This is a genomic window from Collinsella sp. AM44-11, from assembly GCF_003467145.1.
In the GTDB taxonomy this organism is placed as follows: Bacteria; Actinomycetota; Coriobacteriia; order Coriobacteriales; family Coriobacteriaceae; genus Collinsella.
Genome location: NZ_QSFE01000015.1, coordinates 1 through 45,404, shown reverse-complemented (window position 1 = coordinate 45,404; position 45,404 = coordinate 1). Strand labels below are relative to the sequence as shown.

Below are 45,404 nucleotides of genomic sequence, written 5' to 3'. Positions count from 1 at the left end.
GCCGGCCACCAGCCGAAGCTGATGCCCAAGGGCTCCGGCGTGCCCCTCGAGATAAGGATGCACGGGAGGAAGGGGTCCGAGAGGCTCCTGCGCCGCCGCGAGGAGATGATCGCCCGCGGGATGCCGCAGGCGAAGGCGAACGCGGCCACCGCGGCCGAGCTCGTGAGGTGGCTGTGGGCCCTCGGCACGATGTGCCGGGAGGGCGCGGAATAGACATAAGCCCCCGTCCCGGCGAGCCGGGCAGCCTTCGGGGACACCCCCGTTCTCGCTGTGCGCGCGGCGACCGCCGCATGCGCGAAGACAGACTAGGGGAACCCCGCCGAAGGAGAGGATTGCGGGCCGCCGGAGCGGTATCCGCGGATATGAGACTGAGCCGAAGGCGTCGATGACATGCCGGGGGCGGACCGGGACGGGTTAACGGCAGGCCCCGCCGACCGATTGCAAGCGGTCGGCGGGGCCATTGTGGCCCTTGACAGTGGATTGGGTCATATGAGCGAGCGGGCACCAGGGCGAACAAATTGGCATGAAAAGAGGACGGCATAGACCTTCTGGTCATGCCGTCCTCTTTGAATGACAAGTTGTCGCCCTGGTGCCCGCGCAGCGTCGAGCAGTTGCGGCGTTTGGTAAAACGCCGCAACAAACTAGCTCAGCATTGCATCCATCATCTCGGAGTTGACAGAGTCGTCGGCAGACCACTCGCCGTCGTCGTTGCAGGTGTACTTGAAGATAACCGTGGTCTTCCTGGGCTCGGTTGCCTTGGTCACATCGACCATAACCTGACCTGCCATCTTGTACAGCTCGTCATCGGAAGGAACCGTATCAAGCGCGGCGACCTTCTCCTGATACTGGGTGGAGAAGTCCTCGACGATCTTGTTCATAGACTTGCATGTGATAGAAACCTCGGCGGTCGCGACACCCTTGTCCTCGTCGACCGTCACGTCGCCGATCTTGTAGTCAAAGCCCTCGAGATAGGTCTTGGCATACTCCTTGGGATCGATACCCAGCTGCTCGAACTCGTCGCCCGAAGCCTCCTCCAGACCAGAGAGGAAGTCGTCGCCACCGTTTTTGACCTCGTCAAACTGCGTCGTAAGATCCTCGGTGATGAGTTCCTCGATCGAAGGGCCTCCACAACCGGAAAGCACGACCACGCATGCAACCAAAACGGCCATGAGGGGCGCAAGCAGCAGCTTCTTTTTCATGTTGTTCCTCCCAATGAGCGGCACCGCGCTTCCCAGACGCGGCGCACGTTGTAATAAGTAAGCCCATACTATCAACTTATGAACATCCTCGGCAACGCGAAGGCGCGGTCGGTTCGTTTTAGCGTCCGAACGGTTTGCAAGCCCGCCCAACGTGCAATAAAACGCTTCCCCGCGGTGCAATAAAAAAGGTGGCCGGAAAACCCGACCACCTTTGCACATCCTTTGGATGTCGCAGTTTACTTGCGGACGACCTTGACGATGACATCGCCGGCGGCGACAGCGGAGTCAGCCTCGACGGCGAGCTCGACGTCGGCGAACTCGGCGGTGTTGGACACAGCCACGACGACGCAGTCCTTGTAGCCGGCAGCGGCGATCTTGGCGCGGTCGATCTTGAGCATGGGCTGACCAGCCTTGACGACGTCGTCGGCCTTGACGAAGCCCTCGAAGCCGTCACCGTTCATGTTGACGGTATCGACGCCAACGTGCACCAGGACCTCGATTCCGCTATCGGACTGCAGGCCCACGGCGTGACCCATGGTGACGGTCACCTTGCCGTCACAGGGAGCGTAGACCAGATCGTCCTCGGGCCACACAGCGCAGCCCTTGCCCAGAACCTCGCCACCAAAGACGGGATCGGGCACGTCGGCCATCTTGATGACCTTGCCCTTGACGGGCGAGCACAGCACGTCGGCGCCGGCAGAAGCAGAGATGGAGGCCGGAGCAGCGGCAGCCGCGGGCTCAGCCTTCTTCTTGAACATGTCAAACAGACCCATACGTTTTCTCCTCTTGATTAAGCGCACGTTTTGCGCATGCCTATGGTGATTATAGTGCCAAATGGTTCAAATGCTAAGGTGGGGACTCGAATCACGAGCCCGTCCCGAGGCTTTTCCCCGGTGGCACTCATCTTGTCGATTAAGCCAGGCCCTCGGTACCGTTGGACTTGATAATCTTCTGGTAGGCGTAGAAGCTGTCCTTGCGGCGGCGCTCGTAGGTACCGGTGCCGTCATCGTACTTATCGACGTGGATAAAGCCGTAGCGCTTGCGCATCTCGCCGGTGCCGGCGGAAACCAGGTCGATGGGGCCCCACCAGGTGTAGGCGATCAGGTCGACGCCGTCGGCAATGGCCTCGCCCATGGCCTTGACGTGGCTCTGCAAGTAGGCGATACGATACGGGTCGTGGATGGAGCCGTCCTCCTCGACCTCATCGTAGGCGCCCATGCCATTCTCGACCACCATCAGCGGAATCTCGTAGCGGGCGTAAATCTCGTTGAGGGCGATGCGCAGGCCCAGCGGATCGATCTGCCAGCCCCAGTCGGTGGACTCCAGATAGGGGTTCTTGCCGCCAAAGGTCATGTTGCCCTCGGTCATCTCGTGATCCTTGTGGGTGCCCACGGTGCCGGACATGTAGTAGCTAAAGGTGTAGAAATCAACCTTGCCGTCGGCGATATCCTGCAGGTCGCCGTCCTCCATCACAAGCTCGACATCGTTCTCGGCCCAGAAGCGCTTGGCATAGAACGGATACTTGCCGCGCACCTGCACGTCGGAGCAGTACCAGTTCATGGTATTCATCTCCTGCTGCGCGGCGAACACGTCGGCCGGATCGCACGTGGCGGCATAGGAAAGGATGAAGCAGTCCATGTTGCCCATCTTAAACTGCGGGTAATGCTCGTGGGCATAGCGCACGACGCGGCCGCTGGCGACAAACTGGTGATGCAGCGCCTGCATACGAGCCTGCGGCGTAGCATGGACCGCCGAAGCCGGGCCCTCAAAGCCCTGGATCATGCTGGTCCCAAAGAGGTTGCCCATGTCCTGGGTGCCGCAGTTGATCTCGTTGAAGGTGAGCCAGAACTTGACCTTGTCCTGATAGCGGTCGAAGACGGTCTGGCAGTACTTCTCAAAGAAGCCGATGAGCTCGCGGCTCGCCCAGCCGTTGTATTTCTCGACCAGGTGATAAGGCATCTCGTAGTGCGACAGGGTCACGAGCGGCTCGATATTGTGAGCGCGCAGGCAGTCGAAGACGCGGTCGTAAAAGGCGAGGCCGGCCTCGTTGGGCTCGGCGTCGTCGCCGTTGGGGAAGATGCGGCTCCAAGAGATGGACATGCGGAACATGTTGAAGCCCATCTCGGCGAACAGCGCGATGTCCTCCTCGTAGTGATGGTAGAAATCGATGCCGTCATGGTTGGGGTAGAAGCGGTTAGGGTCGATGTCGATCGTAATCTGGCGCGGCTCCTTGTAGCTGCCACCCAAGAAGTGGTCGTCGACCGACGGACCGCGGCCGTCAACGTTCCAAGCGCCCTCAAACTGATTGGCGGCCGTGGCGCCGCCCCAATAGAAACCCTCGGGGAATCCCATAAGTGCCTCCTCGCTCATGCGTGTTGCTGATGAAACGAGTATGCCGCCGAGTCGCTCCAGGCCAGGGCGAAGGCGCCGATTTGGACACTTCTTTTCGCAGACGCGCGCTGCAACAGCGCTGCAGCTGAAACTTTTTGACACCGAAGGAGCGAAGACGATCCGCCCCGCGCTTACCGGCGGTATGCCGCGGGGGTGCAGCCATACTTGTCGTGAAACTTACGGTAGAAGAAGCTCATGTTTTCATAGCCCACCGCATGCGCAGCCGCCCCGGCCGTGGCGCCGCCGCGCAGAAGCTCGGCCGCACGTACCAGGCGTCGCTCCTGCACAAGCTGCCTAAAGGTCTTGCCCACATGGCGCTTGAGAAGCGCCGTCGCATAATTAGGGCTCAAGCCAAACTCCGCCGCCATCCCCTCGAGGGAGCATGCAGCGAATTCACAATCGATATAGCCAAGCATTCCCGTCACCAGGGCAGTGGGCCCCGCCGTGCCGTCCGCCGCGCCGCGCACCAGCTCGCGCTCGTAGCAATCCATGAGCTCGGCCAAAAACAGCTGAAACAGACGCAAGACGATCTCGGGACCGTTGGGGCTCGGGTCGTACAGCTCGCAGAGCATCTCCTGCATGTAGCGCCGAATCCGACGGCTCTCGCCGCAGTAAAAACGGACATGCCCCCGATGGTCCGTCTCGCTGTTGAGCGCGTTGAACAAAAACCGCGAGACCGCGCTCTCGCGCGAGAGGCTCGACTCGAGACTCCGGCGCAAAAAAGAGCGTGAAACGGTCATGCTCAGCATGATGTCGTCCTCGCCGAGCGCCGCCACGGCATGAGGGCAAAGGGCGTCGAGCAAAAGCACCTCGTTGCGGCGCAACTCGAGCCTCTCCCCCGCCACCGTCTGCGGGCAGCGCCCGCGATACACATAGCTCATCTCCACGTAATCATGCACGTGCTCGGGAACTGCATTAAAGCGCGAGTTTTTCCTTATCGTCAGGCCACGCGGCATGCCGGGCTGGGCATAGGCAAACCCTGGCTGCCCAATCTTGCGCACTGGGCATCCGTCGATTTCGACATGCTCGGTCATAATCGACCAATCAAATGCCATGCCGTCTTTATAAGCGATCTCACTGGCGCTCAGTTCGCTGAGCCTACGCTCGAGCTCGTCGATCTCCATGGCTTGCCAATCGTTGATTTGGTCATAGTTCGTCGTGATTCAGATATTAGCAGAACGCGCCGACGCGTCCATAATCTGTGCTATGCAGCAGACCGATCGAGCCAAGGAGGATCCATGACCGCGTACTATCAGCAGGTGCTCGAGGGCACATACGACAACCACGTGCTTCCGTTTTTGTGGATGAAGGGCGAGAGCCATAAGACCATTGCCGAGTATCTGGAAAAGATCGCCGGCGCCGACATCCACGAGGTCTGTCTCGAAAGCCGCCCACACCCCGATTTTTGCGGCGAGGGCTGGTGGCGCGACTTGCGCTTTGTCATTGACGAGTGCAAGCAGCTGGGCCTTAAGCTCTGGATCTTGGACGACGCGCACTTCCCCACGGGCTTTGCCAACGGCGCCGTCAAGGAGGCCGTGCCCGAGCTCCGCAAGATCGTGCTCACGCACCGCACGTTCGATATCGTGGGCCCCACGTCCGCCGCGAGCATCGCGCTCGCCAACATGCTCGACAAAACGGAGCGCTTCTACGGCGTGACATTTATGCAGGACGGCAGCCCCGTCGAGGTCGAGCACCGCGTAATCGAGGACGAGCACGGCACGCCCTGTCGCCTAGTCTTTGACGCGCCGGCCGGTATCACGCAAGCGTGCGTGATGTTCACGAGCGGCAAGACCTCCTACAACGAGGACTACATCAATATGGTCGACCGCGCCTCGGTGGCGCAGCTCATCGATGCTGTCTACGAGCCGCATTTTGAGCATCTGGGCGATGAGTTTGGCAAGACGATCCTGGGCTTTTTCTCCGATGAGCCCGGATTTGCCAACGAGAAGGGCACCACGGGCCCCGATGGCATCTCGGACACGCTCATCGGCAAGGCCACCGCGCCCCTACCCTGGTCGGCCGAGCTTGAGCGTCGCCTACGCGCGGCACTGGGCGAGCGCTACCTGGCCGAGCTCCCGCACCTGTGGGACCGCGAGCCGGCCGGCGCGCACGTACGCCACGTCTATATGGACATCGCGAGCACCCTCTATAAGGAGTGCTTCTGCGACCAGCTCGGAGACTGGTGCCGCGCGCGCGGCGTGCAGTACATCGGCCACATTATCGAGGACAAGGACTGCCACGCGCGCCTGGGCGTGGGCACCGGGCACTACTTCCGCGCCGTAGGCGGTCAGGACATGGCGGGCGTCGACATCGTGATCAACCAGCTGGTACCCGGCATGGACCGCGGCCTTCACAGCTACGGACGCGGCGTGTGGGACCTCGAGTTCTATAACTACGTGCTGCCCAAGCTGGGCTCCTCGGCAGCACACCTCGACCCCAAAAAGCAGGGGCGCTGCATGGCCGAGGTCTTTGGCGCATTTGGATGGCACGAAGGCCTACGCGAGATGAAGTGGATCGCCGATTATTTTTTGGTGCGCGGCGTCAATTGGTTTGTGCCGCATGCCTTTAGCATGGCCGCCTTCCCCGACTGGGACTGCCCGCCGCACTTCTACGCGCACGGTCAGAACCCCCAGTTTGCGCACTTTGGCAAGCTCATGAGCTACATGAACCGTACGGCGAGCCTGCTGAGCGGCGGGCGCGCAACGACCCCGGTGGCGCTTCTCTACCATGCGGACGCCGAGTGGACAGGCGAGGCGAACTTTATGCAGCATGCCGCCTCCGAGCTTATGCGCGCGCAGGTCGACTTTGACATCGTGCCGGCAGAGGCATTTGAGGACGCAGGGCGCTATGCCGTTGAAATTGCCGCAGACGGTAGCGGCTTTAGCGTGAACGGCCAGGCATACCGCTGCCTGGTGATGCCCGGAGCCGAGTTTGTCGGCGGAGCCGTGCTCGACTTTGCCGCGCGCGCCGCAGCCGCAGGTGTTGCCGTGTACGCGCTGGATGAGTTGCCGAGCAAGCGCTACGACGGTGATATTGCAGCCCGCGAGGGCTTTGCCTCCGTGGATGCAGCCGCGGTCGCCGGCATCAAGCTCCTGGCAACCGCCGAGTTCGCAGGCACGCTTGCCGACACCGGTATGCAGACCGTGGTTTGTGCCGAGTCCCAGCCCTGGCTGCGCGCACTGCGCTACGAGCGGGCGGGCGAGACCTATCTGACGCTCGTCAACGAGCATCCCAAGCAGGGTATCTCCACTCAGATTGCGCTTGCCGGCGGCACGCCCGTTGCAGGCGCGCGCCTCGACCTGCTCAACGGCACCGATCCCGCCGCCTTTGACGGCACGCTCGAGCTGGCTCCCTACGAGAGCTGCATCGTGGTCCTTGGGGCTACAGGTTCCGTTGCTGTGGCAACCGCCGAAGACGAAGCCGCATGCGTCGACGGGCCCTGGGCGGTTGCCTTCTCTGCCCCTGGTACCGATGCCTTTGGCGAGTCTGTTGAGCTTGCAGACCTGCACGACCTATCCTCGGCCGAGTTCCCCGGCAAGGCCGGCACGTTCCGCTACCAGGCCTCCTTTGTCCTGGGCGAAGCGGCCAGCCGCGCTGTCATCGACCTTGGGGAGGTCTTTGAGACCGCAACCGTCACCCTCGACGGCAAATCCCTCGGCACCCGCATCTGTCCGCCTTACCGCTTTGAGGCCGCCGCACTTTTAGCCGGTGAGCACGCGCTCACGATTGACATCATCAACACCCTCGACCACGCCGTAGCCGACATGTTCGGCATGACCGAGCCCTCCGAGCCCAGCGGTCTCTTGGGGCCCGTACGCGTGCTCGGGTAACGCCCCGGGCGCAAACGGCCCAACAAGGACAGCGCCCCTATGTTGAGCCCGCACAGCGTCGAGCGGTCCGTCGTTCATAGACCGGCGGACCAAAACTCCCAGCCAAGCCGAACGTTTTATTTATCGCTATGATTGGTTTATCGCGACGCAAACGCATAGGAGCCATATGGATATCAGGCGAAAGATCACGCAGGGCAAAAGCCTCACCCCCACCGAGCAACAACTTGGGCGAACGGCCCTCGCCATGGGCGAGGATGTGCGCGGGCTTTCCATTAAGGAATTTGCCGCGTGCGCCAACGTTTCGGTCGCGAGCGTGCACCGCTTTTGCAAAAAGCTCGGCCTCGAGGGATTCAAAGACCTCAAGGTCGAGCTCATCCGCCAGGCGACCGAGGCGGGCAACCGGCGCGACGTGGACATCAACTTTCCCTTCGATGCCACCTCCGCCCCTGCGCAGGTGATGGAGCGCATGGAGGGGCTCTACCAGACCACCTTGGCCGAAACGCAGGAGCTGCTCGACCCTGCACAGCTCGACCACGCCGCCAAGCTCATCATGCGCGCCGGCACCGTGGACATCTACACGGGCTCGCATAACCTGTATCCAGCGGGAATGTTCCGCGATCGCCTGCTTTCCGCCGGCAAAAGCGCGACGTGCCACGACAGCGTCGAGGCGCAGGTGCGCACGGCGCTCGCCTCGGGTCCCGACCATGTGGCAATCGTCATCTCCTACAGCGGCCTTGCCCCCAACCTCAAGGAGATCTTGCCGATCCTTAGCAGTCGACATGTCCCGGTCATCGTCATCGGCACGCCGTACTGTGCCCGCATTCACCCCGGCTTTGCCGCCTATCTCACGGTAAGCGACCACGAGAGCATGACGCACCGCATCACGCAGTTCGCCAGCCATATCGCCGTGCAATACGTACTCGATTCGCTCTATAGCAGCTACTTTGCCAAAGATTACGCCCGCTGCTCCGAGTTCCTAGAGCGCTCGTTCCCCTACACCCGCCTGCCCGGACTCAAGTAGCGACGAGTGTGGATTTTTGGACACTCAGATAACGAGCGTGGATAATCTCCCACTTTGAGCCCGCGCACAGGCCAAAACCGGGAGATTATCCACGCTCATTTTGGGTCCCCCGGGAACGCATGAGGAGGGCGGATAGACAGCCGTTATTTGCGAGGCGTCAGCGACGTAAAGAGTCCGTGTTGGTTGCAGTAAAGATATATCCTGCCGCGCCCGGTAATATGGAAGCGCGGCTGCACCGATTGCTCTGGATAGAGCTTCTTAAAGCAGATGCCGTCCATAGTCGCATATGCCACAAAGCTAATGTAGTGATCCTTGGTCATGGGATGATCGAGCGTGACGTACCAATCGTCCTCGATGCGCTCGATGGAAAAGGCATGGTCCGCGTCCGGCTCTTCGGCCTCCTGGGGAAACATCGTGGAGCCACAGCAGCTAAAGCTGCCTTCTCCGAGCGCGTGCACAACGTTTCCGCAGATAGGGCAAACGTAAAAGACGCCTTTGAGCATATTGCCTGCACGGTTGGCGTTGGCCCGAATGTCACCAGCCAAAAGCTCAGCCACGCTTATGCCGAGTCTCTGGGCCAAAGGCTCAACGAGGGAAATGTCGGGAAGGCCGCGGCCGGATTCCCACTTGCTGACGGCTTTATCGGTCACGCCAAGGCTTTCCGCCAGGGCGCGCTGGGTGAGGCCGCGCTCTTCGCGCAGCTGCTTGATGGCATGCGCTGCCAAAAAAGTATGGGAGGCATTGGTTTGCCGTGTCTGGTTCATGGGCTGTCCAATCAAATTGAAGAAATGGAGTGAACCGGTTCGACAGTCAGTATCCATTTGAAGGCCAGGCTCGACAACCTACGCTGCGTAGACATGCGCCAATCGAACGAGCGCGGATTTTTGGACGCTCATCCTGAGTAGTCATTTAAGAACGTCCCCAATGACTACTCATTTATGTCTGTCCCCAATGACTACCACGGCAACGCCGATGTTTTGGTAGCGACAGCGAAAACCCGCCAGAGCGAGCAAGGTGCCTTGAAACGAGGCGGCATTGATCTTTTGATCATGCCGTCGAAGTTGAAAGGCAGATTGCCGCTCTGGCGGGTTTGCAGCGTCGAGCAGTTACGGCGTTTGGTAAAACGCCGTAACTAACGAGCTCCGTACTGCTCGTAATAGGCGTCGATAGCGGCCTTGAGCTCGTCGTCGATGACGACTTTGCCGTCGATCTCGTGGTTGTAGAGGGTCTCGACGACCTCGGCCATGGAGACGATGCTCGCGACGGGGAAACCGTACTTGGCCTCGATCTCCTTCTGCGCGGTGGTCACGCCACCCTTGCCGACCTCCATGCGGTTGAGGGACACGATGAGGCCCTTGATCTCGACATCGGCAGCAGCCTTGACCTTGGGATAGGTCTCGTCGATGGACTTACCGCTGGTGGTGACGTCCTCGACCATGACCACGCGGTCGCCGTCCTGGGGCTCGTAGCCCAGCAGGTTGCCCTTGTCGGCGCCGTGGTCCTTGGCCTCCTTGCGATCGCAGCAGTACTTGACCTCCTTGCCGTACAGCTCGTGGTAGGCAATTGCGGTCACGACGGCCAGCGGAATACCCTTGTAGGCCGGTCCAAACAGCACGTCAAAGTCGTCGCCAAAGTTATCGTGGATGGCCTGGGCGTAATACTCGCCCAGCTTCTTGAGCTGATAGCCCGTCACATAGGCGCCGGCGTTCATAAAGAACGGGGACTGACGGCCGCTCTTGAGCGTAAAGCTGCCGAATTTAAGAACGTCGGACTCAACCATGAACTTGATGAACTCTTGCTTGTAAGCCTCCATGCGGGCTCCTCTCGTAATCGCGTACGTGCCTTCCAGTTTAGCGCAGGCAGGGCGCGTTGCGGGCGCGCTTTGGGGTCTCGGCATTCTGTAAAGGCTTTGTCAGGGGCAATGGTTTTCCAAACAAAGGGGTTGACACGACAAACCCCCTCATCAAGAATACGGGCGGATTGTAACGGGTACGTGATACCTGAAGCGCATCGCGCCCGGCCTTAAGGAGGTGTGCCATGGAAGGCAGTCATAGTCGAAAAACCTGCATGTCGCCCTCGGCACGCCGCGAGGATTCCGCACACGCATAAGCGCCAACAGCCGACCGTCAAAACCACCACAAAGGTGCCCGTCCCCTTTGTGGTAGCTCGCGAGCATGACGTGAGCGACATCTAGGTTTTTTGAAGCACATACGACACGTACGCTAACTCCCTTCAACAAGGAGGACCCTATGCTGATGCTCAAAACCGCCACGGTACTCGAAGCTATCTCCAAGCGCCGCCGCACGGCGCGCCCTGCCGCTCACGCCGGCCTGTCCAAGAACACCATATTCGCCGCCACCCATAGCGCCGAGGACGCCCTCGTGCTGCTCGACGCCACGGCTGGCGGACTCACCGCCGAGCACGCCGCCGAGCGCCTGAGCGCGGTCGGCCCCAACACCATCGAGGCGCCGACCAAGACGCTCGCCCGCCGCATCGCCGACGCATTCATCGATCCCTTCGCCGGCATCCTCGCCGCGCTCGCACTGGTCTCGCTCTATATCGACGTGCTCGCCGTGCCCGAGCCGCAGCGCGACCCCTCCACGGTCATCGTCATCGGCATCATGCTGCTGGTATCGGGCGGCATGAAGTTTATCCAGGAAGCCCGCAGCGGCAATGCGGCCGAGGCCCTCAAGGACCTGGTCTCCAACACCTGCTGCGCTCTGCGCGACGGCGAGCGCCTCGAGATCCCCTTCGACGAGCTCGTCCCCGGCGATGTGATCCGCCTCTCTGCCGGCGATATGGTGCCGGCCGACGCCCGTATCATCACCGCGCGCGATCTGTTTGCGATCGACTCCGCACTCACCGGCGAGAGCAACGCCGTCGAGAAGACCGCTTCCGCCGCGGTCGTCGAGGGTGCCAACGGCTCCGCGCTGCCACTCTCCGCCTGCAAGAACATCGTCTTTACCGGCACCTCCGTGCAAAACGGCACTGCAATGGCGCTTGTCGTTGCCACCGGCTCGGACACCTACCTGGGCGGCATCGCCAAGATGCTCAACGGGCACGGCGAGAAGAGCGCGTTTGACCGCGGCGTCTCGAGCGTCTCCATGCTGCTCGTACGCCTCATGCTCGTTATGGCGCCGGCCGTCTTTGCCATCAACGCCGCCACCAAGGGCAACGTCATCGATGCGCTGTTGTTCGCCACGAGCGTGGCCGTGGGCATCACGCCGCAGATGCTTCCCGTCATCGTGACCACGAGCCTGTCGCAGGGCGCCAAGGACCTCGCCCGCCGCCAGGTTATCGTCAAGGAGCTGCCGGCGATCCAAAACCTCGGCGCGATGGACGTCCTGTGCTGCGACAAGACCGGCACCCTCACCGAAGACCGCATCGTGCTCGAGCGCTACCTCAACACCGACGGCAACGAGGATGCGCGCGTGCTGCGCCATGCGTTTTTGAACAGCTTCTTCCAGACCGGCCTCAAAAACCTTATCGACCTGGCCGTCATCGACCGTGCCGATGTGACGCCCTCGACCGTCGTGCCCGATTCTATGCTGGGCCAGAGCCTGCGCGACCGCTATACCAAGGTCGACGAGGTGCCCTTCGATTTCTCGCGCCGCCGCCTGAGCGTCGTTGTCGCCGACGCCCAGGGCAAAACCCAGATGGTCACCAAGGGAGCTGCCGAGGAAATGCTCGAGATCTGCTCCTTTGTCGAGGTCGATGGCGCCGCCCAGCCGCTTACCGAAGATAAGCTCGCCCAGATTCGCAAGCAGGTCGCCGGGCTCAATGCCGAGGGCCTGCGCGTGATTGCCGTGGCACAGAAAACCAATCCGCGCTGCGTAGGCGAGTTTGGCATCGCCGACGAATGCGACATGGTGTTGATGGGCTTTTTGGCCTTCCTCGATCCGCCCAAGGCGAGTGCCGCGGGCGCCGTCGCCACGCTCGAGGCCAAGTGTGTGGCGGTCAAGGTCCTGACCGGCGACAACGACCGCGTTGCCGCCACCGTCTGCGAACAGATCGGTATCGACGCGAGCAACGTCTTGCTCGGCTCCGAGATCGATGCGCTCGATGACGCCGAACTTGCCGAGCGCGCCGAGAACACCCACCTCTTCGCCAAGCTCTCGCCGCTGCAGAAGGCGCGTCTGGTGCGTGTCATGCGCGAGCTGCTCGGCCACACCGTGGGCTTTATGGGCGATGGCATCAACGACGCCGCCGCCATGCGTGCGAGCGACTGCGGCATCTCGGTCGATTCGGCCGTCGACATCGCCAAGGAATCCGCCGACATCATCTTGCTCCAGAAAGACCTGGGCGTGCTCGAGCGCGGCATCATCGAAGGCCGCCGCACCTACGGCAACCTGCTCAAGTACCTCAAGACCACGGTGAGCTCCAACTTTGGCAACGTGCTGTCCGTGACCGTCGCGAGCCTGTTCTTGCCGTTCTTGCCCATGAGCGCTCTGCAGTTGGTGCTGCTGTCGCTGGTCTACGAGATCGTGTGCATCGCGCTGCCGTGGGACACCGTCGACGACGCCTGGACTGCCCGTCCGCGTGCTTGGGACGCCGCGTCCATCAAGGGCTTTATGCTCGAGCTGGGCCCCGTGAGCTCACTGTTTGATATCGCGACTTTCGCCGCGCTCTTCTTTGTGGTGTGCCCCGCCGCCGTGGGCGCGAGCTGGGCCGAGCTTGCCGCCGCGGGCAACGTCACGGGCATGGAGGCCTTTGCGGCGCTCTTCCAGAGCGGCTGGTTCGTTGAGTCCATGTGGTCGCAGACGCTCGTGATCCATATGCTGCGCTCCCCGCGCCTGCCGAGCCCGCGCGACCACGCCGCGCCCGCGCTGTGCGTCCTCACCGTGCTGGGCCTGGCGCTCGTCACCTGGCTGCCGGCAAGCCCCATCGCCGATGCACTCGGCCTCATGACACTACCCGCGAGCTTTTTCGCTCTGCTCATCGGCATCGTTACCGCCTACATCGCGCTCACCCAGCTGGCAAAGCACCGCTACATTGCCCGCCACGGTGAGCTGCTTTAGCACGGTGAGCCGCCACAGTAGACAACCCAAGGGCAAAACCACCACAAAGGCGCCTGTCCCCTTTGTGGTGGTTTTGGTGCGCTACGAGGCATTGGTCAGGCGGCTCCAGAGTTCGTCAATATCGATTTGGTCGCCGCCGCTCAGATAACCGGTGTGAATAAAAGACTCACTATAGATATAGATGTCATGCGCGCTGTCGCCATCATCTTCGGTGTCGTAGGCCGAAATCACGTAACGGCTGCCGTCGAGCGCCTTGACCAGCCAATACACGGAATCGTCGATTGTGCACTTCTCCTGCACTATCGCCGCATCGCCGATTGCGCCGGTGAGCGCACGATTGCCCGTCGTATAGCCGCCCACCGAGAGCAAAATCGCCACGCTATCGTCTCCGCCGCCCGGCTCAAGTTCCTCGTACTCGGACTCCGAAAGCGGTATCGCGCTGTTCGCAAGTTCGTCCACATCATCCGAAATCTTAGAAAAGGTAAAGGCGAAAAGCCCCGCGTCATCGGCGGCACCGTAGCCCACGCTCTCGCCTTGCCACTCATAGTTTTGATGCTTGAGCAGGCGCACCAGGTCGGCGCCGTCCAAGTTGATCGCAGCATAGACCGTCACGTTGGCGTTGTCGTCTACACAGGCGGCGTCCGCCGTGGTCGCTTTCTTGGCACCGCCCGCGCCGCCCAATCCGCCCGAGCAGCCAGCCAGCGCACAAGCCAGCGCACCCGCGCCCGCCACAAAGGCCGCACGGTTCATCGTCACTTCATTCATCATGTTCGTTCCTCGCTATGGTATTGGCCACGTCGCACCTAGCCGAGCGCGCGTCCAGTCTTTTCCTGCCAAAATTCGTCTATCGTCGGAGCACCGCCACCCTGGGTAAACCTACCGGTCTTGATAGCCTCCTCGGTAATGAGATCCAAGCGGTAGTCACCGTTTTCCATCGGGCTCGCCATGGCAACGTGCCGCGCCATGTTGGAACCGTATACGCACGCGATCCATGAGCCCGAAGTAATCTGCGCCCGGTCCTCGACCGGCACGGAAAAGCCCGCGATAACATCCTCGCAGCTCGAATAGCCCGAAAGTTGCAGCGTGAACATCACGGTGCTTCCGGTGCCGCCCTTGTCGAGCTTTCCGATTTCGTCCTCGCCGAGCCATTCGGTCGCGCCGTCCTTGCTGATATTGCAGACGCTGAGCACGTGTCCCGCCTCGTCCTCGTACATCTCGAGCGCGTCTTGCCAGGTATAGCCCTGCTGCGAGGCAAACTCCTGCAACTGCCAGCCCTTAAGCTCGAGGAGCGCCGCGATGCTGATGTTGCGGTGCGCATCCCAGCAATCATCCGACCACGTATCGAACGCATCCGCCGAGCCGCTGTCCGCGTCGCCGGAATCGCCCGACGTCGCACCCGCGTCCATCTTGTCCTTTACCGGGCGGTCGTCGTTAAAACCCGTCGCATCCTGCGTCCGCTGTCCGCCGCACCCCACAAGCGTCAGCAGCGCCGTTCCCGCCGCCGCGACAAATGCCGTGCGCGAAAGTACCGTCTCCCTCATCATTGTTCCTTTCCCGTTCTTTAGCACAATGCCGAGAAACACACCCGGCATCGATTCACACATAAGCCACCCCACGCTATTGACGAGGCAGTTCCGTCCAGCCAAAACCAGGTTCAAAACCATCGCGTGTACCGATCACATCGCCCGAACCGTTGACCCAGGCCTGGTCGGCCATCACCGAGACCTCGACATCGGTGCCGTCGGGTCTGGTGTAATGGTTGACCCCGCGAATGGCATCGGAATACGAAGCGGTGCCCGTCCCCACGCCCGCGCTGGAAAAATTGGCGGCGCTGGCAGCCATATTCGCGGCGTGCTGACGGTCGCTGCGATCGAACCACGCCTGCTGGTAGCTGTCGAATGCCGCCTGTTGCGAGGCATGCATCTGTTGCCAGGCTGCAAACTGCTGTTGCTGCTGGGCAATGTTCATCTGCGTGCGTTGGCGCTGCTCAAGCACCATCTGTTGCTTTTGAGCTGACGCTTCGCGTGCAATCGCTGGATTGAGCCGCAGAGTCGACGCCATTGATGCAAGCGCCGTGGAGGCCGCCTCGTCCAGGCGACCTTCTGGCGCAGCCAAACAGAAGCTGTCCCTGATACGCCACTGCAGCAGGTCGGCCGCACCCAGCTCGAACGACGCTCCGTCCGGGCAACCGCCTCGACCCGTGGGCTGTTCTTGCGCGACGCCCTGTCCCGCCGCTGCCGCCGCCTTGCGCTCGCGCAGGCGCTTGCCCAAAACACCGCCGATCAGCCCACTCGAAAGGCTCGCGCCCAGCAGCGCCTCGGCCCCAGCGGCAACACCTTTGCCCATAGAACCCGCGACGCCTTCGATTGAAAACATATAGCCCTCGACTTTGGCCGCCACCGCGAGCTCGGTGGGCACCGGAGCGCCCGTGAGCCGATATCGACGCATGCGGCACTCATAGACCACATCACTCGGTTCCATCGAAAAGCCCTGGATTGCAAAGTCGTTTGCCGCCTCGCGCTTTACGCGGGCACGCTCGCGCTCGATATCGACCGCCGCGCTCGATGGGTACGGTTGCTCGGCAACAACCTCTGCCCGCGCGCCCAGCCGTGCTGCACAGGCCTGAGCCAGCTCGTCGCAAGCTGCCTCCACGTGCACAAACACCTTGCGTTCGGTTTGCGTGGGGATACGCTTGGCAACGGCGCCCGCATCCACGTAGCAGAGCTCGGAGCGGTACATAATCCGCTCACCCATCGGACCCGCCGCCGTCACGCCAACCGAAATCGGGCAGTCGAAACTGCCGCTGCGCTCAAGATGCGCTTCTTCGATATGCCAGCCCCGCGGCAGCACCACCTGCGCGAGTGCCTGGCCGCCAGAGGTATCGCATGCGGCATGAAGCTCAAGGTCACCGATGTGAGGCGCATCCGTCGTGGCTGCGTCACGAGACGACGCGACGCCGGCAGTCTCCACCGGCGCATCGGCCGGCGCGTCCACACTCGGGTCGCCGCCTTCGTCCGCATCGTCATCGGCAGTCGCCCCATCTGTAGCCCCCACGGCGCCCGAGTAGCCCACAACGCCCTCAAGTCGGACGCCGCACCCCGGGCAAAATCGCACCGGCACGCCGGCGACCCGAGGCAGCTGCGCCCCGCACGCCGGGCAGAATCTCAAGTCACTCATCCCGTACATCCCTAATTTCGTTAGCTGTTTTTGATTGCGGCAAGCTGCCGCCATAACTCATCGGCACCGTTAAGTCGATACGCCGTCTTATCGAGCACGATGTCTTTGCCCTCAAGTTCTACCGATTGCTCCGAGCCATCCGTATAGACAAAGACGAGCGTTCGGCCGGCATCGCTCGTCCGCTCATCCACCGCATCCCCCACGGTGCAGCCATCGAGCGCGGCAAAAGTCGATGCGACCAGTTCGGCATCGTCGGTCTCATAGGCCGTCCGCGCCTCCCCGTCCTCGATAAGCTTGACCGCCACCGGAACGGCAGCGCAATCGTTGAGCGACACTTGCGCGGCAGTCTTTCCCTGAGCGCCATGGTCGCCGGCAACGTAAACTCGCATGAGTGTCACCGCCGCGGCAAAGACCACCACGGCGATAAGCGCGCCCGCAATTTTATTAGACGCGCAACCCCGAGACGCCATAGGTGCACCCCCTCCGTTCTGCTCTGCTCAGCATCACATTCATATGCCTTTGAGCACCAAAACGGCAGGTGACAAATGTCTCATATTCATATTTTTGCAGGTAAAAAACCACCACAAAGGTGCCTGTCCCCTTTGTGGTGGTTAGCTAGTCTTGGGGTGTCCAGGACCAGAAGAAGTTGATGAGGGCTACGCGCGAGGAGGCACCTGTCTTTTTGTTAATCGAAGCGATGTGGCGATAGAGCGTGGAACGCGAAAGGAAGAGTGCCGCCGCCACGTCCTGCACGCTGTCGTCCGAAACGACCAGTGCCTCCAGAACATCGCGCTCGCGCTTGGTGAGCCCAAAGGCGGCAACGAAGCCATCGAGCCGATCGTCAAACGAAAGCTCCGGCGCCTCCAGGGGCACCGTGTCGGCCTGGCCGGGCTCACAGCTCACGCCAAGATCGTCGGTGGCAAGCGCCAGCCTGCCGCGCGTCGCCTCGCCCTCACCGTCTTGTCCAAACTGTCCCAACAGCGAAATCGCGATGCCGACAAACAGCACGAGCACGACGCTCACTGCCGCCAGCACGTTTTGACTCGAGATAATCGCCACTGCCGGAGCCGTCACGAGCATCGAGCAAACGTTGTTGATAACACGGCCCATGCACGGCCACAGATACGCCCAGCGGGCATACATCGAAATCGTGGCGGCAAGCGTGTTGCCACCGTTGCCATCGGTGATAAGTACAAAGAACGAGAGCGTGGACAGCATGGCGGCGCACGTCATGATGATATTCATATACGAACGCCCACGCAGGTCATACAGGACGCCGGCGGCAAGGGCGCTCACAACCAGCAGCAAGCGCGGCCAGTCGCCCAGATCGATAGCGCCAGCGGCATGCGAGGTCGTAAGGCCGGCATTGAGGGCCGCGAACACGCCGGTGAGGCAAGCGGTCGCCACCGTCAGACGCACCACGGCACCCTGAAAGGCCGCCTTTGCCTCGGGGTCATCGTGCCACCTGGCGCCACGCTCCGACGCATCGACCGATAGCTCGGCAATCTCGACCTCGAACTCGGGCGCAGGCTCATCACGCAATTTAGCGCGGCGGACACCGTGAAGCAGCCCCACCAGCGCAATCGCACAGGCAATGAGAACAGACTGCTGGGGAATGCCCGCAGGCATCACCATATGGTTGAGCACCTGCACCAAAATGCCCACAGCATAGGAAACCGCCACGGTGCGCGCCAGGCAGGGCGTCTGCGCAAAACGCCGCGCAAGATTGGCATGGGCGGTCGATCCGCAATAGCCCAGGGCGCAGCACGCCACCAGGCCGCCGGCAATTACTACCTCAAACCGCATTGCCATAATCATCAGCAGCAACGCCGATACCAACAGCACGCCCGTAATATCGCTCGTCGCATCGATCGTCTGGGGACGGCGATAGTACAGAAATGGGCGCACGAAAAAGCCAATCACGCTCGCGCCGACAACGATGCTCTCGTAGATGACGACCTCACTCGATGGCACGAACTCGGCCATGCGCGCATCAAAGAAATACTCGCACGCCAAAAACGTGAAGAAGAACAGCGCTAGGCACAGAATCTCCCGCATGCCCCGGCGCAAATATGCGGTTGTGTCTCCCAGGTCCCTCATGGTAACCCCCACCCGCTTTGTTGTCCGGAACACCATTTTAATAAAGAACCAATCTCAATATCGAAGCCAAGTTCGAAATGTTGCAAATTCGACCCCAGCCGTCCGCATGACGCCGCGATTTTGAGCCGCATGACCCAGAAGGGGCGCGCGCAAGCTCCAACTCGGCAAGGAGTATCCCCCAACTGCCACTCATTTAAGTACGTCCCCAATGAGTACCCAATGAGTACCCAATGAGTAAGCAAAGGGTGCGACGGAATGGCTCCCCTTGGCAGCTTGAAGCCGTCATGCAGGAACCATTCCGTCGCAGCCTAATGAAAGGGACTGGGTTGTAAATGTTGGAGAAGAGCCGTTAGCGCCCGGGGGCCAGGATCACCAGCGCGTCGTGCTCAAAGGGATGCTGCGCCACGCGCACGGTGCCGTCACCGTTGTCACGGACGGGCAGCTTTGCGATGCGCTTGTCCTCCATGTCGAGGACCGTCGCCGTCCAGCCACGCGCGCCGTCGAGCTTAAACTTGAGCGCCGTAGTACGCGGCAGGTACGCGACGATGCGATCGCCAACGCGCGCCACACGGATGGACTCGCGCGCGTCGTCGAGGAGCTCCTGCGCCGGAACCACGGCAAGTGCATCGTCGGCAGCCGTAGCGCCTAGGGCGGCAAGCACGTGCTCGATCGCGCCAAAGTCCCACACACCCGCAAACTGCAGGCACTCTTGCCAGCGGAAGGGCATGTCAAAGCCCTCGCCCAGGACCGAACCCTGGCTGCGCGATGTTTGCCAGTTCCACACGCCGTGTGCGCCATAGGTCACGCCGGCACTGGCGCCGGCAAGAATCGACGACCATACGCTCGCGCGGCAATCCTGCGCGGTAAAACGCCAGTAGACGTTGCGCGACGCACCCATTTGCTCGTAGCAAGGCTCGGAGTTGACCATCGGCTTTTTGGGATAGTTGGCGATAAAGTCCTGCGGCAGACGCCATGCCTCGGGCTGGCCCTCGTAGTTGTGGCCGGGCTGGAACATATAAAAGTCCAGACGGTCCAGATACTGCGCCGGAATGGTGCGGTTACCGCGGTTGATATGCATGGTGCGCAGTGCCTCGGGCGCGCGCTTGACGACCTCGTCGAGGGCGTCCTCGTAATAGGCGATCGCCTCGTCGCCGGCAAAGTCGGTATCGCCCGCCACCACGTAGACGGGGTCGAACTCGCCCAGGTTCTCGACGACGCGGGCAACGTGGGCGCGAACCTCCTCACGCGGCATAATCTCGGCACCGCAACGCTCGGCGATCTTGGCACCCCAGGTACCGGGCACGTAGTTGCACCACATGAGCACGAGCGCCGGACGAATGCCGTGCTCCACAGCCGCCTCGCACATGCGGCGGGCGCGGTCCCAGTATTCCTGGTTGGGCGCGTTCCAGTCAAAGTGCACGCCGTCCTCGCTCGCATAGGGCCAAATGCCCAGATCGGGACAGCAGCGATCCCACTGCGGCAGCGTGTTGATCTGCAGCACGTTCATGCCCTGCTCGGCACGGCGGGTCAGGTAGTAGTCCCAGTCGCCCTCGGCGATGCTCGTAAATGCGCTCCAGCACGTATCGGCAAACCAGAAGAACGGTTTGCCCTCGCACAAAAAGCCGTCCTGGCGACCGTTGACGGTCAGCTTTCCCAAACTCATCTGCATGTCCTTTCGTTTGACAAAGGAGTTGCGAACCGCCGGGGGCTTTCGCGGTAACCCCGCGCGAAAGCCCCCGGCGCTTGGCAAACCCTCGCGGGCGAATCTCACCCGCCTCCATCAGTCTACCTTGCAAGAAGGGCCCCGCCGGGCTTACGCCTGACGGGGCCCTGTCGTGTAGGTGAGGTCTTATGCGACCGAATGGCTTGGCCTTAGGCCTCCATCTCGGCGAGTTCCTCCTTGGAGAAGCCGCAGGCAAAGACGACGGCAGCGGCGATGACAAAGGAGATTGCCATACCGACGATAGCCCAGACGGTGTTCATCTGGCCACCCTGCAGGTAGTTGGTGAAGACCAGGAAGTTGGAGGCACCGCCTGCGAGGTAATAGGTGACGCCCATGAGGCCCGAGAACACAGCGCCGATGGCACCGCCGATGAACATGCCGAACATGGTGCGACGGAAGCGCATGAGGATACCGAAGAGCGCGGGCTCGGTGACGCCGCCGGCGATAGCGGAGATGACGTAGCCGATGGCGAGGGACTTCTCGTCGGGGTTCTTCATCTTGAGGAAGGCACCGAAGGCGCAACCCCAGACAGCGGCCATAGCGCAGTTGGTGGAAACGAAGACGAAGGGATCGTAGCCAGCAGCGATGATCTGAACCTGAGCGAGCAGGATGACGGGCATGTGCATACCGCAGACCACGAAGAGCTGCCAGAAGGCGCCGAGGACGGCCATGACGACGAGGACGCCGATGCCGCCCATATCAGCCAGGCCAAACAGAGCGTTGGCGATGAGGGAACCGATCTCGTTGCCGACGGGGGCAAGGACGATGAAGGCGATAGGAATGGTGACGATCATGGTGCAGAACGGCGTGAAGACCGTGGAGAGCACGTCGGGCATGACCTTCTTAAAGAACTTCTCGACGAAGTAGAGGACAGGCACCGAAAGGATGATCGGCAGGACGGACTGCTGATAGTTGGCAGCAGCGATCTGGATGCCGTAGACGGAGATGATGCCGCCGCCCTCCTGGGTGGCGACGCTCACCACGGAAGGAGCCATGAGGGCGCCACCGAGCAGCATGCCGAGCACCGGGCTGGCGCCGAGCTTCTTAGCCGCGGCATAACCCAGGTAGATGGGGATAAAGGTGAACGTGGCCTCGTACAGCGTGGTGTAGAGGAACGTATAGGTCGGGTCGTCGGCCGAGAGCACACCGAGCATGGTGGGGCCGAGGACGGCCGCGATGGTACGGAACAGACCGCCGGCCATGAGCAGCGGGATGAGCTGGGTCATGGAGCCCGACAGATAGTCGAGGATGATATTGGGCAGGTTCTTGAGCTCGAACTTCTCCTTGGGAGCATCGAGGTTCTCGTTGACGGCCTCACCCTGCTTGACACCGGAGATGGCGACGAACTCGGCGAGCACCTTGGGCACGTTCTGGCCGATGATGACCTGGAGCTGGCTGCCGGCAAACTGGCAACCCAGAACACCCTTGACCTTCTTGATCTTCTCCACGTCGGCCTTGCTGTTATCCTTGAGCGTCAGACGCAGGCGCGTCATGCAGTTGGTGGCAACGGAAACATTCTCCGCACCGCCCACGAGCTCGAGGACATCGGTGGCAATCTGCTTGTTATCTACTGCCATGGGACCCCTCCCCATATCTTCGTGTGCCAGCCCCCTTGGGCTTAGGCACGCCTTTGGCCCGGCGACTATAACCCCTTACGGTTGCCGGACCCTTGGATACGCTTTTGTAAACAAGGTGTTTACTGAACGTTTACGGGCTTTAGTTTACACGGAGCGCCGAATTTATGGCAATTTTGCCGTCTACAGTCCGGTGAACGGTAGGAAATCGGGGGTGAACGTATTTGAATGGCGGGAGATGGTCTCTTTGACCCTCTATTGATATATAGCCATTTACGTGGGATTTTATTTTGATGAACACCTCACTGATCTGTTAACTCATCAACAGAATCCCTGCTAGAAGCTAGTAAACATACGTTTAGTAGTTCACGACGTGTTCAATTTTGCCGTTTACCGAGTTCATCTGGTTATTCTTCAATTCTAGATTACACTAAACATGTTTAGTTTGTATTGCCGCAGATGCCAGGCATTCGCGGCGCAAGGGAGGCAGCTCATGGAACTCAAATTGTGTACCTACGCAACCGTCACCACCTTGGGCGACTTTGGCCCCTGGATCAGCAAGGTCGTACTCGACCTGCCCTGCACCGTGCGCGCCAACGACATCGACGCGAACACCTTCCATATATATGTAGAGCGTCACGAGCGCTCGGGCGATGTTCTGATGCGCAAGGAACGCGGCGCCGACCATGCCGCGCCCTCCGTGGGTTACATCGACATTCTCGCCGCATATCCGTGCGACGAGAACGGACGTAAGCTCGCCGTGGGCACCCATGTGGCGCTCGAGGTCGCCGAGCAGCGCCTGACCAAAAAGATCGAAGGCGGCGTCATGGGCTCGCGCATGCTCGATGACCAGTTGCACATCACGCAGCTCGCGGCTCTTCCCGGCAACGACGGCGACGATCCCACCTGCGGCCTGGTCTTCGACACCTGCCGTGGCGATATCTGCCCTGCGCTCAAAGGCTGGAGCAACGACACGCAAAAGACCGCCGTCGACGGTATCGCGCTCGAATACGGCTTCTTTGAGCCCAGCTTTAAGGCCGAGGACTCGGCATGCTTCAACCCCTTTGTGCCCGAGGCAACGGTCGTACCCCAAAAGGCACCGCTCGTGGTGTATCTGCACGGCGCCGGCGAGGGCAAGGGCGCCGCGCAGGGCGAAGGCGCCACGCGCGCCTATATCGGCAACCGCGTGACGGCCATTAGCCAGGCGCAGATCCAGCGCTACTTTGGCGGCTTTGCCTGGGTGCTCGTGCCGCAGTCGCCCACGTTTTGGATGGACAACGGCGTCGAGCAACTCGGTCGCTCCAACCAGAGCATCTACTCCTCCGTGCTCAAGGCGCTTATCGACGAGTTTGTCGCCGAGCATGCCGACCGCATCGACACCGACCGCATCGTGGTCGCCGGTCTTTCCAACGGCGGCTTTATGACCCTGCGCCTGTGCGCCGACTACCCCGATTTCTTCGCCGCGGGCCTTCCCTGCTGCGCCCCGTGGTACAACGCCACGGACGAGGACGTGGCCGCGCTCGCCAAGACGCCGCTGTGGTTTACGCACTCCAAGGGCGACGAGCTCGTGCACCCGCAACAGACCGTGCTGCCGCTGTTCGCGCGCCTGCGCGATGCCGGCGCCAACGTGCATCTCACCTACTTTAGCCATGTCGAGGACCTGACCGGCGTGTATCGCGAGGCCGACGGCTCGGCCAAGAAGACGTTCAACCACGGCGTGTGGATCCACCAATTCAACGACCTGTGTTATCAAGACTTCGACGGGGGCAACGTACTCATCGACGGCGAGCCGGTGGGCTGCTGGGAGTGGTCGGCCAGGGTCGACCGCTAAGCCCTCCCATCGCGGGGACCGGGGTTTAGTCTTGCAAACGTCCTCGGGCATGCATGGGCTGGCGCTTTGCGCTTCGCGCTGCGCCTGCCCATGCCCCCTGCGGAATGTTTGCAAGACTAAACCCCGGTCTCCGCTGCGTTGACGTTGCTGTGACCCTGGCCGGCCGCTTCTAGCGGGCCGCCGGGTCGGTGGCGATGGGGGCATGGGTCCCGTCTTGCCTTGCGCGTAACTGGCTGAATTGATTTTGATTGGAGCTGTTCCTATGTCCCAAAAGTTGACTCGGGTGATTGTTACCACTGATATGGAAGTCGATGATATGAACTCGCTTGTTCATTTGGCTCTGTATCTTAACTTGCTTGATGTGCAGGCTGTGGTGTATACGGCTTCGCAGTATCACTTTCTTGGGGATGGGGTTCATACGCTCGGCGAGGTGAATTCGCATTGGCGGACCAAAGGGCGGCGCTCTTATGAGTGGGCTGTTGTGCCTCATGAGCCCGATCCGCTAGCCGGCGAGCTTCGTGAGTATCGGCCGTTTCCCGAGCATTGGATTGAGAGTCTCTGGAGTAATGAATATGCCCAGGCTTGGCCGCAGTTGCAAGCAAATGCGGCCGCTGCCGGTGAGCCGCCGTTTCCCACGCCCGCCCAGATGATCGAGCGCACCTTTGTGGGAAATGTAGCCTTTGAGGGTGATGTGACTGAGGAAACTGAGGGGTCTCGCGTAATTGCGCAGGCGATTTTAGATGATGATCCGCGTACGTTATGGTTGCTCAGCTGGGGTGGTATGAATACGATCGTTCGCGCCCTCATGAGTATTGCCGAGCGCTATCGCGCCACGCCCGAGTGGCCCGCCGTGCAGCAGCGGGTCTATCAGAAGGTGCGCGTGATGGGCGTTGCCGATGGCGTGGGGCAGGACAACTCGTGGCTCGACCATGGACGTGAGCTCTTTCCCGAGCTCATCTTTTGGCGTACGCCCTATATGTATGGCAACTATTTCGACGCCAAAACAGCTCAGCCCGATACGCTGCCGCTGTTTAAGGCTCCCTGGCCCGAGCAGAATCTCACGCAGGGCAACGGCCCCCTCATGGCACGCTATATGCTCTATGGCGATGGTAAGGTCTACGAAAACGAGCCTGAGCGCTTTCAGTTTGGCAAGCATGCCCGTCTGGATTGGGGCCTGGAAGGCATGCCCGCGATGCAGTTTGAGCGCGGCGATTTTATGGCCGAAGGCGACAGCATGACCTATATTCCGCTGCTACCGTTTGGCCTGCGCGGTATCGACGACCGCGGCTTCGATACGCTGCTGGGACGCATGTTTTTTGATGGGCATCCCGATGCGGACGCGCCCGCCGGTTTTGCCTCCATCGGCACGCCCGCAGACGACAATCTCAATCCCTACCTGCGTGCCTATCAGGAAGACTTTGCCGCCCGCGCGCAATGGTGCGCCCACGATCCGGCGACCTGCTCGCATCCGGCGCACGTTGTCGAGGTCACGGCCGACCGCAGCGCCGCAGCCGGCGAGCCCGTCGCCCTGGCGGCGACCATCGTCGACCCCGACGGCAAGGGCTTCGATGTACATTGGGATGTCGCCGTGGACCCGTCGAGCTATGCAGGCGCCCAGGATCTGTCGCTGTGGCAAGAATGCACGGTAGACACCGCTTTCATCGTGCCCGCCGACGCACGACCCGACGACCGCCTTGTGCTCGCCCTCACCGTGCAGACGCACGCCGAGCGCCCCTGCACCCGCTACGCTCAGGTCGCCGTGACCGTGGCATAGCAAGGGCGGCGCCCACATTCGGCAGCCGCCGCATTCGGCAAAGAGTGTCCCCAGGCGTCAAACGAGCGGGGATTTTTGGACACCCAAACAACGAGAGTGGACAATCTCCCACTTTGAGCCCACAAGCAGGCCAAAAATGGGAGATTATCCACTCTCGTTCTGCGAGCACTCATTGGGGACGTACTTAAATGAGTAGTTTCACTCATTTAAGTACGTCCCCAATGAGTAGGAAAAATGGGCCATGTGTCCCAGTTGTGGAGACTCGTTGAGCCGTCTGGGTATCGTGAAAGGCTGCGCACTCCCCCATCATCAAAAGTGACACACGCTACCAGTTGATGGGAGGCAGCCATGGGCTTCTTTGACAAGATGTTCGAGAAGAAAGAGTGCGCGATTTGCGGTACCGAGCTGGGACTTCTAGGTAAGACAAAAATCAATGAAGGCTACCTGTGCAAAGAGTGCGCCGGCAAGCTCTCCCCCTACTTTCACGGCTATCGCTCCAGCACCGCGGACGATATCCGCGAGCAGCTCGCCTACCGCGAGGCCAACGCCGAGCGTCTGGCGTCGTTCAACCCCACGCACACGCTTTCTGCCGGGCGCACCAATATTATGCTCGATGAGGACGCGGGCCTGCTGATCATCACCTCGCAGAGCCGCTGGCGCGACGCCAATCCCGACATCATCGAGTTCTCGCAGGTACTCGGCTGCGATATGGATATCGACGAGCATCGCACCGAAATCTATCGCGAGACCAAGGACGGCGAGCGCGAGAGCTACAACCCGCCGCGCTACGACCTGGATTACGACTTTAATCTGACCATTCACGTCAACACGCCGTACTTTACCGAGATCAACCTGCGCGTAAACGACTCCACCATCGATCAGCGCGGCTCCATCGAATACCGCGAGGCCAAGCGCCAGGCAACCGAGGTCCGCGACGCGCTGGTGCAGCTGCGCCAGGAGACGCGCGACAGCGTCGTGGCCGCCAAGGCCCCCAAGACCGCGGTGACCTGCCCCTTCTGCGGAGCCACCACCATTCCCGATGCCAGTGGGCGCTGCGAATACTGCGGCGGCGCCATCGGCGCATAGCCTCCGGCACGGAAAGGACCGATCATGGCCTTCGAGAGCGTTAACTATCAGTGCCCTGCCTGCGGTGGTCCCCTGCATTTTGCCAGCGCCGAGCAAAAGCTTGTCTGCGACTACTGTGACTCACGCTTTGAAGTCGAAGAAGTCGAGGCCCTCTATCGCGAGCGCCAGGACAAGGCAGATGCCAAAGCCGATGCCGCAGCCGCAGCTCCCAAACCTGCTGCCGACGATGCCGTGCAGGAGCTCGCCCAAAACGCCGGTTACATCTGCTCGTCGTGCGGCGCCGAGCTCGTGTCCGACGGCACCGTCGCCGTCACCACCTGCCCGTACTGCGGCAACTCCGCCGTGGCGCCTGGCCAGCTCTCTGGCGACTTCTCGCCCGACCTGGTGATTCCATTTAAGCTCGGGCGCGACGACGTCACGGCCGCACTCAAGGAACACTACAAGGACAAAATCTTGCTGCCCAAGAGCTTTGTCACCGGCAACCACATCGACGAGGTCCAAGGTGTCTACGTGCCGTTTTGGCTCTACGGTGCCCGCGTTGACGGCGAAGTGTACTTTGACGCGACCAACGAGACCGTGACCGAGGAATCCGACCGCACCGTCACGACCACCGACCACTACGATGCCTATCGCAAGGGCAATATCTCGTTTAGGCGCGTGCCCGTCGACGGATCGTCCAAGATGCCCGACGGCCACATGGACGCCATCGAGCCGTTTGACTACGACGCGCTGCGTCCGTTCTCGGTCGCATATATGCCCGGCTACATCGCCAACCGTTACGACGAGGACTGCGAGACCTGCAAGGCGCGCGCCGAGCGCCGTATGGAAGAAAGCGCGATCTCGGCCCTGCGCGAGACTGTCGTCGACGAATACGACGATGCCACGGTCGAAAGCAAGCAGCTCGACTACACCTGGGAAGACAGCGACTACGCCCTGTTCCCCGTCTGGATGCTCTCCACCTCGTGGAACGGCAAGAGCTACCTGTTTGCCATGAACGGCCAGACCGGCCGCTTGGTCGGCGAGCTCCCCTGCTCCAAGCCCAAGCTCGCTATTGCCTCGGTGCTGTTCTTTGTGATCGGATTTGTCCTCTCCCAGATTCTCTTTATGGGTGAGAACGCCTTCGATCCGGATTACCTCGCCTTTGATATCGAGGGCATCCTCATCAACATCGTCGCGCCGCTGATCATCGTGATTATCGGAGACGTGCTACTGGTAGGCCAGCTCAAGACGGCCAACGAGGCAACCCACGCCGACGAGTACTGCGGCGAGCTCGACCTGACCGAGAAGCACGACACCTTCAGCCACACCGAGACCACCGTTGTCATGAAAGACGACAAGGACGACTAAGCAATCCAACCAATACCACCCGGCCTTTGACGAGAAAGGAAGATCACCATGGGACTCTTGAAGGCTGGATTGGGAGCTGCCGGCGGCGTCATGGCCGACCAGTGGAAGGAATTTATCTACTGCGAATCGATGCCTGCTGACGTCTTGGCCTGCAAGGGCAGCAAACGTACCGGTGGCCGCAGCTCCAACACGCGCGGCGAGGACAACGTCATCTCCAACGGCTCCGTCATCGCCGTCAACGACGGCCAGGGCATGCTCGTGGTGCAAAACGGCAAGATCATCGAAGTCGCGCTGGAGCCTGGTGAGTTCGTCTTCGATACCGGCAGCGAGCCGAGCGTCTTTAGCGGCAACCTGGGCGATTCCATCAAGGAGACCTTCGCCAATATCGGCAGCCGCTTTACCTTTGGCGGCGACGCGGGCAAGGACCAGCGTGTCTACTTCATCAACACCAAGGAGATCATCGGCAACAAGTACGGCACCGCCTCGCCCGTGCCCTTCCGCGTGGTCGATAACAACATTGGCCTGGACGTTGACATCTCCGTGCGCTGCAACGGCGAGTACTCGTACCGCATCACCAACCCGCTGCTGTTCTACACCAACGTGTGCGGCAACGTGACCGATAGCTACACGCGCGACAAGATCGACAGCCAGCTTAAGTCCGAGCTGCTCACCGCCCTGCAGCCCGCCTTTGCCAAGATCTCGGAAATGGGCATCCGCTACAGCGCCATCCCCGGCCACACCACCGAGCTCGCCCGCGCGCTCAACGAGGTCCTCTCTGCCGACTGGCGTGACCTGCGCGGCGTCGAGATCGTGAGCTTTGGCGTCAACTCCATCGCTGCCTCGCAAGAGGACGAGCAGATGATCAAGGACCTGCAGAAAGCCGCCGTCATGCGCGATCCCACTATGGCGGCAGCCAACATTGCCAGCGCCCAGAGCGACGCAATGCGCGCGGCAGCCGCCAATCCCAACGGCGCGATGGCAGGCTTTATGGGCATGGGCATGGCAGGTGGCATGGGCGGCATGAACGCCAGCCAGCTGTTCGCCGCCGGCCAGGCACAGCAGCAGGCCGCCCCGCAGCCGGCTCCGGCACCCGCTCCCGCACCGGCTCCTGCCGCTGCCCCCGCGGCCGGCACATGGACCTGCAGCTGCGGCGCCACCAACACCGGCAAGTTCTGCTCCGAGTGCGGCAGTCCCGCACCCGCCCCGGCACCGGCCAAGTGGTTCTGCCCCAACTGCGGCAGCGAAAACGGCGGCAAGTTCTGCAGCAACTGCGGAACGCCCAGGCCCTAGCCCCTCTATCTGGTAATTGGCGGGGGATCCGCCACCCCCGCATTTGCTTCTATGGGTTTCGTTCGATAAAGGAGGACACCATGAAGACAACGTTCAAAAAGTCCGTACTCGCATTTCTGACATGCGTCCTTGCGCTCGCCTTTGCCCTGACGGGCTGCAGCGGCGGCGGCAAAGACCCCAAGGCCAACTTCGTCGGCAGCTGGGAACTCTCGGGTGGAACCCTGGAGGGCGAAGAACTGACCGATGAGTACATGAAGATGCTCGAGGATTGGGGTGTGCACTGCGTCCTGATTCTCGATGAGGACGGTACAGGTGCCCTCGACCTGTTCCTTGAAGTCGTCGACCTTAAATGGGAGGCAAAGGACGCCACCACCGTAACCATCACCGCCGAAGACGAGTCGCATGACATGAAGCTCAAGGACGGCAAGTTCATCCTCGAAGAGGATGACGGCAATCTTGTCTTTACCAAGTCCGACAAGGACCTGTCCGGCACGGTGAAGAAGGATCGCGAGGCGGCCGAGAAGGAAGAAGAGATCGACGAGGCCGTCGAAGACGACGACGTCCAGAAGATTGAAATCTCCCCCGCCGTCACCGTTGCCGATGACGACCTGTGCACCATCACCATCACCGAGAAGTTCAAGGACGAGTGGGACGACATCGGTTTTGTCGTCAACATCACCAACAAGAGCGACAAGGACCTGACCTTCTACGCCCCCAGCGGCAAGACCAACGTCAACGGCACCATGAAGGAACCCTGGTTCTCGGCTCACCTGATGCCCGGCACCAACGCCACCGAGGAATTCACGTTCTCGAGCGGCGAGCTTGACAGCCTTGACGACCTGGTCAACACGACCATCGGCATCGACGCCTACCTGACCGATTCCTACGAGGACGTCGCCTCCTACAGCGCAACCATCGCGTAGCGGCACGTAACATCAGCCGCGGATTGGCGGACACATCCGCGCACACCAGACGGGGCCGCAGGAGATGATCCTGCGGCCCCGTCGCTTTATGCCGACAGCACTGCCCATACAAGCAGGCCGCCCGCCGTTTTTAGATGCGAAACGGTGGGCGGCCTATCCTTGCGGTGCCGGAACACGGGTGAGCGCGTCGATTACGGGCGCTCCATGTTGGGAACGATGCTACCCTCGGTCACCGCATGCACGGCCAGGCGCATGATGTTGTCGTAGCCGGTCTTGCTCAGGATCTCCGAGATGCGGCGTTTGATGGTGCCCTCGCTCATAAACAGCTCGGCCGCAATCTCGCGACGACTTTTGCCCTCGCAGGCAAGGCGCAAAATCGATAGCTCGACATCGTCGAGGGCTGCCGTGCCCGAAAAAATGCTCTCGGGCGGCTTGGGAAACGTGCAGTAGCCAGCCAACGTGGAGCGCATCACGGCGAACAGCTCGTCGATACCGACGTTCTTGTACACAAAGCTATCGACGCCCGCCTCGCGGGCCTGATCGACAAAGGTGATCTCGGGCATGCCTGTCATGATAATGACGCGACACTCGGGCAGTTGTTCTTTGATGCGCGCCGCCGCCACGATGCCGTTGGAATCGTGTTCGGTGCACACATCCATCAGTATCATGTCCGGACGCTCCTTAAGCACAACGTCCAAGGCGTCGGCGATCGCGGCGACAACGGTCATGTCGGGCTGGTCGCCCACGGAACGCGCGAGGCTCTCGCGCAAGATAGCCTGGTCTTCGACGATTAACGCGCGGATCATGAGTTTCTCCTTTGGGACGTGTCGTTGGCGTTAAGCGGAATGGATACCGTAAGCGTAAAGGGCGGGGTGGCGTGGACCTCTAGGCTGCCACCCAGATCTTGCGCGACATGCCTCATACCTGGGATACCCGTTCCCTCGCGATACGATACGGGGGCCGGAGACCCGTCGTTAGAAATCGTCATGTGCGCGACGGCGTCAGCATCCGTCCCCTCCTGCCACAAGCGCACATGGACCCGATGCGCCTGCGCATGCTTGGTGGCATTGGTCGAGGCCTCGCGGATAATCTGCAAAAAGACGGCGGCGACACGCGCGTCCTCAGGCAGCGCGCCCTCCACATCGATCTGCACGCTCACCAGGCCAAAGGCATGGACGATATCGCCCAGTTGCTCTGCCGGTTCGGTGTCGCCCCCGCTGCGCAGATCGGCAGCGATTGAGCGCAGCAGCGGGTCGATCTGCTCGAGTGACTCGTCATCCAGGCGCCCCTCCTCCAAATAGCGATGGAGGATGGACAGGCGCTGGCCGATCACATCGTGCACGCGGGAACGCATGCGCAGGTAGGCCGCATTGTCGGCAACCTTTTTGACTTCTTCGATCTGGGCCTGGAGCTCTTGGCCCGCAAGCTCAAGCAGGTGGTTGACCTGCGCCAGGCGGTCATGCGCATGCGCATACTCTGTCACGTCCAGACCGATTATGCGCTCGAACGAACGGCCCGAGACCATAACGCCATCGCACACAAACAGGCGAATCTCGGCGGGAGAAACCTCGACCACCGCACGCGCCTCACCAAAGCGGTCCAGGTTGATCCGCACGCGGTTCTTACCGCCTTCGGGCATTTGCATGCTGAGCTTGCGCAGGTCGTTCCATGTACCGCTCATATCGCCTAGGTCGGTGGGCATATGAAGCTCCACCAGGTTTTTGCGCATGCAGCGGTTCATAAGCAGCGGACGGCCCTTCGGATCCAGATACAGGATGCCCACAGGAATCACGTTGATGGTTTCGATTGTCGAGAACGCCGTGATGTCTTCCTGGCGATTGCGAACGTCCAGTAGGAGCGCCGCGATGGAGCGGAAGAGGAAGAATGCCGCCTCCGCGATAACAACCGCAGTCCACGCCGAGCCCATGGCACGAACCGCCGGCGGCGTCACGGCGGCAACAAGCAGCAGCTCGATCAGCATGACAGGGCGACGATAGCGCACCATCAGAGCGACGCCATAGGCAAAGATCGCGGCGTTGAGCCACAGCACCCCGCCCATTCCCTCGGCACAAACGTAGAGCGGCGCCACCAGGTACGAGGCACTCGATCCAAACAAGATAACGGCCGAGATCATCAAGTGGAGCACCAGGCTCGCCTCGTAGGCGCAGATCACCTTGCGGTTATAGGACGAGCGACGCGATGCGATGAGCGGAACGTGAATCGTCTGCAGACATGCTGCGAGGGCAAAGACGACATCGAGCGCGACAATCTGAGGCGGGATGAGCGGAATCTGCATGGTCACTCACCTGCCCGGGGCATCAAGACGATCATGCGCAGCTGACCGAGCTCGCCCTCAAGACGATATGCCACGTTTCGTCCCCGCAGCGCGAGCTCGAGCTCGTGGGCGGCGGGTGTCTGCGAAAGATCGCCCTCGTCGTTGGAGAAGAGCGTGGCGCGCAACTCGACACTGCACGAGTCATGGTCGCTCAGGTGATACATGAGCGCCGGATGATCGGTGGTGTAGGCAAAAAATGCAAAGTCGTACACGCAGTCGTACAGCGCGCTTACCGCGCTGGCGTGCATGGGGCGGCGTATGGCGATAATCGAAGCGCAATCGACATCGATGGTGCGCAGATCGCTTGCGAGCTCATTGGCAATCAGCTGGATACGGTCGCGGTCAAAGCCGCTCTCCCCATGCTGCGCCAGCGTGAGCGAGCCCTTGCGCTTGCAATAGGCGACGAGCATTTTGGCGCACTGCAGCATGCGGTAACGCTCATGCGAGGACGCCTCATCGGTAAGCGGAGGCAGCGAGCTCAGCAGGCCGTACAGCTCATCGAGCGCACGGGCAAGTGCCCGGTCCACATCTTGAACGAGCAAGGCCTCGGCCTCCTGGCCTGCCAAGTGCGCCTTGAGGTCGTAGTCGGCCGCGAGCAGTTCGTTTTGACGCTGCAGCTCCATACGCCGATGCGCCAACTCGCGATTGAGCTCGTTGAGTTCCGAGACGTCCTGGGCAAGGAGAGCCGATCCGCCCAGCAGCGGAAAGGCTCGATACATCACATCGGGGGCAGACGCCACGGTAAAGGCGTGGGCGCGTCCGTGCTCCTGAGCGCGAAGCTCCTCGCGCACGCCCGGCGGCGTCGGTCCCGACATGGGCGTGGCATATGCCACCTGCAAGTCGCGCGTCAGGATCTTGAGGTCGAGCGGCAGGGTATCGAAGATGCCGGCGATATCGTGATACGACGGGATGACACCGCAATCGAGGCAGATCTCGAGCGTCACCACGCACAGCACGCAATAGACCAGCGAAAAGTTGAGTTTCCACGCCCAAGGCACGCGCATGGCATATGAAACGGCAAAGAACGCGCCGCCCAGCAACACGAGTGCCGCCGTGCCCGAAAAACGCTGGATTCTATAAGACGAGGACCGTCCCACCAGGGCAAAAAAGGCGACAAAGTTAAAGGCCGTCCACGCCAGATAGACAAAGTAGCCCCAACCATACGTGTATTCGTTGCTCCAGGTTTCGCTTGCGCGGTCGAAGTGGAATACCTGTCGGTGCACATCGTTGGTGAGCACAAACGCGACAAGCAGGGCGGCCGTAATCCACAAGGCCGCGCGGTAGCGGCGGCCCGCGCGATGCTGCTCCACGCCCGCGAGACGCATGCCGCACAGCTGATAGAGCAACGGGATGAGCGTCATGGGCACATAGTAGAGGTACCAAAGCAGCGTGGCATAGTGCGGCGTGAATGATTTGTACTTAAAGATGACCTCAATCATCCACAGGGTGCAGATGGTAGCGATGGCAACAAGACGGCGGCGCAACACATAGTCCAAACAGCGCAGGTACGTGAGAACGCCCCAGATCGAAAACGTAACCGCGGCGACAAGCAGCGGAAAGCAGCTCGAATGGGCAAGCTCGTCCACGACCTCTTCGGACACCTCGACATAGGCAGGCACGGTATTGGAAAGCTTGGGGTCGGAGGCAAACAGCGCCGGCAAGACTGCCAAAAGGATAAGGAACAGCGCGGCGATGGCGCCGGCGATCGCGAAGACGCGGTGGCGGTATACACGATGCGATATGCCCACAAGGAATCGCGGCATGGCGAAGAGCCTGCCGCCCCTGGGATCCGCCACGGGTGCGGATCGGGCGGCCGCATGGCCGATATGTCGCTCGCGGGTACCCATAGTGCTTTTAGTGTACCGACAGATAGGCCCAAAAATCGGGCCACATGTCCCAAAATTCGCAGACGGTGAGGCGTGTAAAGAATGCCCCCGGCGACCAGTCGTTTAAGAACGTCCAATGACTACCTATTCTGCTTTTCACTTCTTTTAATAAAGCGCCCGGCGGGCATAGCTGCTCGCCGGGCGATTTGGTTAGGAAGCCATTGCTGTTGGGAGACCCTAGGCCAGATCTTCGCCGTTCGTCTCGATGACGCGCTTGTACCAGTCAAAGCTCTTCTTCTTGGAGCGCTTGAGGGTGCCGTTGCCCGCGTCGTCGCGGTCGACGTAGATAAAGCCGTAGCGCTTGGACATTTCGCCCGTACCGGCAGAGACGAGGTCGATCGGGCCCCAGGTGGTGTAGCCCAGCAGGTCAACGCCGTCCTCGGTCACCGCATCGCGCATCGCGGCGATATGCTGGCGCAGGTAGTCGATACGGTAGTCGTCGTTGATGGAGCCATCCTCCTCGACAACATCCTTGGCGCCCAGACCGTTCTCGACCACAAACAGCGGCTTCTGATAGCGGTCGTACAGGTCGTTGAGGGTGATGCGGAAGCCCAGCGGATCGATGGCCCAGCCCCACTGGCTCTCCTGCAGGTAGGGGTTCTTGGCGCCGGCGAAGGCGTTGCCCTGGGTGCGCTCGACATCGGGGTTATCGGCACCGGCGGAGCAACGGGTGCTGTAATAGCTAAAGCTGATGAAGTCGACGGTGTTGGCGGCCAGGATCTCGCGGTCCTCGTCCGTCATGCCCACATCGATGCCCAGACGTTCGAGCTTCTTGACGGCATAGGCCGGGTAGTAGCCGCGGCTCTGAACGTCGACGAAGAAATAGTTGCTCTGGTTGTCAATCTGCGCCTGGCGCACATCGCCCGGACGGCAGCTGTAGGGGTAGTAGCTACCTGCGGCAAGCATGCAACCGATCTTGACCTCAGGGTCGATCTCGTGGGCGATCTTGGTTGCCCAAGCGCTGGCGACGAGCTCGTTGTGGGCGGCCAGGTACTCGACGGCCTCCTTGTTCTCGCCCTCCTCAAAGACCAGACCGGCACCCATAAACGGCAGGTGCAGAATCATGTTGATCTCGTTGAAGGTGAGCCAGTACTTCACCAGGCCCTTGTAGCGGGTGAAGATCGTGGTCGCGAGGTTCTTGTAGAAGTCGATGAGCTTGCGGTTGCGCCAGCCGCCGTACTCCTTGATGAGGTGGATCGGGCAGTCGAAGTGGGTGATGGTCACGAGCGGCTCGATGCCATGCGCCTGGCACTCGCGGAACACATCCTCGTAGAAAGCCAGGCCGGCCTCGTTGGGCTCGGTCTCGTCGCCGTTGGGGAAGATGCGGGTCCAGGCCAGGCTCATGCGGAAGGTCTTAAAGCCCATCTCGGCAAAGAGGGCGATGTCCTCCTTGTAGTGGTGGTAAAAATCGATGCCGGTCTGCGCGGGGTAGTAATAGCCGTCCTCGAAGTCGAGCATCTTGCGCTGGCCGGAGACCACCGCAAAACGGTCCGGGCCGTGCGGCGCCACGTCCACGTTGGCCAGGCCGCGGCCGTCCACGTCGTACGCGCCCTCGCACTGGTTGGCAGCCGTCGCGCCGCCCCACAGGAAGTCTTTACGGAAAGCCATGCATCAATCCTTTCGCACGCTGTTTATCATAGGCTCAGTATCCCTGCTAACAGCGCATCGCTCAACGCCAACGGCACAGCTCGACACTTCTTTTCGCACGCAGGCGCCCGACAGCCACCCACCTCTGACACTTTTTGATACCCGCCGGCCCAAACCACCACAAAGGGGACAGGCACCTTTGTGGTGGTTTTTGTGGTGGTTTGAAGCAAGGACTCTAGTCCACGGTGATGTCGAGGTTCTTGCCGGTGAGCCCTACGTAGGCGCCCTCGGGTGGCAGGCCATTTGACCGAATAGGAAAAAAAGGAAAAAATAAGAAAAAAAGGAAAGGAGACCCATGGTTGAAAACATCTTCTCCCCCTCATTTGGAAATCGCCCATCCTATCTCGTCGGGCGTGGAAAGGTAATTTCGACATTCATATCTGGCCTCGAGCAGGAGCCGGGCAATCGCGACCGAGCCATGCTCATGCTTGGCCAGCGAGGCAGTGGTAAGACAGTTCTTCTGTGGGAGCTTGCCGACCGTGCACGCAAGCTTGGCTTTGTTGTCGCCACGCCTACCGTAGCCTCCGAGGATATGCTCGAGCGCATTGTCGAGAAAATCCAAGACGCAGGCGAGCCTTATGTCAACAAACGCTGCCTTCCCAAGCTCACGGGCGGCAGCCTCAGTGTTTTCGGATTCTCGGCAGGCCTCGAGTTCACGCGAGACGTGCAGGAGACCAAGAGCTTTCAGTTCAAACTCACACAGCTTGCGCGCAAACTGACCGAGCAGGGACATGGCATACTCATCCTCATCGACGAGCTCCAGGCAAATTCACCCGAGATTAGACAGCTCGTCACCGCCTATCAAGAGCTAGTCGGCGAACGGCTCAACGTCGCGCTCGTCATGGCGGGCCTTCCGGGAGCCGTCTGCGCAACGCTCAATGACCGCGTGCTGACATTTCTCAACCGCGCTCGCAAGGTCACGTTAGATCCGCTTTCAGTCGGAGATGTCGATGCCTATTATCAGCGTGCTTTCGACGAGCTCGGCCTCGATATTCCAAGCGACCTTCGCCTCCATGCCGCTCGCGCAACCCAAGGTTCGCCCTATATGCTGCAACTCATCGGCTACAACATCGCCAACCGCTGCAAGGCCGGAGAACGCGCAGCGCAAGAGCAAATCGACGGAGCCATCGAGGCATCGAAAGTCGATTTCGAAAACGACGTTTGCGAGACGACGCTTGCCGCGCTATCAGACCAAGACGTCGCGTTTCTCGCCGCAATGACTGACGACGGTGGCACTGCGTCGCGCATTTCTGATGTCGCGGAGCGTATGTCGGTCACACCCGACTATGCGCAAAAGTATCGCCGGCGCCTCATTGACGCCGGCGTTATCGAGCAAGCGCGCCGCGGTTACGTGCGCTTCGCCGTCCCATATATGGCTGATTACCTGCGCAGCCAGCTCTAGGCAACCACCACAAAGGGGACAGGCACCTTTGTGGTGGTTTGGACGGATTTGTCTTGATCTGTAACAGGTAGAGACGATTTAGCCCGCCAGGTGTTACAGATTAAGACAAAAGCCCCTAGTCCACGGTGATGTCGAGGTTCTTGCCGATGAGGCCTACGTAGCCGCCCTCGGCAGCCTTGGGGCTATCGGCGTGGCAGAGAACCCATTTGTCGGCCTTCCAGTAGCAGTAGCTGTCGCCGGCGGCGGGCATGTCGGCCGCAGCCTCGGGGCGCGGGCCATTGGTGCCCGCCGGCAGCGCCACCATCACCTGGAAGCCGCCTTCGTCAACCATGCACGGCGTGTAGTGGAGCGTCGTGGCGTAAACCTCGACGAGTGTGCCGGCGGGCGCGCGAAAGGCCTTGACCTGAGCGGTGTCGAGCTTGCCGTCGACAATCTGCTCGCGCTTGGCCAGCAGCAGGATAAAGTCGCGAGCGCCCAGATTGAACTCGCTGGCGCGGTGATACTCCAGGCAGTTGAGGCGCGTGTTGTGGCCGTTGCACCAGCCCAGCTGGAACGGGCGGCCGCCGTACATGAGCAGGCCAAGCGTGTCGGCACCCTCGACCTGCTCGAGCTCGGGTGCGTAGGCCACGTACTTGCTGCCCCCGGGGACGGGCGTGGCGGAGAGCGCTTCGACGAGCGGAGCGGTCAGGCTGGACGGCACGTCGTCCCACACGCGGCCATAGGGTTTAAACTCGGGATCGGAAACAGAGTAGATATGCATGTTCGCTCCTGTTCGTTTATGTGACAGTATGAACATTCTAGAACAATTTCGTTCTGTTTTGAGCGCTCGGTAAGAAAAAGCGCCCCCGCGAAGAGCGGAGACGCTTCTGATGCAAACGCTATGCCTGCGAGCAGCTTTATGCCTGTTGATAGTGCAGATGCTTCTCGTCGATATCGGCCAGGTCGCGGTCGAGATAGCGACGCGCGAGCCAATTTGCCATGGGGAGGTTCTGATCCAGGTAGTTGCCGCACTCCTCGGGAGCGGCACCGGGGACATCGCCCTCAAAGCCCGCGACAAACTCGAACAGCTCGCGCACGAGCGGCAAGATTCCCTCGCTCGTCAGCTCACCAAAAACAACCAGGTAAAAGCCCGTGCGGCAGCCCATGGGACCAAAGTAGACAATGCGGCTCGACCACTCGGCATGATTGCGAAGGAACGTCGCGCCCAGGTGCTCGATGGTGTGGCACTCGGCCGTGTTCATGACCGGCTCTTTGTTGGGCGTGGTCAAGCGCAGGTCAAACGTGGTGACGGCGGCGCCGGTCGCCGGATCGCGGTCGATGCGGCTCACATACACGCCGGGCTCAAGCAGCAGATGGTCAACGGAAAAACTCGCGATGCGCTCCATGGCAGATCCTCTCGGTAGTCAATTTGGGACGGGGCTCTTTTAGCTGGTCACAACAATCGTCACCAATAATAGCAGTCAAAAAAGCCCCGTCCCAAATGAGCTACGCGGGACGAGGACCGAATGATTATTTAATCCCCGTCCCAGAAAAATCATTCTAGGCGGTGTACGCGATTGTAGATTTCACGGCATGGCGCCAGCCGGCGATTTTTTTGGCTCGCTCGTCGGCAGGCATGGCAGGCTCCACGATGCCACGGGCGCCGTAGACGTCGACGACATCGCGCGTGTACATGCCCAGCGCAATGCCGCAGGCCCAGGCCGCACCCAGGCCGCTCATCTCGTCGTTGCTCGCGATGCGGATGGGCGAGCCAACCAAGTCGCTCTCAAACTGCATCAGGTACGCGTCGCGCGTGGGACCGCCGTCAACACGAAGCTCGGCCAGCGCCGCGCCCGAATCCTCGACCATCGCATCGATGACGTCGAAAATCTGATAGGCGATCGACTCGTCGGCGGCCTTTACGAACTCCGCACGGCCCGTGGTGCGCGTCATGCCAAAGACGCAGCCCTCGGCATCGCTCGCCCAGTGCGGCGCGCCCAGGCCAGTGAACGCCGGCACAAAGTAGACGCGGCTCGCCGGATTGGCGGCGTAGCACAGGTCGGTGACTTCCTCGGGATTGTTGATGAGCTCCAGGTCGTCGCGTAGCCATGTCTTGACGGCGCCGGCGTAGCTCACGTTGCCCTCGAGCACGTACTCGGTCACGCCGTCCATACGCCACGCAAGCGAGCTCGAAAGCCCGTGTGAGCTGGCAACGAACTCGTCGCCAACGTTCATCATGACCGAACTGCCGGTACCGTAGGTCGCCTTGGCCATGCCGCGGCTATGGCAGCCCTGGGCAAACAAGGCCGCATGGCTGTCGCCCAGCACGCCGTGCACCGGCACGGGCGCCGGCAAAAAGCCGCCCAGGTCCGTTGTGCCGAACAGGCCGTCGGAATCGGTCACCTGCGGCAGGCAGGCTGCGTCGACGCCAAAGGCCTCGCATACCGGCTCGCTCCAGCAGCCACGGCGCAGGTCAAAGAGCTGCGTGCGGCTGGCGTTAGACCAGTCGCAGCGGAACTCCGCGCCGCCCGTGAGCGTCCAGACCACCCAGGCGTCGATAGTGCCCAGACACAGCTCGCCTGCCGCCGCGGCCTCGGCAGCCGCGGGAACGTTCGCGAGGATCCAGGCCATCTTGCCCGCCGGATAGTAGGGCGAGAGTACCAGACCCGTCGTGTCGCGCACCAGCTCGGCCACACCCTCGCGCGCGGCCAGCTCGTCGCACAGCTCGCGGGCGCGGGCGCACTGCCACACCACGGCATCGCACAGCGGCTCGCCCGTCGCGCGGCTCCAGGCAACGGTGGTCTCGCGCTGGTTGGAGATGCCGATGCCGGCAATGTCGGCCGGATCGACCCCGGTCTCCTCCACCACGGCACGCGCCACGGCCAGCACGTTGGCGGCGACCTCGGCCGGATCATGGCTCACCCAGCCGGCCTCGTTGACAATCTGGCGATGCGAGCGGTCGGCACGATGGATCAGATGGCCGCCCTCGTCCACCAGCAGCGCCTTCGTGCCCTGCGTGGATTGATCGATTCCGATGATGTATTTGCTCATGTACTCTCCTGTCTCCCCCGTCGATTCAAAAACTAAAACCCGACGGACAAGGAGCGAGCGGCCGTCAAGTGCCGAAGATTGCCGTGAAAGAGGGGCGCCGCGTACTCTGTGTACGCAAGCGACGGTTTGAACGGCAAGGTGCGGTGCTTGGCGGCCGCGCAGCGTCTGTTTCTACTAGTTGCCGAGGAACTCGGCGACCGTCTTGGCGATTCCCTCGCCCGTCAGGCCGTAGTGCGCGAAGACCTCGGGGCTCGTACCGGTGATGACCGGCGCATCGGGCAGGCTCAGGCACTTGACCGGACGCGGGCAGTGCTCACCTACGACCTGCGCGACCATGGAACCCAGGCCGCCAAAGGGGCTGTGCTCCTCGACGGTCACGACGGCGCGCGTGGCGCCGGCGGCCTCGATCACGGCCTCGGCGTCGAGCGGCTTTACGCAGTACATGTCGAGCACCGTTGCCGAGATGCCCTGCTCGGCCAGCAGATCGGCGGCGTCCACGGCATGGCGGACCATCTCACCGGTGGCGACGAGCGTCACATCGGTGCCGCGACGCACCCAGGTGGCACGGTCCATCTGGAACGGGCACTCGCCGGCGGCGTACACGTCCTCGACCGGGTTGCGGCCCACGCGGATGTAGGCCGGCTTGTTGTCGGCAATCAGGGCGCGCACGAGCTCGGCGGTCTGGAAGCGATCGCTCGGCAGATACACGCGCATGTTGGGAATCGCGCTCATGGCGGCGATATCCTGCGCGGAGTGATGGCTCATGCCCAAGGCGCCGTAGGAAACGCCGCCCGAAATGCCGATGAGCTTGACGTTGGTATTGGAGTACGAAACATCGACCTTGCACTGCTCATACGAGCGCGTGGTCACAAAGGACGCCGGCGAGGCGGCCCAGGCCTTCTTGCCGCACGAAGCCATGCCGGCGGCGATGCTCACCAGGTCCTGCTCGGCGATGCCGACCTCGACGGACTGCTGGGGATACTGATCGAAGAACGGCGTGAGCGATGCGGAGCCGCGGGAGTCGGAGCACAGGACGACGATGTCCTTATCGGTCTTGGCGGCCTCGAGCAGCGTGTCGCAGATAACCTTGCGGTTGGCGATCTTGTTAGCCATTGATGGCCTCCTTATGGGCAGCGAAATCGGCGATGATCTGGGCATATTCCTCGTCGTTGGGCAGGTGATGATGCCAGCCGGCCTTGTCCTCCATAACGGGCGAGCCATAGCCCTTCACCGTGTTGAGGATGATGACCGTAGGCTTTCCCTTAGTCTCGGCCGCAAGCGTCAGCGCGGCGTCGATGGCCTGGACGTCGTTGCCCGGAATGGAGAGCACGTTCCAACCGAAGGCGGCCCAGCGCTCCTCCTGCGAGTCCTGCTTCATGACGTCCTCGGTGCTGCCGCTAATCTGCAGGCGGTTGCGATCCACGAGCGCGCACAGGTTATCGAGCTGGTAGTTGCCGCCGCTCATGGCGCCCTCCCAGACCGAGCCCTCGGCAAGCTCGCCGTCGCCCATGATGGTGTAGACGCGGTAGTCGCGACCGTCCATCTTGCCGGCAAGCGCCATGCCCACGGCCACGGGCAGGCCATGGCCCAGCGAGCCCGAGTTCATCTCGATGCCCTTGAGCTTGTTGTTGGGGTGGCCGATGTAGGGGCTGCCGAACTTAGAGAAGCGGGCCTTGACGTCGTCGAGGTCCAGATAGCCCTCGTGGCAGAGCACCGCATAGTAGGCCTCCATGGCGTGGCCCTTGGAGAGTACAAAGCGATCGCGGTCGGGATCGTCGACGGTCTCGGGCGAAATGTTGAGGTGGTTGGCATAGAGGGTCATGAGGGCGTCGATCACCGACATGTCGCCGCCGATGTGGCCGCCGGCGCCAGCCATGATGATGTCGACGCAATCGCGGCGAAGGTCCCAACGCAGGGACTCAAGCTCTTCGATAGTTGCCATTTCTACTCTCCTCGCAGGTAAGCTTTGACGTCTTCTTCAATCGGGTCGTATAAGTCGGGGGCAATGCCGATGTACTTGCATGCCTCGTAGAGCACCGGCACCACGTTGGCGTGAATGGCGACGCAGTGGTGGATGTAGGGACCCTCGACGATCTTGGCCTCGAGGCGCTTGAGGTTTTCGACCTCGACCCACAGGTAGGTGCCCATGCCGGCCGGGCCGTCGATGCCGCGGCCGTTGCCCAGCAGCAGCGAGTACTCGCCGTTGTCGCCGTCAAAGCGAGCAAGGGTGAGGTCACCGTGCTTGGCCTCGGCTGTCAGCGCGCCGGGGCGATCGAATGCCAGCGGGTAGGTGAGCTTGGGCTTGACGGCCGCACAGCTGCAGGGCCAGGGGCCACAGTGCTGCAGCAGCTCGCCGTTCTCGTTATCGGGATGACGCACGGTCCAGTCGGCAAACATGCCGCGGTGACGGCCCAGGTCGGCGGCCTCGACCATCAGCGCGGTGATGGCGCCATGGATATCGGTCTCGCACACGACGGGGATACCCATCTCGTTGAGGATAGCGTTGGCGGCGCAGGGCATAATGCCCAGCTCGTCCTGCAGGGCGTTCCAGCACTGGATGGCACCGGCGTTGCAGCCGTACTTCTCGACCAGGCGCTTCATGGCGATGGCGAGTCCTGCGACCGCGGGAACCTTATCCTCGGGGATGCAGATCTCAAAGCTGTCACCAATGTGGGCGAGCATGGCTGCCATGGCCTGCTCGTCAGCCTGGGCGTCGCGCACGGCCTGGACAAGCTCGGTCATGGGAATGGGCGAAAGCTGGATGTTGAACTTCTCGAGCAGCTCGCCCTCGTTGCACATGGTCGACCAGAAATCGAACGGACGGGTGGCCATCTGCAGGATGCGGGTGTGCTTGAAGGTCTTGACCACGTTGCACACGGCCAAAAAGTCCCAAACACCACGCTCGAACTCGGGGTCGGTCAGGCGGCAGTTGGTCATGTAGGTGAAGGGGACCTGGAAGCGGCGCAGGACCTTGCCGGTGGCGAATAGGCCGCACTGGCTATCGCGCAGGCGGGTGCCGTCGGGCTCGGGGCGCTCGTCGCGCGGGCCCCACAGCAGCACAGGCAGGCCGAGCTCGCGGGCAAGGCGGGCGCAAACGTACTCAGTGCCAAAGTTGGCGTGGCACAGCATGATGCCGTCGACGCCCTCGGCGCGGAATTTCTTGACGATGGGCTCGATATGGCTGTCGTCGAACAGCAGGCCCTCGTCGTTGATGTCGTCGATATCCACGATGTCGACGCCGATCTCGCGCAGTCGATCAGCCGTCAGGCCGCGATACTTGATCGCGTCCGGCGCGCTAAAAATACTGCGGCGCGTGGGCACAAAACCGAGCTTGATCTTATCCATGTACGTCCTCCCCTAGTCACATGTTCAGTAAACAGATGCGTGTTTCGTTTTGTTCTGTTTACTAAATGTTTTACTCTCGTGTTTAGTAGTTTAGCGCCAAATACCCGTAAACGGTAGAGAAATCAGCCTAAACGGTATGTAAACGGACTGAACATATAAGGGCAACAAAAAGAGGGCCCCGAAGGACCCTCTTTTGAATAGCGCTATGTTTACTGCCCTAGCGAGCTTTGGCACGCTGCAGGCGATGCCGTTTCCGCCTAGATTTCGCGCACGCTCTGGCGCTCGACAAAATAGGTCGACACAGCCGTTTTGCAGGTATAGCTCTTGGGATTGCGGATGTTGCCCACCAGGCGGCGCACCGCGATCTCACCCACCTCGTGCTTGGGAACATGCACCGTGGTGAGCGGCGGGTTGGAAAAAGCGCCCAGAGATAGGTCGTCAAAGCCGATGATCGAGACATCCTCGGGCACGCGAATGCCGTGCTCGTTGAGCGCGCGCATGGCACCCACGGCGAGCACGTCGTTCTCGGCAAAGAAAGCCGTCGGCAGATCTTCGTGCGAGGTGTTGTCGAGCCACGCGCCCATATCGCGATAAGCACCCTCAAGCGTGGTGCCCAGCGTGACACGCCATGCCGGGTTGGCCTCGAGGTCCGCATCCTCAAGCGCTTGACGATAGCCGCGCTCGCGATCCTTAAAGTTGCGGATGCGAAGGTCGCCAGCCAGATAGCCGATTTGCTTGTGACCCTTCTCGATAAGGTAGTCCACGGCACGCAGCACCGAATCGGTATTGGCAATGACCACGGCATCGAAGTACTGGCGGTCGCTCCAGCCATCGAGCACAATCAGGTGGGCGGCAGCGTTGGCAAACAGGGCGTAGTCTTCCTCGCCCAGTTCGGTACCCATCAGCACGATGGCGGCAGACGGGTCGGCGATCAGGCCCTCGACCTGCGGACGCACGGCGTCCAGGTCGCTAAAGTCGAGCGAGACAAAGCTCGTGCTCATGCCGTGGCGACGCGCCTGGCGCTCCACGCCCTCGATGACCGCGGGGTGGAAGGTGCTCTCGTCCAGGATGGCGCCCGTCTTGCGCGCGAGCACAAACTGGATGCTCTCGAGCTGCGTCGACTGCTGATAGCCGAGCGACTGCGCACACTCCAAGATGACCTTGGCGGTCTCCTCACTCACGCTGCGCTTGCGGTTGAGCGCGTTGGACACGGTCGCAGGCGAAAAACCGGTGATGCGGCTGATCTCGCGAACACTTGCTTTGGCCATTGTTCCCCCTAGCAACGGTCGTGGCGGAGCATCGCAGCTCGATGGCTCGGCAACTAAACGACCGCAAATTCAATCTAAACAGAGTAGTAAATGTTTATGAGTTAGTTTAGCCTGTTGTCAAGCGATGTGGCACGACTATTCCCCCAACGGGCACATTTGCTCGGTAGCCTTGATTATCGACTTTATCCGAACACCTCCCACATTCAT

Annotated in this window: 35 protein-coding genes; 11 read left to right on the top strand and 24 right to left on the bottom strand. The window is 61.3% G+C overall.

What is annotated here, in order from left to right; all coding sequences use genetic code 11:
• A partial coding sequence (locus DW943_RS10525) for a hypothetical protein (protein WP_370448078.1) occupies positions 1 to 213 on the top strand: 213 nt, incomplete at its 5' end.
• Between the two features lie 428 nt (positions 214 to 641).
• On the opposite strand, the gene DW943_RS08960 is transcribed toward DW943_RS10525, so the two are convergent.
• From DW943_RS08960 to DW943_RS08945, 4 genes are all read right to left on the bottom strand, one after another.
• The gene (locus DW943_RS08960) at positions 642 to 1,199 is read right to left on the bottom strand and encodes a hypothetical protein (protein WP_117862814.1); all 558 of its coding nucleotides are present in this window, start codon (positions 1,197 to 1,199) and stop codon (positions 642 to 644) included.
• Between the two features lie 236 nt (positions 1,200 to 1,435).
• Positions 1,436 to 1,972, bottom strand: coding sequence for a PTS glucose transporter subunit IIA (locus tag DW943_RS08955; protein WP_089573519.1), 537 nt, complete (start codon positions 1,970 to 1,972; stop codon positions 1,436 to 1,438).
• Positions 1,973 to 2,111: 139 nt separating this feature from the next.
• Entirely contained in the window at positions 2,112 to 3,551 is a 1,440-nt protein-coding gene (locus tag DW943_RS08950) for a glycoside hydrolase family 1 protein (protein ID WP_117862813.1), read from the bottom strand.
• A 170-nt stretch (positions 3,552 to 3,721) separates the two neighbouring features.
• Positions 3,722 to 4,714, bottom strand: coding sequence for a helix-turn-helix domain-containing protein (locus DW943_RS08945; protein WP_117766210.1), 993 nt, complete (start codon positions 4,712 to 4,714; stop codon positions 3,722 to 3,724).
• A 114-nt stretch (positions 4,715 to 4,828) separates the two neighbouring features.
• Between DW943_RS08945 and DW943_RS08940 the strand changes: the two genes are divergently transcribed.
• Positions 4,829 to 7,420 carry a glycosyl hydrolase gene (locus DW943_RS08940; protein ID WP_158566148.1) on the top strand — a complete coding sequence of 864 codons (2,592 nt, stop codon included), beginning with the start codon at positions 4,829 to 4,831 and terminating at the stop codon, positions 7,418 to 7,420.
• 166 nt (positions 7,421 to 7,586) lie between these two features.
• Positions 7,587 to 8,441, top strand: coding sequence for a MurR/RpiR family transcriptional regulator (locus DW943_RS08935; RefSeq protein WP_117634523.1), 855 nt, complete (start codon positions 7,587 to 7,589; stop codon positions 8,439 to 8,441).
• A gap of 143 nt (positions 8,442 to 8,584) precedes the next feature.
• Here DW943_RS08935 and DW943_RS08930 read toward each other — a convergent pair whose 3' ends face one another.
• Together DW943_RS08930 and pyrE are read right to left on the bottom strand one after the other, a co-directional pair.
• Positions 8,585 to 9,205, bottom strand: coding sequence for a helix-turn-helix domain-containing protein (locus DW943_RS08930; protein ID WP_055250846.1), 621 nt, complete (start codon positions 9,203 to 9,205; stop codon positions 8,585 to 8,587).
• 368 nt (positions 9,206 to 9,573) lie between these two features.
• Positions 9,574 to 10,254, bottom strand: coding sequence for an orotate phosphoribosyltransferase (gene pyrE, locus DW943_RS08925; RefSeq protein ID WP_089573524.1), 681 nt, complete (start codon positions 10,252 to 10,254; stop codon positions 9,574 to 9,576).
• Between the two features lie 436 nt (positions 10,255 to 10,690).
• On the opposite strand from pyrE, the gene mgtA reads away from it, so the two are divergent.
• The gene (gene mgtA / locus DW943_RS08920; RefSeq protein WP_117862811.1) at positions 10,691 to 13,459 is read left to right on the top strand and encodes a magnesium-translocating P-type ATPase; all 2,769 of its coding nucleotides are present in this window, start codon (positions 10,691 to 10,693) and stop codon (positions 13,457 to 13,459) included.
• Positions 13,460 to 13,540: 81 nt separating this feature from the next.
• Here mgtA and DW943_RS08915 read toward each other — a convergent pair whose 3' ends face one another.
• From DW943_RS08915 to DW943_RS08885, 7 genes are all read right to left on the bottom strand, one after another.
• The gene (locus tag DW943_RS08915; protein ID WP_117634529.1) at positions 13,541 to 14,227 is read right to left on the bottom strand and encodes a hypothetical protein; all 687 of its coding nucleotides are present in this window, start codon (positions 14,225 to 14,227) and stop codon (positions 13,541 to 13,543) included.
• Positions 14,228 to 14,262: 35 nt separating this feature from the next.
• On the bottom strand, positions 14,263 to 15,000 hold the full coding sequence (locus DW943_RS08910) for a hypothetical protein (RefSeq protein WP_117862810.1): 738 nt from the start codon (positions 14,998 to 15,000) through the stop codon (positions 14,263 to 14,265).
• Between the two features lie 76 nt (positions 15,001 to 15,076).
• Positions 15,077 to 16,636: a zinc ribbon domain-containing protein gene (locus tag DW943_RS08905; protein ID WP_147348651.1), complete on the bottom strand. Its 1,560-nt coding sequence runs from the start codon at positions 16,634 to 16,636 to the stop codon at positions 15,077 to 15,079.
• A gap of 20 nt (positions 16,637 to 16,656) precedes the next feature.
• Positions 16,657 to 17,106, bottom strand: coding sequence for a hypothetical protein (locus DW943_RS08900; protein WP_117862808.1), 450 nt, complete (start codon positions 17,104 to 17,106; stop codon positions 16,657 to 16,659).
• Positions 17,107 to 17,251: 145 nt separating this feature from the next.
• A complete protein-coding gene (locus DW943_RS08895; protein WP_158566147.1) occupies positions 17,252 to 18,736 on the bottom strand; it encodes a helix-turn-helix transcriptional regulator in 1,485 nt (494 codons plus the stop codon).
• A gap of 349 nt (positions 18,737 to 19,085) precedes the next feature.
• Positions 19,086 to 20,399, bottom strand: a complete 1,314-nt coding sequence (locus tag DW943_RS08890) for a DUF4038 domain-containing protein (RefSeq protein ID WP_117862806.1) — start codon at positions 20,397 to 20,399, stop codon at positions 19,086 to 19,088.
• Between the two features lie 209 nt (positions 20,400 to 20,608).
• Positions 20,609 to 22,036: a PTS transporter subunit EIIC gene (locus DW943_RS08885; protein WP_117862805.1), complete on the bottom strand. Its 1,428-nt coding sequence runs from the start codon at positions 22,034 to 22,036 to the stop codon at positions 20,609 to 20,611.
• A 490-nt stretch (positions 22,037 to 22,526) separates the two neighbouring features.
• On the opposite strand from DW943_RS08885, the gene DW943_RS08880 reads away from it, so the two are divergent.
• The 6 genes from DW943_RS08880 (at position 22,527) to DW943_RS08855 (ending at position 30,284) form a co-directional block, all read left to right on the top strand.
• Positions 22,527 to 23,864 (top strand): prolyl oligopeptidase family serine peptidase, encoded by a 1,338-nt coding sequence (locus tag DW943_RS08880; RefSeq protein WP_117862804.1) that lies wholly within the window; start codon positions 22,527 to 22,529, stop codon positions 23,862 to 23,864.
• Positions 23,865 to 24,126: 262 nt separating this feature from the next.
• Positions 24,127 to 25,638 (top strand): nucleoside hydrolase-like domain-containing protein, encoded by a 1,512-nt coding sequence (locus DW943_RS08875; protein ID WP_117862803.1) that lies wholly within the window; start codon positions 24,127 to 24,129, stop codon positions 25,636 to 25,638.
• A gap of 348 nt (positions 25,639 to 25,986) precedes the next feature.
• Positions 25,987 to 26,724 (top strand): DUF4428 domain-containing protein, encoded by a 738-nt coding sequence (locus tag DW943_RS08870; RefSeq protein ID WP_117862802.1) that lies wholly within the window; start codon positions 25,987 to 25,989, stop codon positions 26,722 to 26,724.
• A gap of 24 nt (positions 26,725 to 26,748) precedes the next feature.
• Entirely contained in the window at positions 26,749 to 28,071 is a 1,323-nt protein-coding gene (locus DW943_RS08865) for a hypothetical protein (protein ID WP_117862801.1), read from the top strand.
• 48 nt (positions 28,072 to 28,119) lie between these two features.
• Positions 28,120 to 29,361, top strand: coding sequence for an SPFH domain-containing protein (locus DW943_RS08860; RefSeq protein WP_089573532.1), 1,242 nt, complete (start codon positions 28,120 to 28,122; stop codon positions 29,359 to 29,361).
• Between the two features lie 80 nt (positions 29,362 to 29,441).
• Positions 29,442 to 30,284, top strand: coding sequence for a hypothetical protein (locus DW943_RS08855; protein ID WP_117862800.1), 843 nt, complete (start codon positions 29,442 to 29,444; stop codon positions 30,282 to 30,284).
• Between the two features lie 191 nt (positions 30,285 to 30,475).
• On the opposite strand, the gene DW943_RS08850 is transcribed toward DW943_RS08855, so the two are convergent.
• The 4 genes from DW943_RS08850 to DW943_RS08835 all read right to left on the bottom strand — a co-directional run bounded on the left by DW943_RS08850 (position 30,476) and on the right by DW943_RS08835 (position 36,113).
• Positions 30,476 to 31,090: a response regulator transcription factor gene (locus tag DW943_RS08850; protein ID WP_117862799.1), complete on the bottom strand. Its 615-nt coding sequence runs from the start codon at positions 31,088 to 31,090 to the stop codon at positions 30,476 to 30,478.
• Positions 31,087 to 32,580, bottom strand: coding sequence for a sensor histidine kinase (locus tag DW943_RS08845; RefSeq protein WP_117862798.1), 1,494 nt, complete (start codon positions 32,578 to 32,580; stop codon positions 31,087 to 31,089). Before DW943_RS08845 ends, DW943_RS08850 begins: the two co-directional genes overlap by 4 nt.
• A gap of 2 nt (positions 32,581 to 32,582) precedes the next feature.
• Positions 32,583 to 34,382, bottom strand: a complete 1,800-nt coding sequence (locus tag DW943_RS08840; protein WP_158566146.1) for a histidine kinase N-terminal 7TM domain-containing protein — start codon at positions 34,380 to 34,382, stop codon at positions 32,583 to 32,585.
• A gap of 300 nt (positions 34,383 to 34,682) precedes the next feature.
• Positions 34,683 to 36,113, bottom strand: a complete 1,431-nt coding sequence (locus DW943_RS08835) for a 6-phospho-beta-glucosidase (RefSeq protein ID WP_117862796.1) — start codon at positions 36,111 to 36,113, stop codon at positions 34,683 to 34,685.
• A gap of 334 nt (positions 36,114 to 36,447) precedes the next feature.
• Between DW943_RS08835 and DW943_RS08830 the strand changes: the two genes are divergently transcribed.
• Entirely contained in the window at positions 36,448 to 37,554 is a 1,107-nt protein-coding gene (locus DW943_RS08830; RefSeq protein ID WP_117862795.1) for an ATP-binding protein, read from the top strand.
• A gap of 115 nt (positions 37,555 to 37,669) precedes the next feature.
• On the opposite strand, the gene DW943_RS08825 is transcribed toward DW943_RS08830, so the two are convergent.
• The 7 genes from DW943_RS08825 to DW943_RS08795 all read right to left on the bottom strand — a co-directional run bounded on the left by DW943_RS08825 (position 37,670) and on the right by DW943_RS08795 (position 45,197).
• The gene (locus DW943_RS08825) at positions 37,670 to 38,314 is read right to left on the bottom strand and encodes a DUF4867 family protein (RefSeq protein ID WP_117862794.1); all 645 of its coding nucleotides are present in this window, start codon (positions 38,312 to 38,314) and stop codon (positions 37,670 to 37,672) included.
• Positions 38,315 to 38,450: 136 nt separating this feature from the next.
• On the bottom strand, positions 38,451 to 38,939 hold the full coding sequence (locus DW943_RS08820) for an S-ribosylhomocysteine lyase (RefSeq protein ID WP_117862793.1): 489 nt from the start codon (positions 38,937 to 38,939) through the stop codon (positions 38,451 to 38,453).
• Between the two features lie 154 nt (positions 38,940 to 39,093).
• Positions 39,094 to 40,584 (bottom strand): glycerol kinase GlpK, encoded by a 1,491-nt coding sequence (locus DW943_RS08815; protein ID WP_117862792.1) that lies wholly within the window; start codon positions 40,582 to 40,584, stop codon positions 39,094 to 39,096.
• A 174-nt stretch (positions 40,585 to 40,758) separates the two neighbouring features.
• Positions 40,759 to 41,697 carry a transketolase family protein gene (locus DW943_RS08810; RefSeq protein WP_117862791.1) on the bottom strand — a complete coding sequence of 313 codons (939 nt, stop codon included), beginning with the start codon at positions 41,695 to 41,697 and terminating at the stop codon, positions 40,759 to 40,761.
• Entirely contained in the window at positions 41,690 to 42,526 is an 837-nt protein-coding gene (locus DW943_RS08805; RefSeq protein ID WP_199572866.1) for a transketolase, read from the bottom strand. Before DW943_RS08805 ends, DW943_RS08810 begins: the two co-directional genes overlap by 8 nt.
• 2 nt (positions 42,527 to 42,528) lie before the next feature.
• On the bottom strand, positions 42,529 to 43,929 hold the full coding sequence (locus DW943_RS08800) for an L-fucose/L-arabinose isomerase family protein (RefSeq protein ID WP_117862790.1): 1,401 nt from the start codon (positions 43,927 to 43,929) through the stop codon (positions 42,529 to 42,531).
• A 257-nt stretch (positions 43,930 to 44,186) separates the two neighbouring features.
• Positions 44,187 to 45,197 carry a LacI family DNA-binding transcriptional regulator gene (locus DW943_RS08795; RefSeq protein WP_117862789.1) on the bottom strand — a complete coding sequence of 337 codons (1,011 nt, stop codon included), beginning with the start codon at positions 45,195 to 45,197 and terminating at the stop codon, positions 44,187 to 44,189.
• Between the last annotated feature and the right edge of the window lie 207 nt (positions 45,198 to 45,404).

Bases quoted from the DNA above. Each gene is read 5' to 3' on its own strand.
- DW943_RS08960 (WP_117862814.1), bottom strand. From the start codon at position 1,199: ATGAAAAAGAAGCTGCTGCTTGCGCCCCTCATGGCCGTTTTGGTTGCA.
- DW943_RS08955 (WP_089573519.1), bottom strand. From the start codon at position 1,972: ATGGGTCTGTTTGACATGTTCAAGAAGAAGGCTGAGCCCGCGGCTGCC.
- DW943_RS08950 (WP_117862813.1), bottom strand. From the start codon at position 3,551: ATGGGATTCCCCGAGGGTTTCTATTGGGGCGGCGCCACGGCCGCCAAT.
- DW943_RS08945 (WP_117766210.1), bottom strand. From the start codon at position 4,714: ATGGAGATCGACGAGCTCGAGCGTAGGCTCAGCGAACTGAGCGCCAGT.
- DW943_RS08940 (WP_158566148.1), top strand. From the start codon at position 4,829: ATGACCGCGTACTATCAGCAGGTGCTCGAGGGCACATACGACAACCAC.
- DW943_RS08935 (WP_117634523.1), top strand. From the start codon at position 7,587: ATGGATATCAGGCGAAAGATCACGCAGGGCAAAAGCCTCACCCCCACC.
- DW943_RS08930 (WP_055250846.1), bottom strand. From the start codon at position 9,205: ATGAACCAGACACGGCAAACCAATGCCTCCCATACTTTTTTGGCAGCG.
- pyrE (WP_089573524.1), bottom strand. From the start codon at position 10,254: ATGGAGGCTTACAAGCAAGAGTTCATCAAGTTCATGGTTGAGTCCGAC.
- mgtA (WP_117862811.1), top strand. From the start codon at position 10,691: ATGCTGATGCTCAAAACCGCCACGGTACTCGAAGCTATCTCCAAGCGC.
- DW943_RS08915 (WP_117634529.1), bottom strand. From the start codon at position 14,227: ATGATGAATGAAGTGACGATGAACCGTGCGGCCTTTGTGGCGGGCGCG.
- DW943_RS08910 (WP_117862810.1), bottom strand. From the start codon at position 15,000: ATGAGGGAGACGGTACTTTCGCGCACGGCATTTGTCGCGGCGGCGGGA.
- DW943_RS08905 (WP_147348651.1), bottom strand. From the start codon at position 16,636: ATGAGTGACTTGAGATTCTGCCCGGCGTGCGGGGCGCAGCTGCCTCGG.
- DW943_RS08900 (WP_117862808.1), bottom strand. From the start codon at position 17,106: ATGGCGTCTCGGGGTTGCGCGTCTAATAAAATTGCGGGCGCGCTTATC.
- DW943_RS08895 (WP_158566147.1), bottom strand. From the start codon at position 18,736: ATGAGGGACCTGGGAGACACAACCGCATATTTGCGCCGGGGCATGCGG.
- DW943_RS08890 (WP_117862806.1), bottom strand. From the start codon at position 20,399: ATGAGTTTGGGAAAGCTGACCGTCAACGGTCGCCAGGACGGCTTTTTG.
- DW943_RS08885 (WP_117862805.1), bottom strand. From the start codon at position 22,036: ATGGCAGTAGATAACAAGCAGATTGCCACCGATGTCCTCGAGCTCGTG.
- DW943_RS08880 (WP_117862804.1), top strand. From the start codon at position 22,527: ATGGAACTCAAATTGTGTACCTACGCAACCGTCACCACCTTGGGCGAC.
- DW943_RS08875 (WP_117862803.1), top strand. From the start codon at position 24,127: ATGTCCCAAAAGTTGACTCGGGTGATTGTTACCACTGATATGGAAGTC.
- DW943_RS08870 (WP_117862802.1), top strand. From the start codon at position 25,987: ATGGGCTTCTTTGACAAGATGTTCGAGAAGAAAGAGTGCGCGATTTGC.
- DW943_RS08865 (WP_117862801.1), top strand. From the start codon at position 26,749: ATGGCCTTCGAGAGCGTTAACTATCAGTGCCCTGCCTGCGGTGGTCCC.
- DW943_RS08860 (WP_089573532.1), top strand. From the start codon at position 28,120: ATGGGACTCTTGAAGGCTGGATTGGGAGCTGCCGGCGGCGTCATGGCC.
- DW943_RS08855 (WP_117862800.1), top strand. From the start codon at position 29,442: ATGAAGACAACGTTCAAAAAGTCCGTACTCGCATTTCTGACATGCGTC.
- DW943_RS08850 (WP_117862799.1), bottom strand. From the start codon at position 31,090: ATGATCCGCGCGTTAATCGTCGAAGACCAGGCTATCTTGCGCGAGAGC.
- DW943_RS08845 (WP_117862798.1), bottom strand. From the start codon at position 32,580: ATGCAGATTCCGCTCATCCCGCCTCAGATTGTCGCGCTCGATGTCGTC.
- DW943_RS08840 (WP_158566146.1), bottom strand. From the start codon at position 34,382: ATGCCGCGATTCCTTGTGGGCATATCGCATCGTGTATACCGCCACCGC.
- DW943_RS08835 (WP_117862796.1), bottom strand. From the start codon at position 36,113: ATGGCTTTCCGTAAAGACTTCCTGTGGGGCGGCGCGACGGCTGCCAAC.
- DW943_RS08830 (WP_117862795.1), top strand. From the start codon at position 36,448: ATGGTTGAAAACATCTTCTCCCCCTCATTTGGAAATCGCCCATCCTAT.
- DW943_RS08825 (WP_117862794.1), bottom strand. From the start codon at position 38,314: ATGCATATCTACTCTGTTTCCGATCCCGAGTTTAAACCCTATGGCCGC.
- DW943_RS08820 (WP_117862793.1), bottom strand. From the start codon at position 38,939: ATGGAGCGCATCGCGAGTTTTTCCGTTGACCATCTGCTGCTTGAGCCC.
- DW943_RS08815 (WP_117862792.1), bottom strand. From the start codon at position 40,584: ATGAGCAAATACATCATCGGAATCGATCAATCCACGCAGGGCACGAAG.
- DW943_RS08810 (WP_117862791.1), bottom strand. From the start codon at position 41,697: ATGGCTAACAAGATCGCCAACCGCAAGGTTATCTGCGACACGCTGCTC.
- DW943_RS08805 (WP_199572866.1), bottom strand. From the start codon at position 42,526: ATGGCAACTATCGAAGAGCTTGAGTCCCTGCGTTGGGACCTTCGCCGC.
- DW943_RS08800 (WP_117862790.1), bottom strand. From the start codon at position 43,929: ATGGATAAGATCAAGCTCGGTTTTGTGCCCACGCGCCGCAGTATTTTT.
- DW943_RS08795 (WP_117862789.1), bottom strand. From the start codon at position 45,197: ATGGCCAAAGCAAGTGTTCGCGAGATCAGCCGCATCACCGGTTTTTCG.